The following is a 53,992-nucleotide window of genomic DNA, read 5'->3' on the forward strand; positions in this document are numbered from 1 at the left end:
CTCCTGCTCGTCGCCCTTGCTGCCGAGGGACGACCCGGAGGCAAGCACGTACCGCACCGGGACGGTGATGCCGTCCAGCACGGGGCCCAGTTCGCGTGCGCGGGAGAGCCTGCCGAGCTCGATGTTGGAGTCCGCCCTCTGTTCGGGGGTCAGCCGCGGGGTCAGCCCGCCCGCTTTCTCGACTTCGTCAGCGAGAGCATCGCCCGCGCCGCGGAGCAGGCCCGCGAAGTCCTCCACACCAAACCCGAGACAACCTCGCACGACACCGCCCGGCCGAATCCGGACCACGAGACCGCGACCTAGGCCGGTCGCCGTCTCTTTGGCATGATCGAGGCCCCCCATGGGACCGTACGGGCATACGCGAGGGAGGTCGCCCGGTGATCCTCACGGTCACGCTGAACACCGCTCTCGACATCACCTACCGGGTCGGCGCCCTGCGCCCGCACACCACGCACCGCGTCTCGGACGTCACCGAACGGCCGGGCGGCAAGGGGGTGAACGTGGCCCGGGTGCTCGCCGTCCTCGGGCACGAGACGACGGTGACCGGCTTCGTGGGCGGCGCCACCGGGCGGGCGGTACGGGAGCGCCTCGCGGAGGTGTCGGGAGTGGTGGACGCACTGCTGCCGGTCGCCGGGCCGACCCGTCGCACCATCGCCGTCGTGGACGAACTCACCGGCGACACCACCCAGTTGAACGAGCCGGGCCCGCAGATAGCCCCCTCCGAGTGGGGTGCCTTCCTCGACCACTACGAGGAACTGCTGGGCGCCGCCTCGGCGGTGGCACTGTGCGGGAGTCTGCCGCCGGGGGTGCCGGTCGGGGCGTACGCGGGCCTGATAAAGAGCGCCCGGTCGGCCGGCGTCCCCGTCCTCCTCGACACCAGCGGGGAACCGCTGCGGCGCGGGGTGGCCGCCCGCCCCGACCTGGTCAAGCCGAACGCCGACGAACTGGCCGAACTCACAGGCTCCCACGAACCGCTGCGCGCCACCCAGGACGCCCGACGGCGCGGCGCCCGGGCCGTGGTCGCCTCACTCGGCGCGGAGGGGCTGCTGGCGGTGACTCCGGAGGGCCGCTGGCGCGCAGTGCCCCCGGCGCCGGTGCGCGGCAACCCGACCGGCGCGGGCGACTCGGCGGTCGCCGGTCTGCTGTCCGGCCTGGTGGAACGACTCCCCTGGCCGGACCGCCTGTCCCGCGCGGTCGCCCTGTCGACGGCGACCGTACGGGCCCCGGCGGCGGGCGAGTTCGACCGCTCCGCGTATCACGACCTTTTGGAACGGACGGTCGTGACCAGCGCAGTCAGCATGGCCTAGCTTCCGGGGGCTCAGCCGCCGGACTTGACCCAGCCCTTGACCAGCCACACCTGGTCGAGGAGGGCATCACACTGGTTGCCCTGCTCACACGAGATCTTGATGGTGTTGGTGCCCTTGTTGAGCTGGACGTAGTTGTAGGTCCGCGTCCAGCCCTTCGTGTAGTCGCCTTCGGCGGCGTGCGCGTAGTTGTCCAGGCCGACCGGTGTGGTGGATGCCGTGCCGTTGACCGTGAGGGTGGCGGTGGCATCCTTGCCGGGGACGCTGTAGCCGACGTACACGGAGTACTTGCCGCTGTCGGGGATGCCGTTGACGGTCCAGGTGACGGAGGCTCCGACCTGGTTGAAGCCTGTCACATAGGTGCCGCCTTCGGCCGTCGCGCCCTTGACGTCCGAGGCCAGTGAGGCGCCGCCGTCGAGGCGGAGGGCCTTCGCGTCGATCTTCGGCAGGTCGCCCGACGCCGATACCGAGCTGGTGCTCGACGGGGTCGGGGAGGCGTTCTGGGACGAGGACGCGGACGCGCCGGCCTGGTTCCCGGAGTCCTTGTTGCCGTCCGAGTTGTCGTTCATCATCGCGACGCTGATGCCGATGACGACGGCCGCGACGACCGCGATGGCGCCGATCAGCAGGCCCTTGGTGTTCGGGCCCCGGCCCCGGCCGGTGGACGGCATCTGCTGGCGGGTGGTCGGCGCGCCGCCCGGGAAGGTCTCCGGGGCCTGGTAGGCCGCGTTCGGCTGCTGGCCGTAGCCGCCGGCGCCGGGCTGCTGCGGGATGGTCTGGTTGCCGCCGTACTGCGGTGCCTGCGGTGCCTGCTGCTGTCCGCCGTAGCTGCGTTCGCCGACCGAGCGCACCCGGCTGACCGCGTTCGGGTAGCCGTAACCACCGGAGCCGGACGGCGGCTGGGCCCCTCTGGCCTGGCCGTCGGCGTACAGGTAGCCGAACGGGTCGTCGTCCTCGGGCGTGCTCGCGCCGTTGTCGCCGGGCGTCATCCCTTGGTACTCCTCAACAGGTGCGTGCGGATGCGGTACAGGTATTGAGAGTCGAGCCTACCCGGTCTGACTGAGCCAAACGGGTGACCTGGACCGCATCAGTGCGATGACCTGGGAATCATCCGGCACGGCGGTGCTGTTTGGGACGAGATCGTTTCTCTACGTACATCCGCTCGTCGGCGGATTTCAGGACTTCGTCCGCCGTCATGCCGCAGTGCGCCCATCCGATGCCGAAGCTGGCACCCACCCGGACGGCCCGGTCCTCGGCGCGGATCGGCTGGATGATCTCGTTGCGCAGGCGTACGGCGAGGTCCTGGGCGTCGGCCTTGCCGAGCCCGTCGGCGAGGATCACGAACTCGTCGCCGCCGAGACGGGCCACGGTGTCGCCGTCACGGACACCCCGGGAGAGCCTGCGGGCGACCTCGATGAGGACCGCGTCGCCCGCGTTGTGCCCGAACCGGTCGTTGATCGACTTGAAGCCGTCGAGGTCGCAGAAGAGCACCGCGAGCCCCTTGGCGCCGTCGTCGCGGCCCTCCTCGGGGGCGACGGTGTGTACATGGTGGTCGTAGCCGTCGTACGACTGTGCCGTGCCGGCGAAGTCGAAGCCGTGACCGTTGGCGTCGTAGGCGGGGTGCCCGTAGGCCGCGTCCAGGGACTCCAGGCCGTCGGTGTCGGCGCGCCGGCAGAGCCGGGAGGCGAGGCGGGAGCGGAGCTCGGCGGAGTTCGGCAGCCCGGTGAGGGAGTCGTGGGAGGCGCGGTGGGCCAGCTGGAGCTCGCGGCGCTTGCGTTCCTCTATGTCCTCGACGTGGGTGAGGAGGAAGCGGGGTCCGTCGGCCGCGTCGGCGACGACGCTGTTGCGGAGCGAGACCCAGACGTACGTCCCGTCGCGGCGGCCTAGGCGGAGCTCGGCGCGGCCGCCCTCCGCCGAGGTGCGCAGCAGGGTGCCGATGTCCTCGGGGTGGACCAGGTCGGAGAAGGAGTAGCGGCGCATCGCGGAGGCGGGGCGGCCCAGCAGGCGGCACAGGGCGTCGTTGGTGCGCAGTATTCGGCCGTGCTGGTCGCCGCCCATCTCGGCAATCGCCATGCCGGAGGGGGCGTACTCGAAGGCCTGCCGGAAACTCTCCTCGCTGGCCCTGAGGGCCTGCTGGTCGCGCTCGAGCCTGACCAGTGCCCGCTGCATGTTCGCACGTAGACGCGCGTTGCTGATGGCGATCGCGGCCTGGAAGGCGTACATCTGCAGGGCCTCGCGGCCCCAGGCGCCGGGGTGGCGGCCGTTGCGCGGGCGGTCAACGGAGATCACGCCGAGCAGCTCGCCGCAGGAGCTGCCCGATATGCCGGGCGTGTACATGGGGGCGAAGAGCCGGTCCGAGGGGTGCCACTCGTCCTCGAAGCGGGGCGCGGGGCCGTCGGTGTACCACTGCGGGACATCGTCGTCGTCGAGGACCCAGCCGTCGGTGTGCGGTATGAAGACGAGGTCGCCCCACTTCTCGCCCATGCCGAGCCGCCGGTCCCATGAGTCACGGGAGCCGACCCGGCCGGTGATCAGGGCCTCTGCGGCGGAGTTGCCGGAGAGGGCCGCGACCACGAGATCGCCGTCGGGGCGCACGAGGTTGACGCACGCCATCTCGAACCCGAGGGCGGCGATCACACCGTCGGCGACGGTCTGCAGGGTGTCCGCCAGACTGCGGGCCGTGTTCATGTCGGCCATGACCTGGTGCAGTTGTCGCAGGGACGCAAGACGGACGTAGGGTTCCGACTCGGTCTCCATGTTCGCCCTCCCCCCGAGACCTCGCAGCGAATCAAAGGGTCTGCTTCGGCGCTACTTTTCCCCGCCACTGAATCACAGCGCGCTGCCCACTCGGTACACAGGGTCAACAATTAATGCCCCTTGTGACTCAAGTCACAGGAGAACGTGAGCAATTGCGTGGAGTTTCTGCGTTTTACCTGTGCGTTTACCGAACACAACCTTTGAGTGTGTGCGGACATGATGCACACATCACTGCCGGGCATGACTCCCGGTTTCTCCGGCGGCCGTGGTCCTCGGGTCCTAGGACCCGGCTCGGGCCGATGGCCGATGCGGACGCACAGGGGCCGAGATTAGCGTTTCCGGCGTGCTGAAGACTCCCTCCCCCACCGCCGCAGAAACCACCGGGCATGCTGTGGGGGTGAGCAACGAAGCGTTCAAGGCGGCCATGGCCCGGCTGGCCGCGGGCGTGGTCCTGGTGACCGCGCAGGAGCCGCCGCTCGACCCGGACGACCCGCTGGCGCCGGTCGGCGAGGACGTCGGCATGACCGCCACCGCGTTCCTGTCGGTGTCCCTGGATCCGCCGTTGGTGCTGGTCAGCCTGCGTACCGGCGCCCGTATGGACGACCTGCTGGACGAACAGCCGCTGTGGGCGGTTTCCGTGCTCACCGAGAGCCAGCGCCATGTCGCCGGCCGCTTCGCGATGAAGGGCCGCATCAGCGACCGGCTGCTCTTCGAGGACATCCCGTACGTGCGCGGCGAGGTTTCCGGCGCCCCGCTCGTCGGCGGCGCCCTCGCGACGCTGGAATGCCGCACCGAGCAGCGGGTGACGGCCGGGGACCACACCCTGGTGATCGGCCGCGTCCTCACCGCCGAACTGCCGAGCGCGGAAGGCGGTCCGCTGATGTATTTCCGGGGGCGGTACCGGCAGCTCAAATGAAACCGCACGGTCTGTTTCTCAATTTCCGCGGGCACTTGCCCGGGCACTTGCAGAAAGGCCGTTCACAAGCGCCCGGTTGCCCGGTCGGGGTCTTCAGGTGAAGAAGTCACCGTCACCAATTCCACCCGCCCGTCACCACACCGGACGGCGCATTCCCTGACCGGGATTCAGGGTTACGACCAGTCGCGGCCCGTCCGGCCCCGCTTGGTGTCCGACCGCTGCTTCTTCTCTCGCAGTCGGCGTTCGTTGATGCCGCGTGGGATGCGGGTCGGTGTGCGGGGCTTGGGCGGGGGTGCGGTGGCCTCGGCGAGGAGGGCGGCGAGGCGTACGGCGGCGGTCTCGCGGTTGCGCCACTGGGAGCGGTGCTCGGACGACCGTACGACGACCACGCCGTCGACGAGCCGCCCGGCCAGCCGCGTCAGTGCCCGCTCCTTCCACACCGGCGGCAGCGCCTGGGTGTTCGCGAGGTCGAAGCGCAGCTCCACCTGCGAGTCACTGGTGTTGACGTGCTGCCCACCGGGCCCGGACGACCGCGAGAAACGCCAGTTGAGCTCGGCCTCGGGGAGCGAGACGGAGCCTCTGATGACATACGGACCGGACATGCCTCCATGGTCGCGCGGCTGACCGGCACACGTCACGCGAATTTCGTCCATCACCCGTTCGGCAAAGAAAGTAAAGAGAGCTGGAACCTTCGGTACCCCTCGTGGCGTTCATACAGGTAGCTGTAGCTTCAAGCCCGTACGCCGCACGGCCGTACGCACACGAGGGAAAGGACTCCCCGACCATGGCTGTAAGCCTGTCCAAGGGTGGCAACGTCTCGCTCACCAAGGAGGCTCCGGGCCTGACCGCCGTCACCGTGGGCCTCGGCTGGGACGTCCGCACGACCACCGGCACGGACTTCGACCTCGACGCCTCCGCGATCGCGGTCAACGGAGAGGGCAAGGTCTACTCCGACGGTCACTTCGTCTTCTTCAACAACAAGCAGACCCCGGACAACACGATCGTCCACACGGGCGACAACCGCACGGGTGAGGGCGCCGGCGACGACGAGGCGATCAACGTCAACCTGGCGGCGCTGCCGGCCGACATCGACAAGATCGTCTTCCCGGTCTCGATCTACGACGCGGAGACCCGCTCGCAGAACTTCGGCCAGGTCCGCAACGCCTACATCCGCATCGTCAACCAGGCCGGCGGCGCCGAGATCGCCCGCTACGACCTCTCCGAGGACGCGGCCACCGAGACCGCGATGGTCTTCGGCGAGCTGTACCGCAACGGCGCGGAGTGGAAGTTCCGCGCGGTGGGCCAGGGCTACGCGTCCGGCCTGGTCGGCATCGCCCAGGACTTCGGCGTCAACGTCTGACGGACGTCTGTGCTGTGCGGGAGCCCCCGGTGTGACGCCGGGGGCTCCGGCGCGGGATCAGCTCGCGGCCGCGTACGGCAGGAAGGCCGCCCAGGTGGAGGGGGCGAGGGCGAGCCGAGGGCCGGGGTTGGTGCGGTACTTGGAGTCGCGGATGTGGATGGTGGTGGGGGTGGGGGCTATTTCGAGGCAGGATTCGCCCTCAGGGCCGTCGCTGTAACTGCTCTTGAACCAGGCCAGGGCGACTTCGACGCAGGACTCGCCGTCATTGCCGCTGCTGTAGCTGCTCTTGAACCACGCCAGTTCGGAGGCGTCCCCGGAGGGGGCCTTGCGGATCATGTTTCTCCCAGCAGTTGCTCGATGAGGGCCAGCGACTCCCCTGGTGAGAGAGCCTGCGCCCGGATGGTGCCATACCGCAGCTCAAGGATGCGGAGCTGTTTCGGGTCCGATGTCGGACGGCCGTTGAACGCGCCGCCGGAGCGCCCCACCGCCGTACCATCCGGGAACTTCAGCAGCTCGATCGTGCCGTCGAGACCAGAGTGGACCGCGGAGTTCAACGGCATCACCTGAACTTGTGATTTATCCTCCGGCTTCCCGTGTGTTTCACACGTGAGTGGGGTTTGCCCAGATCAAGCCACGTGGGAACGGCCTTCCGCTGATGCTGTGCTCCGTCACAGATACACCGCTCAGCAGGAAGGCCGTGAGGATGAGTCTGCCGTGTACCGGGGTCCCGCAGGACGCGATCGCGCAACTGTCCCGCTTCCGGGCGGACTTCTACGACGCATTGACCGGCCGTGCGGATGCCCTGTTCGAGCTGACCGATGCCCTGCTGTGCGCGGACGGGCCGGTGAAGACCCTGGTCGGTCTGGCTCTTGAACCCGAACACCGGCGCGGGCACGGCGCGTTGTACGGCGGCCTCAACCGGGGCCGGATCGAGGTCGCCCGGCTGCGGCGGGCGCTGGCCTCGGTGCCGCTGCCACGGACAGCCGACGGCCGCCTGGTCCTGGCCGTGGACGTCTCGCCGTGGCTGCGGCCCGACGCCGTCACCAGCGACGCTCGCTCCTTCTGCCACACCTACGGCCGCGGCGAGAACAAGCACCTGATGATCCCGGGCTGGCCCTGCTCGTGGATCGTTGCGCTGGAGACGGGCCGTTCCTCGTGGACCGCGCCCCTGGACACCGTGCGGCTGCGGCCCGGCGACGACCTCGCCGCCGTGACCGCCGCCCAGGTGCGGGACCTGGTTGAGCGCCTGATCACGGCGGGCCAGTGGAACGCGGGCGACCCGCTCATCCGGATCGTGCTCGACGCCGGCTACGACGTGATGCGCCTGGCCTGGCTCCTGGACGACCTGCCCGTGGAACTCCTCGGGCGCCTGCGCTCGGACCGGGTCATGCGCCGTCCGGCGCCCTCCCGCGAGGAGTACTACCGGGCCCACCCCCGCGGCGGTCACCCGCCCCGGCACGGCAGGGAGTTCATCTTCAAGGACGCCAGGACTTGGGGCGCCCCCGACTCGGAGACGAAGACCCTCACCACCCGCTACGGCACCGCCCACGCTCAGAGCTGGGACCGGCTCCACCCCGAACTCCAACAGCGTGCCGCCTGGCGCGACCACCCCGGCAAACTCCCCGTCATCGAGGGCACCGTCATCCGCCTCCAGGTCGACCACCTGCCCAGCGGCGGTGACCCCAAGCCCCTGTGGCTGTGGTGGTCACAGCCCACCGCCACCCCGGCCGAGACCGACCAGGCATGGCAGGCGTTCCTCAGAAGATTCGACATCGAACACTTCTTCAGAATGATCAAGCAGACCCTCGGCTGGACCGCCCCGAAACTACGCGACCCTGAAGCAGCCGACAACTGGACCTGGCTGATCCTTGCCGCCTACACCCAACTCCGCCTCGCCCGACCGCTGGCCATCGACCTGCGCCACCCCTGGGAACGACCCGTCCCCACGAACAGACTCACGCCTGCCCGGGTCCGACGCGGGTTCCGACACCTGCGTGCCAAGATCCCAACTCCGGCCAGAGTGCCGAAACCCTCCAGGCCCGGCCCCGGCCGCCCACCCGGCTCGAAGAACCGCCGCCCCGCTGAACGCTACGACGTGGGCCTGCTCCTGGTCACCGGCGAGCTCCACCGCCGACCCACCCACCACAAAATCGGCACCAAACCACGCCGCACTGGATAAATCACAAGCTGAAGCATGACGTTGTGCAGCCGACCCACCTCCAGCAGATGATCGAGCTGCCCTCGCCACACCATTGTGCCTCCGATGGGACGGCGCAGTGCCGCCTCTTCCAGCACGAAGTGGATGGACGGAGCCGGGTCGCGTTCGAAGACCGACTGCCGAGCCAGACGGGCAGTCACCATCCGCTCCACATCATCCGGTGAATAGGGCGGCTGGGCCGCCGAGATGACGGCTCGCGCATGCTCGGGCGTCTGCAACAGCCCGTTGATGCTGTTGCACTCATACACCCCGATCTCAACGGCCTCCCCCTCCAACTTCGCCAGCTCCCGGACCTTCTTCGGGTACCGGACCTTCTTAACGTCCTCCCACATCGCGGAGACCTGGCCGCCCGCGTCCAGGACCTCGTCCGCCCTGTTCAGGTACTCCTGACGGGGAATCCGCTTGCCGCCCTCGACCTTGTAGACCATGTCCTCGCCATAGCCGACCGCCTCGCCGAACGCGGCGGCCCGCATCCCCGCCGCCTCCCGCCGCAGCTTCAGCTGACGCCCGACCGTGGCGACGACCGCCACGCCCCAGTCGTCGTCCGGGTCGACCTCCCAGCCCGGCTCGGTCACCTCGCCGCTGTCCACGCTCATCCCACACCCCTTTGTGCCGTACGCCCGTACCCGCGACCGCCCCTACCCGTACGGCGGCGCCCGACAGCCAGGACAGCGCTGGACAAGGACCGGACAGTCACCGTACGCAAGGGCTTCGTCACTGTTCACGGTATGCATGCCCGGCCACGCTGGGTGATGTGAACGATCAAATCTCCACCCCCGTCCGCAACATGAGCCTGCGCCTGTCGCCCACTCCACGCGGCGCCCGCCTGGCCCGGCTGCTCGCCACCGAGCAACTGCGCGCCTGGGGGCTGCCCTTGGACCCGGCGGCGCTAATCGTGGCCGAACTGGCGGCGAACGCGGCGACGCACGGCCGGGTACCGGGACGCGACTTCGGCCTCACGCTGTATGTCGTCGGCGGCACCCTCCGCATCGAGGTCACGGACACCCGCGGCGACCGTCTGCCGCACACCCAACTCCTCGCTCCGGACGCCGAATCGGGCCGCGGTCTGGTCCTCGTGGAGGCGCTCGCCGACAAATGGGGCGTGGCACCGGGGCTGCCGCCGCGCAAGACGGTGTGGGCCGAGATCAGCGTGGACCGGAGCCCGGGGAACCGTGCTCCGGTCGGGCCATGCCGCTGCGGGACGGGACGGCTTTCCTCGTGACCGTCCCGCTCCCGCTGTCAGCGCCTTCCGAGCCCGTTCTGTCCGGTTGTCTGCCGCCCGGGCGGATACCCTGGCCGGGGTACCCACTGGAGGACACGATGAGCACTCAGGCCGATCACGGGCACGAGCTGATCCCCCGTCCCGAGCTGACGCCGGACGCCCTGCGTGCAGCCCTTGCCATCGTCGCGCCGGGACGTCTGGACGAGATGCAGGCCATGAAGGACGAGGCCTTCGCCAAAGCCGTCGAGTGGCAGTCGCTCAGCCCGGTGCAGAGCTGGGTCCAGATCTGGGCCAAGGAGATCGAGATCGCCCGCCGACCGGACCTGTCCGCCCGCTATGCCCAGGCGGAGAAGGACCTGGAACACGAGGATCCAGCCATCGCTCAAGAAGCCCTTCGCAAGCTGAGCGCGGTCCTCGGGGAGGCGCTGAAGGCAGTTCGCGAGTGAGCTGGAAGTGGGAGTACGCCTTCGGGGCCGAAGAGGCCGCCCGCAGCGCTCCGGCGGACTTCTTGGACGCTGTTTCGCGACGGGCCGACGAGCTGGTCAGGGCGGCAGAAGCTCTTCATGTCCATGGCCGGGCCTATGAGGGGATCGACCCGAAGGGCGGCGACATCATCGTCTCCGGCGGCTGGTTCAGGTACCAGGTCGTGGTACGCAGCGAGCGTGTCTTCGTCGTCCACATCACCTATCTCGGTTTCTGACCGGACCGTCACCATCTGTGGCCGAGATCGACGTGTCACCGTCGCCCGGAAACGCGGGCGACGGTCGCGAGGGACGTCACCGCCTAAGGGACGACGGGGATACGGGGATAAAGAACCCCACCAAGCCCCACCCCTCCCGCCCGTCGCGCAGAGTCACTCCCGCGAGTGAATATGCCCAACTCGGCTGGCTTTGGGACGGGTTGCGTGTCCTACGCTCAGCGCAACAACCGCAGAAAAAATTCGGCCCCCGCCGGGACGGGCAATCCCAGTGCGAGGGCCTGACCACCTAGGAAGACGGAACCTTCCCGATGGATACGAAAAACCCTAGCGCGCCCTCGTGCGCCGAGCCCCGTGTTGCCGCCAAGAAGCACCCGAACCGGGGGTCCGGCGGTCTCCTGCACGACAACGCCCGCCACACCTCCCACTTCGTGGTGATCGGCAACCACCTCGCCCAGCACCCCACCCTCTCCGCCCTTGCCATCGGGTTCGGCGTGCACATCCAGTCGCTCCCCAAGGGCGCCCGCGTCGACATCAAGAGCCTGGCGGCCCGCTTTCCGGAGGGCAGGGACCGTATCGCCGCCGCGTTGAACGAACTGGAGGCCGAGGGGTATCTACGGCGCGAGCGAGAACGGGTCGCCGACGGCCGGATCATCACCCGTACGACCTCCTGCAACCGGCCCGGACACCGCGACCGGCGCACCGACCACGCACCCGAAGCCGTACGGCCGGGGAAGGAACCCAAGAAGCCGCCGCGCAAGGCGCTCCCACCCGTCCCGCGCCCGGCCTGCCCCTCCCCCACGCTCCTCCGCAAGGCCCTGGACCTGCTCGCGGACCTCCGCCGCCACGACGCCCGGCTGCTGCTGTCGGCCGTCGAAGCCGACCATCTGGCGCCAGGCATCGCCGCCTGGCTGGAACGCGACGTCGCCCCCAGCGCCGTACGGCATGCCCTGACCGCCGACCTGCCGGCCGAGCCGCTCCACCGGCCCGCCGCCCTGCTGGCCCACCGGCTGACGGACCGCCTGCCGCCACCGCCGCCCTTCCGCGCACCGGCCCCACCGCCGGCCGTCCTCACCCAGATCCACAACTGCGACGGATGCGACCGCGGCTTCCGGTCCTCCGCGCCCGGCCTGTGCCGTGACTGCCGAACCGATCTCCCGGAGGACACCTAGCATGAAGGCGACGATCCTTGCCCCTGGGCACAGACGAGGAGCGAGCGCCATGACCATCGCACCGGACAACGCGCGGCAGGGCGCCTCCCACCTCTACCGCGCGATGCGGGACTTCGTGCACTCCACGGACGACACCCTTCCCGGCAAGTTCGAGATCACCAAGGAAGGGATCGTCCTCGACATGATGTCGCCCTCGAAGCCGCACGAGCTCACCGTGCTGCGTGTCCGGCAGCGGCTGGAGAAGGTGATGCCGGAGGCGCTGGTGGCTCATACGGGGGAACCCGACGTCGAGGACGAACCCGAGGGGGTCATGCGCCGCCCCGACGTCATGGTGATCAGCGAGGCGGAGATGGAGGGAGACGGTTCCTTCGACCCCCGCTCGCTCGTCGCCGCCGTGGAAATCGTCTCGCGCTCCAACCCGGACAACGACTGGGTCTCCAAGATGCGTGACTACCCCCTGATCGGCATCCCGATCTACGCGGTCTTCGACCCTCGCACCGGCACCGGCGCCGTCCTCACCGACATCCACCCCACCCCCGACGGCCCGCGCTACGCGACCCGCAAGGACTTCGTCTACGGCGAGGACGTCACCATCGCCGACTGGACCATCGCGACGGACGGCCTGCCCCGCTACCCCCCTCCGGGCCAGTAGGGCCGGATAGGTTGCCGACATGATCCTCGCCCCCCTCCCCCTCACCCCCGACCACGACATCCCGGCCCCGCTGCTCACCGAGCTGACCGCGCTGTACGCCTCCGACCGGGAGTTCCAGGCGCTCAGCGGGGACTTCCCGGATCCGGACGACATCCGGCCGGAGCAGGTGGCCGGTGCGCTGGCCGACGAGTTGGTGAATCCGGACGTGGAGGTGCTGCTGGCGCGGGCCGAGGGGCTGCTGGTCGGGGTGGTCATCACGCTGGGCCGGCACCCTGATCCGGCCGACCCGGATCCCTGGATCGGGTTGCTGCTGGTCGACGCGGGGGCGCGGGCGCGGGGGTACGGGCGGCGGATCGCGGAGGGCGTCGAGGAGCGGTTCCGGGCGGCGGGGCGGGACGCCCTACGGCTCGCCGTGCTGGAGAACAACCCGAAGGGGCTCGCCTTCTGGACGGCCCTCGGGTACGAGGTGATCGGGCATCGCCCGGATCGGCGGCTCGGGCGGCCGTGCGCGGTGCTGCGCAAGGAGCTGAGCAAGCCGGAGGGGTGACCGGGCCTACGGCCGGGCCGGCTTGCCGTCGCCGTACAGCCAGTCCTTCCAGATGGCGGAGAAGTCCTTCCCGGGCGCCTTCTTCTCCACGTACGCCGTGAACTCGGCGGTGTCCGCGTTGCCGTGCCGGTGAGCGGCGGCCCAGCCCTGGATGATGTCGTAGAACGTGTCGTCGCCGGTCTTCTGGCGGATCTTCTGCAGGACCATCGCCCCGCGGTCGTACACGGGCCGGTCCGAGATGTGCGCCGCGCTCGACGGCTCGGCGGGCGGGAACGCCCACAGGCCGGAGTCCCCGGGGCTCGCGTAGACCTTGTCGAAGGTCTGCTGGGCGCTCGGGCCGCCGTGGTCCTCGGCCCAGAGCCATTCGGCGTAGGTCGCGAAGCCCTCGTTGAGCCACATGTCCCGCCAGGTCCTCGGGGTGACGGAGTCGCCGTACCACTGGTGGGCCAGTTCGTGGACGAGGGTCTCGGTGTCCGGGGCGCCGGGGAAGACGGGACGGGTCTGGGTCTCCAGGGCGTATCCGAAGTCCGCCGGGCGGTCGACGACCGCGCCGGTGGAGGAGAAGGGACAGGGGCCGAAGTTGTACTGCTCCCACTCCATGATCTCGGGGATCTTCGCCAGCACCGCCCGGCTCGCCTTCACCTGCGTCGGGTCCACGGCGACGTACACCGGCAGGCCGTCGTGGGTGGCGGAACGGGTCACCGTGTAGTGGCCGACGGCGACCGTGGCGACGTAGCTCGCCATCGGCTCGGCGGTGTGCCAGACGAAGGTGGTACGGCCGTTCTTCGTCGTCTCGCTCTTCAACTCCCCGTTGGAGACGGCCTGGAGGCCCTTCGGGACGGTGACCGTGATGTCGTACGACGCCTTGTCGGAGGGGTGGTGGTTGCCCGGGAACCAGGCCATGGACCCCACGGGCTCGCCCAGGCCGAGCGCGCCGTCGGCGGTGCGCAGCCAGCCCTCCTTCGAGCCGTCGGGGTCGGTGATCGTCTCCGGGCGGCCCGAGTAGCGCACGGTCGTGCTGAAGGTCTCCCCCTTCGCCAGGTCGTCGTGGGGGCGGACGGTCAGCTCCTGGCCGGCCCGGTTCCAGCGGGCCTCCTCGCCCTCGACGGTGACCTTGTCGACGTGCAGTCCCCGGAGGTCGAGGTCGAAGGCGGACAGTCCCTGGGTGGCCCGGGCGGTGATCGCGGCGGTGCCGGTGAGGCGGTGGGTGCCGGGGTCGTAGCCGATGTCCAGGGCGTAGTGGCTCACGTCGTAGCCGCCGTTGCCCGCCTTCGGGAAGTACGGGTCGCGTACGCCCGCGCCGCCCGGGGTGCCGTGGACCCCGCCGTCGCACGCGGCCAGCGTGAGGCAGAGCAGGACCGACGGGATGACGAGCGCGGATCGGGGCACGCACATGATCGTAGGACGCCATGACACCATCGACGACGTGCTCGACATCGGCTACGCCCTCTCCAACCGCTTCCCGGACCCGCCCCAGACCGACTACCGGCGGGTGGACGTCCACGCGCTGCGCCACGACCTGTTCTGCGGCGACGTCTACCTCGCCGACACCAAGGCGGACCGGGAGCTGTCCACAGCCTGGGGATGGGTGCCGGTGCTCGACTTCGCGTGGGCGCTGTGCGACATCGTGGAGCGGATCGACCGCGACCCGGCAGGGTCCCGGGCCGCCCGGCCCCAGCACGCGGAACTCGACTTCACCGAGTCCACGGACCGCATGCTCTTCGAGCGCCGCTTCGGCTGGGTGGACGTCGAGGCCGACTGGATGCCCGCGGAGGAACCCCCGCTCACCTTCTCCCACGCCGAACTGCGCCGCGAATCAAGGGACTTCCTGCACGACCTGCTCGCCGACCTCACCGACATGCACGAGGGACTGGCCGACAATCCGGCGATCTGGACCCTGCAGGCCCGCTTTCCGAGAGTCTCCTGACCGCGCGGGCCGCCGAACGACGCCCGGATGTACGGACGTTGACCGCCTGACGAGGCAGGAGTGACAAGTGGGGCGGGAGTCGGCGGAAGGCGTTCCCGCTGTTCCGGCCGCCCGTACGTTGACTCCGTGCGGACGCAGCGACAGGCAGGCGACAGCGGAAAAGACGCCTCTCCCGAGGCCTCCCGGACACAGGTCATCGCCGGGCCCGTCGGCTCCGGAAGGCCGGTGGGACCGGCGGGGCCGGTCGGCTCCGGAAAGTCCGTCGAGTCCACCGGCTCCGGAAAGTCCGCCGGGCCCTTCGGCTCCAGGAGGTCCGCGGGGCCCACGGAACACGCCCTGCTCGCCCTCCAGGGGAGCGCGGGGAACGCTGCCACCACGCGGGCGCTGCGGGAGGGTAAGGGGAAGGGTGTCCTCCGGCCGCCGGCGGCACGGAACCGGCCCGCGCCGCCGCCCCGTATCGAGGAGGAACGCACCGATCCGGGGCTCGTGCTGCCGTCGTACCTGATGGAGTTCCAGGCGGCCGGGCTGTCCACGGCGTACGGGCTGACCGGGCACGAGTTCGTGGGCAACGCCGTGGCCGCCGTGGTCGGCCACGGCGACGGCCAGGTCGCCGCGCTCGCCGCCGACCTGGCCGGGCGCCCCGAGTCGTTCTACGGGCAGGGCCGCGCCTTCGCGGTCCAGGGCAGGAACGGCAAGGAGTGGTTCGACGTCACCGTGACTGTCTCCCGCGCCCCCGACGACCGGCCGCCGGTCTTCCATCCCAAGGACCTGCTCGCGAACACCGTGCCGGACCCGGACGGAGCGCCGCTCGCCGCGGTGGACGAGACCGAGGGCAAGGACACCAAGGTCGACGTCCAGCACAACACCGCCGCGACCGTCGCGACCACCGCGAGCGGCGGGTCCAGCAAGGGCCTGGGCGGGATGGCCTTCGGGCTCGCGCCCGTCGTACCGGGGCTGTGGCTGGGCGGTGCCGGGCTGGCGAACGCGCAGCCCTGGCAGTCGTCGCGGGAGTCCCGCAGCCAGCGCAACGTGGCCGAACCGCGGGTGCTGCGCAGCGAGAAGGGCTCCGTCGAGGCGCCGCGCAAGGTGCGGTACGGCGTACGGATCAAGAAGCATGGCGCCGCGAACGAGCAGACCTTCCGCGGCTCGGGCACCCTCACCCAGCGCGTGCCCACCGAACACCTCGTCCCGGCGGGCACGCAGGCACCCGGCGCTCCGCAGCCCCTCCGGGCGGACACCGCCCGGCGCGTCTCGCTCGCCGACTCGATGGCCCCGGTCGCCGTGACGGACAGCGCGGCCCCGCACCACGGCGGCGGCGGGCTCTTCGACGCGGTCGCCGGCGTCCTGCACCCCTCGCTCACCGCACCCGGCGCACCCGGCCGCGCCCGGCTCTACGAGGCGACCTCCACGGCGACCGTCCTGGAGGACATGCCCCGGCTGCTGCGCGACGGAGTCGTCGGCGAGGACCTGGCGTCCAAGGACGGCAGCAGTGTGGGCAGCTACCGCATGCACGCCGAGATCACCGGTATGTCGCCCGCCTGGGGTACCGGCGGGACCCAGCTGCGCACCCATCAGCAGACCCAGCACACGGTCACCGAGAGCGCGGGCAAGGGGCGCGCCGTCACGGGCGGCCTGGGTCCGGCCATCGGCGTCGGAGCGGCCGGGAACGCCGCCGTGGTCCGGGCCACGGCCATGCCGGTAGCGGCGGCCCGCAAGGCGCGGTTCACCGTGGCCGAGCAGACCGTGTCGAGCCGCCAGGGCGCGGAGGTGCGCGGCGACAAGGTGCTCTACCAGGGGACCGTTCAGTTCACCGTGGAGGGCACCGGCCCGCGTTCGGCCGGGATGGTCCTGCGTCCCGGGACCCGGGTCGCCCGGCACTCGATGCGGGTCTGGATGAGCCTGCGCGCCGACGAGGCACGGTCGCTCGGGCTGCCGCTGCCGCCCGGCACCGAGGCCAAGGAGTTCATCGAGAAGCCCAAGCGGACCGACGAGAACGGCAACGAGGTCGACGTCGAGCGGCACCTCCCCTTCGGCGCCATGGGCTCCAGTGTCACCCTCAGCCAGCTGGACACCGGCCCCATGGTCCGCGCCGTACAGGAGCTGTTCGCGACCGATCCCCGGCTGGCCGGCTATCTGCCCGCCTTCGGCACCGACGCGCGCGCCACGCCCCCGTCCAAGGAGGAGGCCGCCGACCAGCGGCGCAACCACCGCGAGCTGATGGCCGCCCTGTCCGAGACCAACCTGCGCGTCAACAAGGACCAACTGACCTCGACCGGCGTCCGGGTGCGGCTGCGCCGCAAGACCACGCTGCACGCGCACGACGTGCAGATCCGCGTCACAGGGCAGCTCCGCGAGACCGGCTACCTCGGCGACACCGACGACTGGCTGGTGCGCAGCCACTCCGGTGTCACCGGCAACACGCAGAGCGGACGCAGCAGTTCACGCTCGATCGGCGGTCTCGTGCTCGGGCAGGCCAGGATCGTGCCCGGCATCCTGACCGGCTCGGCCCGCTACGAGAAGCACCGCTCCGGCACCCGCCGCAACCAGGCCGGCCCCACCACCCGCACGGACGTCCTCACCAACGGCTCCGAGAAGGCCAGCACCTTCGGGGCGGCCCTGCGCCTCGACGTCGACGTCACCATGACCTCCCGGCAGCGCAAGCTCGGCCGCGCCCTCACCCTCGGCTCCCCGGGCCAGGACGCGCCCGAGCCGACGCGGCTGGCCGGACTGCATCTGGACGAGCAGGACGTACGGCTGGTCACCCCGACGGAGTTCACCCTCGACGAGGAGGGCAGGCGGCGGCAGGACGCGGTGGGCGACCGGCGGCGGGCGCAGGCCCCGCGGCCCGAGCACGCCGTCACCGCCGAGGGCATCGGTGACCTGGCCACGCTCGTGCCCCGGCCGTCCGTCGGACAGCCGCTGCGGGACTGGCAGCTGGTGGAGACGCTCGGCGACGGACAGGCCGTCCGGGACCTCGCCTTCCAGTTGCTGTCCCGGGCCGCCGCCCGCAACAAGGGCGTACGCGAGGATCCGGCGCTGCAGACGGAGGGGCTCGCGCCGCGGCTGGCGATCGAGGAACGGTTCGGCCCGCAGGCCATCACGGCGTCGCTGCGGCAGGCCGCGTCCTCCGGGTGGGTGGTGAAGAACCTGCGCTATCCGCGGCGGCTCGCCGCGCTGAACGGGGCCGTGGGCACCCGGCTCACACTGACCAACCCGAAGTTCGTGCACCAGGGCGCGGGTCCCGGCACGGAGACCTTCGTGCTGGGCGGGCACCAGGCCGCCGGTCAGGAGGGGAAGGGCACCACCAGCACGTGGCAGTTCGGCGCCACCGGCTCGGAGAACGGCGCCGAGTGGCGCCTGGGCCAGGGCCTGTCCGGGAACCGCACCAGCAGCGAGGGCGACGCCCGGTCCGCGGCCCTGTCCGGCACGGTCGAGCGCAACGCCCACACCCCGAAGAAGGCGCCGCTCTACCTGGTCCAGTGCGACCTGCTCGTCACCATGGTCGCCGAGGTCAAGGTCACCGGCGGCGGCCCCTACGTGGCGACGGACGCCCGCACCCTGCCGGCCGAGGCGGCGGTGTGGCTGACGGAGGCACAGCTGCCGGCGTCGATCCGCAGACAGCTGAAGCTCGACCCCGAACCGGCGCCGGCGGCGACGACGTCGTCCCGGCCGGGGCAGCGGCCGGCCGAGAGTTCCCGGGCGGGCGCCGAGCGCGAGGCCCGGGAGGGAACCCGCGCCACGGGTACGACGGACACGGCCGGGTCCACCACGTCCGCGCCGACGCGCACCGGCCCGTCCCCGTCCTTCGGCCGCTCGCTGCCCCTCGGCTTCGGCATGATCGAGAACCTGCCGAACTTCGTGCCGCTGCTGGCCCGGCTGCGTACCCGCCTCGCGGAAAGCGGGCAGCAGAGCCTGGCCGACGACCTGCTGCCCCGGCGGCAGCTGGCGGACCGCAACGACAACGTGCAACGGCTGCTGCGTGTCCTGGACCGCGACGGCAGCGCCGGGCTGCTCTCCGGCGCCATGGACGGCGGGGTCACCGTCGAGCTGTTCGACGGCCGCAAGACCCCCTACTGGGCGGTGTTCAAGGTCAACCGCCTGGGCGAGGGCACCTACGACGGTGCTGCGGACGACGGCCGGGACCTGGAGTACATCACCGCGGCCGTCGCCCAGCAGGCCACCTCACACGACGAGGGCGTGACGACCGGCGTGGAGGGGATCTTCGCCGGCTCCGGCAAACCGGACGGCGGGGCCGGTCAGCTGAAGAGCATGGGCGGTGCGGCGGGGCTCGGCGTCGGCTCGGGCGGCTCGCGGCGCTCCGGCGCGGTCGGCCGCGGGCAGCTCGGCATGAAGACGGTCGCGGAGGCGAAGACCGCGAAGTCGTCGAAGATGCGGGTGCCGATCGAGGCGACCCTCGAACTGCACCGGGGCGACCGCCGGCTGGCGCTGGTCTCCCTGGGCCGCCAGGCGCTGACCCACCGCGTCCTGGAGAAGGACCTCACCGCCCTCGGCCGGCTGACCGCGCCCCGCCACCAGCCGGTGGCACCCGCTCCCGGCCCGCGGGACGACCGCCCGGCCGCGCTCGGCAGCTGGCGCTCCGGGGGTGTGCGGCTGCCGATGGAGGCGCAGGTGAACGGCTTCCAAGGAGCCCCGCAGGTACGGGAGCTGGTCAGCTCCGCGGTGCGGGAGGCGAGCGGCGGCGACCGCTTCCGGACCAAGGGCCAGGCCGCCGCGTACACCCTGCACGAGGCCGTCTCCACCGAGTGGCTGATCGCGTCGCTGCCGCTGCTGACCTCCGCCGGGGCGGAGCTGCCGCCGGTGCACGCCACGGGAGCGGCGGGCCAGGACCTGCGGGCTTCCCTGCACGCGCGGCTGCGGGACGGGCGGGTGCTGGGCGTCGGCGACAAGATGACCTTCGAGACGGTGGGGCAGAGCCACCTGGACGCGCCCCGGCCCACCCAGGCGGACGGCCAGAGCTCCACCGAACACGGCAGGTCGGCACGTGGCCTGGCGGGCGCGGGGCTGCTCAACGCCGACGAATTCCGCCTCAACCAGCTGACCGGCAACGCCGGTGGCTCCGGCGGCGCGGCCGACGCGGCGGTGAACGCGTCGGGGTCGATGCCGCTGCACAAGCCCAAGTCCGCTTCGGTCCTGGTGCAGTTCACCCTGGATGTGCGGGTGGTGGCGACGGTGAGCGACCGTGTGCGCCCCGGCCGTGCCGGCACCGCCGTGCGGGAGCTGACCCTGCCCCGGCCGGTGGTGATCCGCATGCCGGAACCGGTGGTCCGCCGCATGCTCGCCGCCCAGCAGGATCGACTCCGGGATCCGGACGATCACCTGGGCCTGAGAAGGGCGGCCGCGGCCGCACCTCAGGACTGATCGCCGCGGCCGGCCGGGCTCATCCCTCCACGCGGATCCCCAGCTGCCCCGCCAGCACCGGTGCCAGATCCAGCAGCTGGGACATGCTGATCACCGCCCCGGCCAGTCGCTCCACCCCGCTGGTGATCTCCAGGGACGCCGCGCCCCGCAGATCGACGTCCTTCATCGTCACCCCCCTGAAGTCGGCCCCCTTCAGGGTGCAGTCGATGAATTCCACCCGCTCCAGGACGGCGTCGCCGAAGTCCGGCTCCACCAGGACGCAGCCCTCGAAGACCACGTCTCTGAGCTTGGCCGTGCGCAGATTCAGGTAGTCGATCTTGCCGCCGCGGATCACCACGCGCTCCAGGACGGAGCCGTGCAGCTGGGTGCCGCCCAGGCGGGCGTCGACCAGCTCGACATCGCGCAGGGTCGCGTCGGAGAGGTTGGTGCCGACACCTCTTGGCCCGTTGAGGACCGTGTCCAGCAGGCGGGCGTGGCGCAGCCCCGTCTCGTCGAAGGCGCAGCCCGTCAGCGCGCAGTCCATGAAACGGGCGCCCGCCGCATCCTGTCCGACGAAGTCCGCCTCCCGGAACTCCAGCCCGTCGTAGTCCCCGTCCGGCTCCAGCTCCCCGCCACCCCAGGGCTCGAGCGCGGGCAACCGCACCTCCGGCCGCCGCGCGCCCTTCACCTTGCCACCACCGGACCCGCCGGCCCCTGTCCTCACCATGCCCCCATCTTGCAGGCCACCACTGACAACCACCCCGACCTGCGAAAACGGCCGGACACGACCCGCGAGAGGCGGCGATGTCACATTCCGGCCGCCTGAATCCGTCGTATCAGCGAGCCGCCGTGAAGCAGCAAGGAAAGCGGCGGCCGCGCACCGTGCCCTGGAGAGCAGGGCGACTGTCGGAAAGGTGGTCCTGGAACCGTGAGCAGGAACAGCACACCCCGGGATGCGACCCATCCTGATTCATGGTCTTCTGACCGAATGAGCAGCGCCCGAACGGGTGAAACGCCCGGCATGAACACCGGAAAGGACGCAGCCGACCCCCACCGCTGGTGGGGCCTGGTGGTCATCGCGCTCGCCCAGCTGATGGTCGTCCTGGACGCGACGATCGTGAACATCGCCCTCCCCTCCGCACAGCACGACCTGGGCATGTCCGACGGCAACCGGCAATGGGTGATCACCGCCTACACGCTCGCCTTCGGCGGACTGCTCCTGCTGGGCGGGCGGATCGCCGACCTGGTCGGTCGCAAGCGCACCTTCGTCATCGGGCTCGTCGGCTTCGCCGTCGCCTCCGCGTTCGGCGGTGCCGCGCAGACCCCGGGGATGCTCTTCGGCGCCCGTGCCCTCCAGGGCGTCTTCGCCGCCGTCCTCGCGCCCTCCGCGCTGAGCCTGCTGACGACGGCCTTCACCGACCCCCGGGAGCGCGGCAAGGCCTTCGGCATCTACGGCGCCCTCGCGGGCAGCGGCTCGGCCATCGGGTTCGTCGTCGGCGGACTGCTCACCGAGTACCTGAACTGGCGCTGGTGCCTGTACGTCAACGTGCCCATCGCGATCCTCGCCGTCTTCGGCGCCTCCGCGCTGCTGCACGACCGGCCGGGTCACAGCGGGGCTCGACTCGACGTGCCCGGTGCGCTGCTGGGCTGCGGCGGACTGGTCGCGATCGTCTACGGCTTCAGCGAGGCCCAGCCACGCGGCTGGAGTGACCCGCTCGTGCTCGGTCTGTTCGCCGCCGGGCCCGTACTGCTCGCCGCGTTCGTCCGCTGGCAGAACCGCGCCTCCAGCCCGCTGCTGCCCCTGCACATCGTCAGTGACCGCAACCGCGCGGGCTGCTTCCTGACGATGGCTCTCGCGACCATCGCCATGTTCGGGCTGTTCCTCTTCCTGACCTACTACCTCCAGGTCATCCTCGGCTACTCCCCGGTCCGGGCGGGCCTCGGCTTCCTCCCCCTGACCCTGGCGATCATCACCGGCTCCACCCAGATATCCGCGCGCCTGCTGTACCGGGTGGCCCCGCGCATGCTCATGGTCCCCGGGACGCTGCTGGCCGCGTGCGGTCTGCTGCTGCTGACCCGGATGACGGTCAGCTCCTCCTACACCACCGAGATCCTGCCCGCCCTGCTGCTGATGGGCCTCGGTATGGGCCTGACCTTCATGCCGGTGTTCGCCGTCGCCACCGCGGGCGTGGCCCCGCAGGACTCCGGGGTCACCTCGGCCACCGTCAACACCTCACAGCAGGTCGGGGGGTCCATCGGTACGGCGCTGCTCAACACGATCGCCACCAGCAGCAGCGTCACCTATCTCGCCGCCCACCTCCACAGCCCCGCGCAGCGGGCCGCCGTCGTCCCGGAGTCCGTCGTGCACGGCTATACGACCGCCATCTGGTGGGCGGTCGGGGTGATGCTGCTGGCCGGCCTGGTCGCGGGCCTGCTGGTGACAGCGAAGCCACCGAAACAGGACACCCCGGCGGAGACCCCGGTGGCGGAACCGGTCGGCTGACGACGAGGTCCCCGGAGCAGGACGGGCGCCGCCGAGGCGTCGCCGCCACGTCCCCGTGGCGGGGCCGGTCAGCTGACGGTGAAGCCGGTGTGGCACGACTTCGCCGCCGAGAACCCAGGGGGCGGAGCCGGTCGCGGACGAAGCCGCCGAAACACGGCGTCGCCGCCGCGCCCCCGTGACGGGCGGGTCAGCTGACGGTGAAGCCGGTGTGGCACGACTTCGCCGCCGAGGACCCCATGGCGGAGCCGGTCAGCTGAGCAGTCTGCGGGCGATTTCCAGCTGGGCCGCGCCGGGGCGCCTGGCGTCCTCGATGGTCCAGACGGCGTTCTGCAGGACCCTGCCCAGTGTCCAGGCGCGGGACCTGGCCCGGTCCAGGCCGAGGATGTCCGTCAGGGCGTCGAAGCGCGGGCGCACCTCCTCGGCGTCGAAGCGGTTCCACAGCGCCGGGAAGAGCTCGAAGCCGGGGTCGCCCACGAGCGGTTTGGGGTCGATGGCCAGCCATGGTGCCCGGTCGGAGGCGAGGACGTTCTCGAAGTGGAGGTCCCAGTGGAGAAGGCGGTCACCGGGTTCGCTCGCGACCTCGCGCAGGGCCGCCGCGCAGTCCGTGAGCAGACGGCGTTCGGCGGGGTCGGGGTGGCGGGGCAGTGCCACCGCGGCCCGTTCCAGCAGCCCCTTCGCGATGTCCCCGAGGTGCCGCAGCCCGGCCGGTGCCTCGGCGGCCGTCAGCCGGGCCAGCAGACGGGCGACGACCAGGATCGCCTCCCGGGAGTCCGGCAGGTCGGCGAGGCTCCGCCCCGCGTCGAGCCGTTCGAGCAGCAGGGTGCCGGTCTCGTCGTCGGAGTCGAGGAGCCGGACCGCGCCGTCCCCGTCCCAGGCCCGCAGCGCGACCGGCTCGCCGACGGTCTCCTCGTCGACGTCCTGGAGTTTCAGCACGGCCCGGGCGCCGTCGCCCGTTCGCAGCACGGGCACGACCAGTGCGCAGCGGCCGTACATCGACGGGCCGTCCGGCCGTAGACCCCAGCCGTCCAGGAACCGTTCGGCCCGGCCGGGGAGCGCGGCGACGAAGGCGCGGCCCTCCTCTCCGCCGTACCGCTCGTGCTGGGCGATCAGGCCCGCCGGAATGTCAATCACCCGCACGACGTTACGACCGTGCGTGAATCGCCTCATGCGAATTTTCCGGGGCCTCGGCGACAAGGCGTGGGCGTATGTCCGCAGCGCCCCCGGCACATACGTCTGGCTGGCGGTTCTCTTCGTGACGACCGTCGCGCTGCACCACATGTCACCGGAGTTCGAACAGCAGTTCCTGCGGCAGCGGTCCACCAACATCCATGAGCTGTCCGACAATCCGCTGCGCGTGCTGGTCGCCAGTGCGATGTGGATCGAGCGCGGGCACTGGGTGCCGTACGCCTTCCTCTACACCGTCTTCCACGCCCCGGCGGAACGGTGGCTCGGTACGGTCCGCTGGCTGGTGGTGTGCGTGGCCGCGCATGTGCTGGCCACCCTGATCAGCGAGGGTGCGCTGCTGAAGGGCATCCATGACGGCATCGCCCCGCAGTCCGCGGTCAACACCATGGACATCGGGGTGAGTTACGCGCTGGCCGGAGTGATGGCGGTGCTCGCGTACCGGATCGCGACGCCCTGGCGGTATTCGTACATCGCGGTCATCCTGCTCGTCTACGGGCTGCCGCTGACCGAGTCGCCCACCTTCACCGACCTCGGACATTTCGTCGCCTCGCTGATCGGTCTCGCCTGCTATCCGCTGGTCAGAGGCCGCCGAAAAGCATGGAATCCGAAGGAGACACTGGCCGCCCTCAAGGGTTAACGTCCCGGCATGAGCAGCTCGGCAAGCAGTGTCGTCAACGGCGGCATCTCCTTCTGGTACGCGAACGACGGCCTCCCGGCGGTACGGGAGCCGCTCGACGGGGACGCCACCGCGGATGTGGTGATCGTGGGCGGCGGGTACACGGGACTGTGGACCGCGTACTACCTGAAGAAGGCCGCACCCTTCCTCCGTATCACCGTCCTGGAGCAGAAGTTCTGTGGCTACGGCGCCTCGGGGCGCAATGGCGGCTGGCTCTACAACGGCATCGCCGGCCGCGACCGGTACGCCGCGCTGCACGGCCACGAGGCCGCCGTACGGCTGCAGAAGGCCATGAACGAGACCGTCGACGAGGTCGTGAGGGTCGCCGCGGCCGAGGGGATCGACGCCGACCTGCACAAGGGTGGGGTGCTCGAAGTAGCCACCACACCAGCCCAGTTGGCCCGCCTGAAGGCCTTCCACGAGCACGAGCTGTCGTACGGCGAGAAGGACCGCGTGCTGTACGGCGCCGGGGAGACCCGGGAGCGGATCCGTGTCGCCGACGCGGTGGGCTCGACCTGGACCCCGCACGGGGCCCGGCTGCACCCGGTGAAGCTGGTGAAGGGGCTGGTGGCGGCCGTGGAGGCGCTGGGGGTGCGGATCCACGAATCGACGCCCGTGACCGAGATCCGGCCCAAGCACGCCGTCACGCCGTACGGCACGGTCCGCGCCCCGTACGTCCTGCGCTGCACCGAGGGCTTCACCGCGAACCTCAAGGGGCAACGGCGCACCTGGCTGCCGATGAACTCCTCGATGATCGCCACCGAGCCGCTGACCGACGAGCAGTGGGAGTCGGTGGGGTGGCGGGGGCTGGAGACCCTCGGTGACATGGCGCACGCCTATATGTACGCCCAGCGCACGGCCGACGGGCGGATCGCGCTCGGCGGACGCGGGGTGCCGTACCGGTTCGGGTCGCGGACGGACAACGACGGTCGGACGCAGGCGGCGACGGTCGAGGCGTTGCGGGAGATCCTCGTGCGGTTCTTCCCGGCGCTCGCGGGGGTGGGGATCGAACACGCCTGGTCCGGGGTGCTCGGGGTGCCGCGGGACTGGTGCGCGACGGTCACCCTGGACCGTTCGACGGGGCTCGGCTGGGCGGGCGGGTACGTCGGCTCCGGCGTCGCCACCACCAACCTCGCGGGACGGACTCTGCGGGACCTCGTCCAGCTGGACTCCGGGCAGGCCGACCGCACCGATCTGACCGCGCTGCCGTGGGTGGACCACAAGGTCCGCAAGTGGGAGCCGGAGCCCTTCCGCTGGCTCGGCGTCCAGGGCATGTACGCCACCTACCGCGCCGCCGACCAGCGCGAACGGCTCCACCCGAGCAGCGAGTCGTCCCGGCTGGCCCGGATCGCGGACCGGGTGGCGGGACGGCACTGACGCGCCTGACAGGACGGCACCGAGCAGGCGCCCCCGACCAGAGCGGTCAGCCGGACGGCAGACCATGCCGGGGGGCTACGGCCGCGTCGGCCCTGGTGCGGACATGGGTCAGGTCGGCCAGCAGACCGGCAGAGGTCACGGTGCGGTGGCGGCGCGGCTTCACCAGGTGGCCGATCGGGAGGGCTCCGGTGTCCTCCCAGCGCAGCCAGCCGTCGGCGTCGATGTAGCTCCGGGTGCTGCCGGCGTTGTCCGGGTGCAGGCAGTAGGGAATGTCGAGGTAGCCGTTCCGGAAGGCGAGCAGCAGCGCCCGGGAGAGGTCCGGGTGCAGGTCGAGCACCGCTTCGACGAGTGCGGCGGCCTCCTGGTAGGTGCCGGTCGCGATCACCGAGTCCGCCGACGGGAGGACGGGCGGGGGCGCGGCCTCGGCCACGGCGCCCGCGTGCTCCAGGGCCTCGACGTTCTCCTGGACGGTGGGGATGCGCAGGGACTCCGCGGTCGTCTTGACGATGAGGCGTTCCGCTCCCGTGCCGACCGCCAGTTCAGCGGCCTGGGCGAGCAACTCCCGGGCCCCTTGCGGGGTTTGCGGGTAGACACCCATGTAGGCGTAGACGACGACGTGCCAGTCCTCGGTGGGCAGCAGGTCGGCGCAGAGCCGACGCAGGGCGGCGACGGCCTCGCGGTCCTGCGCGGCGGACGTCTGCTGCGCATAGCTGACGGACACGCTGCGCACTCCGTGCCGGACGAAGAACAGCGCCTCCAGCACGCTGATCGCCACGAGTTGGCTCGGCGGGCACAACTGGCCGAGCATGCAGCCGCCGAACGTCTCCAGGTGCGGCTCCAGTCCGGACTCCCGCAGCCCCGCGTACAGTTCGCAGGCGGCCGCCCACTCGGCCATCGATTCGGCGAGCGGTGTTCTGCCGTACGGCAGACAGTAGGAGATGGGGCCTCCCTCGCTGGCGTCCAGGCCCAGCTCCGCCAGGGTGCGGAAGATCCTGAGCGGGCGTGCGGAGCCGTGCCTGACCTGTACCGGGAAGTCCTCGTCCCGGATACCGGCGAGGACCTGCCCGGTGACCGCGGCGGGGTGGCTGACGATCGGGTAGCCGTTGAGCGGGACGCCGTCGCGCAGGGCACTCGCAGCCGCCTCCCACCGGCCGACGCGGGTGTGGGAGTCGAGCGTCACGGTACCCACGGTCCGCGCCCGCGCAGCCCGCGTCGCCGCGAGCCCGTCCCGCATGGCCCGCGGATCACCGAACCCCATCCGCGGCTGCACCACCAGCCGACCATGCCCCCCGTAGGCCCGCACAAACCCACCGAACCCGGCCCCACCGAGACGCCCGGCACTCACCGCGGACGGGGCCGCGGGGAGCACCACGGGTGAGCCGGCGGACACCGTGGCCGGGACGGCGGACATCCTGGCCGGAACGGCAGGCACCGCAGCCGGAACGGCAGGCACCGCCGCCGGTGAGTCAGCGGACACCGCCGCCGGGACGGCGGACGCCACGGCCGGGGCGGCGGGCCGCACGGCCGGGTCGGGTGAGTCGGCGGACACCGTGGCCGGGACGGCAGTCACCGCCGCCGGGACAGCGGGCACCGCCTCCGGTGAGTCTGCGGACACCATCGCCGGAACGGCGGACGCCGTCGCCGGGACGGCGGACGCCGTCGCCGGGACGGCAGGCACCGCCTCCGGTGAGTCAGCGGACACCGTCGCCGGGGCGGCGGGCGGCACGGCCGGGGTGGGTCCCGCCGTCGCCGTGCCGGTCCGGGCCTCGGTCGGGACTGGACGCGAACGGGACGCGCCGGTCCGTTCGCCGGTCGGGACTGGGTCGTGCGGCGGGTTCGCGGGGTGGGCCGTCATGCGGGGACGCCGATCGTGGACTTGGTGGGGCGGCGGGGTTCGGGCGTGCGGTCGGCGGGGGTGTCCAGGACGCCGACGAAGCGCCGGAAGGCCGCCAGGGTCTCGGCGCCGTCCTCGAAGACCGCGTCGAAGCCGGCGGCCACGAGTTCCGCGGCGTGCGAGGTCGTGCCCCCGTCGACGCCGAGCTTTCCGCCGATCGCGATGGGCGTGGCGGCCAGCAGGTCGTCCGCTCTCAGCCGCCGGATGACACGCAGCCCGTCCTGGTAGCCGTGACCGTTGACGCTGCTGACGACCACCGCCGCCGGGCGGATGTCCCGGCACCGCTCCAGCAGCAGGTCGTCGGGCACGCACGGGCCGAGGTTCACGACGTGGTAGCCCAGTTCCTCCAGGAGCAGTTGCAGGAAGACGAGGTTCCAGGTGTGGGAGTCGGAGGCCACGGTGGTGACGATGATCGTGGGGCGCCGCCGGTCGGGCCGGCCGGCCGGCACCGGGTCCCGGCCCGTCGCGCCCTCGTCGGGGTGTGCCGGCGCGTCAGTCATGCGGCGACCCCCCGCTCCGGTAGCTGCGGCTGCGTTCGATACGGGAGACGGACACGATCTCGTCACCGTCGACCACCACCTCCACGGGCGAGGGCCGGCCGAGGAACATCAGCAGGCTCGAGGTGGGTCCGTAGGCACCGGTGTTGGGAATGCGCACGAGATCGCCGGGGGCGAGGTCCGGCACCGTCACCTCGCGGCCCAGGACGTCGCCCGGCGTGCACAACGGGCCCACCAGGCTGGCCTGTTCGGTCGGCAGGCCGTTCTCCACCTCCACCGACACCGGCAGCAGCCGGCCGAGGCCCGACATACCCCCGAAGACGTTGATGCCGCCGTCGAGGATCACGAACTTCCGGCCGCGGCTGACCTTCACGTTGCTCACCGAGGCGATCAGGGTGCCGCTGTCGCCCACGAGGTAGCGCCCCGACTCGACGGCGATCCGCGGCCGGCCCTCCCGCCAGCCGGGGAAGCGCAGGTCCAGGTCGGCCGCGAGTTCCCCGGCCAGTTTCGGATACCTGGCCCGGTCGCCGGCCCGGCCGTAGGGAACGGAGAAGCCGCCGCCGATGTCCAGTACACGCAGCGGCAGTTGCAACTCGTCCTGGATCCGGGCGGCGGTTTCGACGGTGTGCCGCAGCTCCCCGATGAGGGCCTCCTCGTCGCGGGCGTTGCTCTGCGAGAAGAGGTGCAGCCCGGCGATCGAGGTCCCCGGGACGGCCTTCAGCGCGGCGGCGAGTCCGGGAAGGTCCTCGCTGTCGATGCCGAACTGGCTGGCCTTACCGGTCATCCGGACGCCGCTGGCGGCGCTGGCGGTGGCGCTGTTGATCCGCAGCAGGCAGTCGGCGACCACCCCGCTCCCGGCCGCCGCCTCGCCGATGTGCTCCAGGTCGGTGAGGGACTCGGCGGAGAACAGGCCGACGCCGTTGCCTACGGCCTCCCGCAGCTCTCCCGGGGTCTTGCCGGGACCGGTGTAGAGGATGTCACCGCCGGCGTAGCCGGCCTCCAGGGCGGTGGCCAGTTCACCGGTCGAGCTGATCTCCGCCCGGCAGCCGGGGCCGGGGCCCTCGCGCAGGGCCCGTACCAGTTCGGGGTGGGGGTTGGCCTTGAAGGCGTAGTAGACCTCGACGCCCTCGGGCAGCCAGCCGAACAGGTCACGGCGCGCGGCGCGCACGCGCGAGAGGTCGTAGACGTAGAGCGGGGTTCCGTACTGTTCGGCCAGCTCCTGGTGGCCCGTCCGGCCGGTCATCGCCGGCCCACTTCGAGCAGTTGGGCCAGTTCCCGGCGGGCGTTCTTGCCGTGCGGCGTGAGCGGGAACTCGGACAGGACCCGGCATTCGGCGGGCATCTTGGCGACCTCCAGGCGTTGCATCAGTTCTCGGGTGACCGTGCGGGGACTCAGGTCGCTCTCCACGAACAGCGTCAGGTCGTGCCGGTCGTCCGGCGGCAGCGCCGCGGCGGCCCGCACCCCGGGGATGTCGAGCGCCGCGCTCTCGATCTCGACGGTGCTCATCCGGAAGCCCTTGCGTTTGAACATGTCGTCGCGGCGGCCCTGGAAGTACAGGTAGCCGTCCGCGTCGAGGCTGCCGTAGTCACCGGTGTGCAGGCGCAGTCCGCGGCCGGCCGGATCGGGCCGGAAACTGCGTGCGGTGGCCTCCGGGTTGCGCCAGTAACCGCTCATCACATGCGGTCCGGTCACCACGATCTCGCCCGTCTCGCCGGGTGGCAGCGGCCGGCCCGCCTCGTCGAGGATCAGCACCTCGGTGCCGGGCAGCGGACGGCCGACGCTGTCCGGGCGTTCCAGCTCCTCCTCCGCGGGCATCACGGTGATCCGCTTGGCCTCGGTCTGCCCGTACTGGCGCACCACGCGCGCGCCGGGAAACAGGTCCCGCAGGGCGGTGATGGTGGCGGCGGGCAGGGCGGCGCCGGTGTTGGTGAACAGGCGCACCGGCGGCCGGTCGCCGGTGTCCCGGCGGGCCAGGCCGACGATCATGGAGGCCAGGGAGGGGACGATGGGCACCACGGTCACGCCCGTCTCGCGCATGCGGCGCAGCAGCGTGAAGTCGGACTCCCCGTCGGCGAGGACGATCTCGCAGCGGGCGATGCAGGTCATCAGGACCTTGTAGAGGCCGTAGTCCCAGGACATGGGGAACCGGCAGAACACGACGTCGTCCGCCCGGTAGCCGAGCGCGTGGACGAGGGCCTCGGCGGCGAACACCACCGCGGAGTGCGGGCAGACCACGGCCTTGGGGGCCGCGGTGCTGCCCGAGGTGTAGATGAGCGTCGCCACGTCGGAGGGCGCGACGGGGTCCGCCGCCAGCTCCGCCCCGGCGATCGAAGCAGGCACATCGGAGGCCGCCACCACGCCCGGCGACACCTCCGACCCGGCGATCGAAGCAGGCTCCGCCTCCGCCACATCGGAGGCCGCCAGCAGCTGCCGCCCGGCCGTCGAACCGGCCCCCGCCTCCACCACACCAGAAGCCGCCACCACGCCCGCCGACACCTCCGACCCGGCCGTCGGAGCGGGCTCCGCTTCCGGTGTCGCCCACACCTCCGTCACGTCGTGGACGGGTGCGGTGGTGACGGCTCGCAGGCGGGCCACGCCCGCCGTGTCCGTCAGGACGAGGGCCGGCTCGGCGTCGGCGGCGACGGAGCGCAGATGGAAGGGCTTCATCGCGGGGTTCACGGGCACGAAGACCGCACCGCGGCTCACGGTGCCGTAGAACATGGCGGCCAGGTGGCGGCTGCTGGGCAGCTGGACCAGCAGCCGGTCGCCGGGGCGCACCCCGCGGGCGGCCAGCCAGCTGGCGAACGCCCTGCTGTGGTGGGCGAGTTGGGCGTAGGTCCAGCTTCCGGTGGAGTCCCGCACGGCGGGCCGGTCGGGGGCGTCGGCCGCGGCCGCGTCGAGCAGACCGTGCACCAGACCGCGGGGTCCGGCGGCGTCGGCCGCCGCCTGCGGGATCACATGCGGATGGGTTGCCAATTCAGCTCTCCGATCTGCCTGTTCCGGCGGCGGTGCGCCGGGTTCGGGCGAGGACGCGCACCGCCGGGCCGCCAGGAGGCGGAAAGGGGGGTGGCGGGATGCGCAGTCAGCTCACCACCGGCTTCTGACAATCGGCTCACCTTCGGCTACCGACGCGCTAGCGAGGCTGGTCGGGGCCGTGCCGTGCCTCGTGACCAGCGCTTCGGTAGCCGTCGAGGACCGGATCGTTAGGACCGGCTGCTGTGCTGATGTCCGACGCCGGAGCCTGCAGAAAGGGCGTATCCCATGACAGCCACCGAAAGCGTTGTGGCGTGCATCGCCAGGCGGGTCGGTGACCAGCCGATGGACGAGACCAGTGAACTGGTGGCGCTCGGCGTGGACTCCCTCCTCCTGCTGCGCGTCATCGCCGACCTCGCGGCCGACGAGACCCAGGAGATCGACCCGCACGCCCTCGCCGAGATCGTCACCGTCGGGGACCTCGCGGACTTCATCAGCCGGTGGAACAGCGGTGTCCTCCGGTAAACGCGACCAGAACCGGCAGGAGCCGAAGATGGTGGAGTACGACGATTCGATACCGGTGACGGCATCGCAGCGCGATCTGCTGTTCGTCCAGGAGGCCGCCTCCCGCAAGGACCTCTACAACAACAGCTTCCGTATCGTCTTCGACGGCGCGGTGGAGGCCGGCCCCATGCGCTCGGCGCTGGAGCGGCTGGTACGGCTCCAGCCCGCGCTGCGCACCGATTTCCGCATGGTCGACGGGGTGCCGCGGGCACGCCTGGCCGCGCCCGGCGAGGTCCCGCTGGAGCTCGTCCGGCACGAGGGTCCCGCCGCGGAGTGGGAGGCGTTCCTGCGCGCCCGCACCGAGGAGTTCGTCCGGCTGCCGCTCGACCTGGGCAGCGCGCCGCTGTGCCGGTTCCAGCTGGTGGCCGGCGTGGACGCGGGCGGTGACCGGACGGCCCTGCTGGCGACCGTGCACCACACGGTGAGCGACGGCGTGTCGGTACGGGTCCTGGTCGACGAGATCTGCGACGGGTACCGGCTGGCCGCCGGCCGGACGGCCGCGGACACGGCGCAGGACGCCCGGCCCGAGGAGCGCGAGCGGTGGCTGGTGGCGGAACTGCGCGCCCAGCGCGAGGCCGCCGAGGCGGCGGAGGCCGCCGGTGAGGCCGACGCGCTGGCGAAGACCCTGACGGGCGTGGCGCCCACCACCCTCTACCCCGTCCCGGGCCGCCCGCAGGACACACGGTTCCGTGCCGCCCGGCTGAGCGTGCTGCTGTCGCGCGACCGGCGGAGCCGGGTGGAGCGGGCGGCACGGGAGTCGGCCACGACGCCGTACGCCGTGCTGCTGGCCTGCTACGCCCTGCTCCTCGGGGACTACTCGGGCAACCCGGACGTCATCGTCGGCAGCCCCTTCGCGACCCGGCGCACCGTCGCCTCGCACCGGCTGTGCGGTTTCTTCGTCAACACACTGCCGATGGCGCTGCCCGCCCGTGACATGCCCTTCGCCGAGCACCTGCGCACCGTGTCGGCGACGGTGCGGGAGACCCGGGCCCGCCAGTCGGTGCCCTTCGACGCCCTGGTGAAGCGCACCGCGGTGGACCGCGGCAGCAACCGCAACCCCGTCTTCCAGTGCATGTTCGCCATGCAGGACGAACTGCGCACCCGGGTGTCGCCGGTGCCCTGGATCGAGGGGCGCGTCGAGATCGTCGACAACGGCTCGGCCAAGTTCGACCTCTGGCTCGGCGCCACCCCGGTCGAGGACGGCCTGCGGATCGAACTGGACTACGACGAGGATCTGTTGCCGGAGTCGTACGCGCGGCGGTTCCTGGCGGAGTTCCAGGAGCTGCTGCTGCGCGCGGTCGAGGCGCCGGCCACGCGGACCGGGACCCTGCTCGCCGAGCTCGCCCCCCGCACCGGCCAGGTGGCACGGGCCCTGCGCCTCGGGGCCGCCGCCGACGCGGAGACCGAGCACGGTCTGCTGGGCCTGGTCCTGGACGCGGCCCGCCGCCACCCCGGCCAGGTGGCGGTGACCGAGCCCGGCGCCCCGGGGACGACGTACGCGGAACTGCGCGAGCGCACCGCGCGCGCGGCCGCCGCGCTGGCGGCGCGCGGAGTGCGACGCGGCGACACCGTGGGTGTCGTGCCGGCCTCGCTCCCGGACACGGTGGTGGCGATGCTCGCCGTGCTGTGGTGCGGTGCCGCCTATCTGCCCGTCGACACCTCGCTGCCCGCCGAGCGGCTCGCCTACATGCTGGAGCAGTCCGGGTGCCGCTTCGTCATCGGGGACCGGCCGGTGGCAGCCGGGGAGCGGCCGTACGCCACCGCCCGGCGGTTGCAGGAAGAGGGGACGGGCCGGCCCGAGCCGGACCTCCCGGACGGCTCCGACCCGGTCTACGTCATGTTCACCTCGGGCTCCACGGGCCGTCCCAAGGGCGTCCACATGGGTCAGGACCCGCTGGTGAACCTGCTGCGCTGGCAGCTGCGCGAGCTGCGCATGGGACCCGGCACACGTTTCCTGCAGTTCGCGCCGCTCGGCTTCGACGTCTCCTACCAGGAGATCTTCCCGACCCTCGCCTGTGGCGGGACGGTCTTCGGGCTCGGCGCGGTGGACCGCAGGGATCTGGGCGCGGTGGCGGAGATCGCCGAGCGGGAGCGGCTGACGCACCTGTACCTGCCCGTCGCCGTGGTGGGCGCCTTCTCCGGAGCGGTGGCCGAGGCCGGACTGCGGTTGCCGACGGTGCGGTTCGTCTGTGTCTCGGGTGAGCAGCTGCACCTGGACGGCAGGGTGCGACGGCTGCTGGCCGAGGACCCGGAGCGCGAACTGGTCAACCTCTACGGGCCGACCGAGACCACCGCGGTCACCTGGCACGTGGTGCGCGGTGACCGGCTGCCCGCGCACGACCACGTGCCGATCGGCCGTCCGGTGCCGGGCGTGGACGCCCATCTCCTCGGAGCGGACGGCCGGGACGTGCCGCCGGGCGCGGTGGGCGAGCTGTTCCTGGGCGGTGTGTGCCCGGCCGTCGGGTACATCAACGATCCCGAGCGCACCGAGGCCGGCTTCCTGCCCGCGCCGGGCGCCGCCCCCGGCAGCGGTGCCCGGGTCTACCGCACGGGTGACCTGGCGCTGCTGGCCGAGGACGGCACCCTGGTCTTCCTCGGCCGGCGTGACGCCCAGGTCAAGGTGCGCGGGCACCGGGTGGAACTCGGTGAGCTGGAGAGCACGGCGCAGCGGCTGCCGGAGGTCGCCGCGGCGGCGGCCGCCGTGCACGGCACCGGCGAACAGGCGGCCCTGTGTCTGTTCGTCCGGCCGGAACCGGGGACGGCGCCGGACGAACGGCAGATCCGTGCGCACCTGGAGAGCGCCCTGCCGTCGTACATGATCCCCCGTCATGTGCGGGCGATCGACGCGGTGCCGCTCACCCCCAACGGCAAGGTCGACCGCAAGGCCCTGCTGGCCGCCTTCGAGGCGGGCACGCTGCGCGCCGTGGCGGGCGGGGGGCCGGTGCCCGGCTGGGAGCCGACCGGCACCGAGGCCATGGTCCGCGCCCTGTGGGCCGACCTGCTGAGCGCCGAACCCGGCGGCCCGGACGAGTCGTTCTTCGCCCTCGGCGGCAACTCCTTCGACGTGCTGCGGCTCGTGGGCTCCCTGCGGGAGACGACCGGCAGGTCCCTGACCATCGCCGACTTCTTCCGCCGGCCGACCATCCGTGCGCTGGCCGCGCACCTCGACGGGGACGCGTGCGGGCCGGCGGGACCCGATACGGAGGCAACGTCATGACGACAACGGTGGAGTTGATCGAGGAACAGGTCCGGCGGCGCCCGGAGCGGACCGCGGTGATCTGCGGTGACGCCCGGCTGAGTTTCCGCGGGCTGTGGGCCGGGGCCGAAGCCGTGGCCCGGGAGCTGGCCGCGCGCGGTGGTGCGCCCGGCGACACCGTGGCCGTGCTCGGGCCGGGCAACGAACGGTTCATGACCGCGGTGCTGGGCGTGTGGCTGGCGGGCATGTCCTGGACACCGCTCGACCCGGCCTGGCCCGCGCAGCGCCTGCGGCACGTGCTGGCGGACACCGGCGCACCGGCCGTACTGGACACGGGAAGCCCGGCCGGCGGCCCGGAGCCGGGCGGCGTGCCCGTCCTGGACGTCGCCACACTGATGGAGACCGGCGGGGCGGCCGGCGGGCACCGGCCCGGCGGTGACGACCTCGCGTACGTCATCTACACCTCCGGCTCCACCGGCGCCCCCAAGGGCGTGTGCGTGGCCCACGGTCCGCTGGCCGCGCATCTCACGGGAGCCGTGGAGGCCTACGGCCTGGCCGACGACGACGTGCTGCTGTCCTTCTCCGCGCCCGCCTTCGACGCCACGGTGATGGAGATGTGGGCGGGACTGGTCGCCGGCGGCACCGTGGTGCTGCGCGGCCGGGCGCTGTGGACCGGTCCGCAGCTGTTCGAGCGGGTGCGGGCACACGGTGTCACCTACGTGGGCTGCACCACCGCCTACTTCGAGACGTTCTTCGGCGAGGAGCTGAGCGCCTCCCAGCAGGCGGCGATCGGCGGACTGCGCGGCATCTTCTTCGGCGGGGAGGCGCCGAGTGCCGCCGTGGTGCGCCGGTGGGCGTCCGGCCCGCTGGGCCACATCCCGCTGTGCAACGGCTACGGCCCGACCGAGGCGGTCATCGCCGCCACCCGCTACTGGATCCGGCAGGGCTGGAACGGCGGCGACCAGGTGCCCATCGGCACCTGTGTCCCCGGCCACGAGGCGGTGGTGCTCGACGAGGACGGCCGGGAGGCCGCCGCGGGCGCCACAGGCGAGCTCCATCTCGGCGGGGTCTGCGTCGCCCGCGGCTATCTCAACCGGCCCGACCTGACCGCCCAGCGTTTCGTACGGCTCCCGGGACGTACGGGTGTCTTCTACCGCACCGGTGACCTGGTCACCCGCAGGGACGGCCAGCTGTACTTCGTGGGCCGGGTCGACCGGCAGGTCAAGATCCGCGGGTTCCGTATCGAGCCCGAGGAGATCGAGGTCGTCCTGCGCGGCCTGGAGCAGGTCCGGGGCGCCGTCGTCGGTGTCGGCCGCGGCCCCTCCGGCCGGGAACGACTGGTCGCGCACGTCGTGCCGGACGGGCCGGTGGACTCCGCGGGGTTCGCCGCGTCGGTCCGTGCCGCGCTGCGGACCAGACTGCCCGCCTACATGGTGCCGGAGGCCATCGAGGTGCGCGCGGAGCTGCCGCTGGGCGCCACCGGCAAGGTGGACCGGGCGAAGGTCCTGGCCGGGGCGGAGGAGACATGAGCACCGCGCCGGCCCCGGCGGGCACCGCTCAGGCGGCCCCCGACGAGTCCGCTCCGACGGGCCAGGACCGGGACACTCCCACGGCCGTCGTCAGCGGCGGCACCCGCGGCATCGGCCGGGCCCTGTCCGAGCGGCTGGTGCGGACGGGCCACCGTGTGGTGGCGCTGTACGCCTCGAACGAGGAAGCGGCCCGCAAGACGGCGGCCGACCTGGGGCCGGCCGTGCACACCCTGCGCGTGGACGTCGCCGATCCGGACGCCGTGGCCCGTGCCGTGGCCGCGGTCGTCGAGGAACACGGTGCGCCCCGGGTGCTGGTCAACAACGCCGGTATCAACATCGACAAGCCGTTCCTGGAGAGCACCCCCGCCGAGTGGCGACGGGTCCTCGACACCAACCTGTCCGGAGCCTTCCACCTCACCCACGCCGTCGTCCCGCACATGCTGGCCGCCGGGCAGGGCGGCACCGTCGTCAACATCGGTGCGACGACGGGCATCCGGCCGCGCACCGACGGGGCCGGCTACTGCGCCAGCAAGGCGGGGCTGCTCCACCTGACCAAGTGTCTGGCGCTGGAGCTGGCGCCCGCCATCCGCGTCAACTGCCTGATCCCGGGCTTCACCTGGACCTCCGAGGTCGTCGACCGCTTCGCGCTGGACGACCCGGCGGCCCGGGAGTCCGTACTGCGCCAGATCCCCCAAGGACGTATCGCCTCCACCGACGAGATCGCCGATGCCCTGGAGTTCCTGGTGAGCGCTCGCAGCGCCTACATCACGGGCCAGAAGCTGATCGTCGACGGTGGCCAATTCATGTGGTAGGGAATCATGATCGAAGAAGCCGCCCTCGCGGCACGCGAGGCCCGCGCCCAGGCACCCGCCGTGGGCGACCCGGCCTACCGGAACTACTGCCGCCGCCTCGCCGACCAGCTGACGGTCCGGTGGCCGCAGATCCGAAAGGCCAACGAACAGGACGTCGCCGCGGCCGAGCGGCGCGGCATGCCGCCCACGCTCGTCGACCGGCTGCGGCTGACCGACGCCCACCTGGACCTGCTCACCCGGCTGGCCGACGACGTGTACGACGCCCTCCCGGCGGCCACGGCGCCCGGCCCCGAGCTGCCGATCGGCGAGTGGGGCAGCCGCCGGCAGATCGCCAAGCCGCTCGGCGTGGTGCTCATGGTCTACGAGGCCCGGCCGACCGCCACCATCGAGGGCGCCCTGCTCTGCGTGGCCACCGGCAACGCCGTACTGCTGCGCGGCGGGAAGGAGATCGCGGCGACCAACGCGGAACTGGGCATCGCCGTCCGCAGGGCGGCCGAACTCGCCGGTCTGCCGGGCGCGCTGGCGACCGTGGTGGACGACCCGGACCGTTCGCAGCTGCGCTGGCTGCTGTCCCGGCCGGACGTCGTCGACGTGCTGATCCCCCGGGGCAGCCCCTCACTCATCGACTACTGCCGTACGGCCACGTCCATCCCGGTGATCGCCAGCGGCGGCGGGGTGAACCACCTGTTCGTGCACTCCAGCGCCGATCTGCGACTGGCCGTCGACATCGCGCTCAACAGCAAGCTGAGCGAACCGACGGCGTGCAACGCGCTGGAGCTGGTCCTCGTGGAGCGGGGCGTCGCCGAGGACTTCGCGACACTGCTGCGCGCGGCGGCCCGCGGCCAGGGCGGCCCGGTGACCCTGCGCCTGGATCCGGCGCTGTCCGCCGCACCGGACGCCGCACCGGACGCCGCGCCGGACGCCGACGGGACGTCCCCGGACGCGGCCCGGGTCCGCGAGGAGCCGCTGGCCGCCCATGACTTCGGGCGCGAGGTCCTGGAGCCGTCGCTCGGTGTCCTCGTCGTCGACGACCTCGACACGGCCGTCGCCCATGTCCGCCGGTACGGCTCGGCGCACACCGAGGGCATCGTCGCCGGCGACCCGGCCGCGGTGGCGGCGTACACCGGGGCGGTGGACGCGGCCGCCGTGATCGTCAACGGGTCACTGCGCCTGCACGACGGCCCGACCATGGGCCTGGGACCCGAACTGTCCATCTCCACCGGCCGGTTGCATGTGCGCGGGCCGGTCGCGCTGGACTCCCTGCTGACCCGCCAGTGGGTCGTCTCCGCCAACGGCACCCTGCGCCGATGAGTGATCGCGCAGCTCCGGTGCCCCACTCCCCGAGAAGGGCTCAGCACATGTCCACCGACGCTTCCGTATCCTCCGCAGCCGTCCCGCCCGGGGCGCCCGACCGCGCACGGATCGGCGAGGCGGTGCGCCGCCTGGTCGTCACCGAGTCGCGGCTGTCCGTCGACCCACGGACGATATCCGACGACGAACCGCTCAACGGACCGCTGCTGAAGGTCAACTCCCTGGGGTTCCTCGGCATGCTGATCCGTCTGGAGGAGGACCTCGGGATCGCCCTGCCCGACGACCTGTTCGTCGGGCGCACTTTCAGCACCGTCGCCGACCTGACCGCGCTGGTGGCCACGGCCGCGGAGACCGCGCGATGAGCGGGGCGAGCGCACGCGAGCCCGGGACGGGAGCGACCGCCGTGCCCACGCGGTGGCGCAGTGTGCTGCCGCACCTGGACGAGCCGCTGCCCGAGGACCTGCCGCCGGAGGGCACCGCCGCCGGTTCCGGCGTCCACATCAACCTGCCCATGGAGCTGGTGCGGCAGAGCCTGCAGACACGCGAGTTCTGGGACATCCCGCAGGAAGTGGCCGACGCCTACCGCTCGTTCCGCCCCACCCCGCTGTGGCGGGCCCGGGGCTTCGAGGCGGCGATCGGGGCCAGGGTGCCGGTCTGGGTCAAGTACGAGGGCGGGAACGTCTCCGGCAGCCACAAGCTCAACACCGCGCTGGCCCAGGCGTACTACTACAAGCGCGCCGGTGTGCGCGAACTGGTCACCGGGACCGGTGCCGGGCAGTGGGGCACCGCGCTCGCCGCGGCCTGTGCGATGTTCGGGCTGCGCTGCACCGTGTTCATGGTCGGCTCCAGCCTGGCGAAGAAGCCCTACCGGGGCGTGCTGATGCGGCTGCTGGGCGCCGAGGTGCACGCGAGTCCCAGCGGCCTGACCGAGGTCGCGGCGGCGGACGACGGCAGCCGGGGCAACAGTCTGACCCTCGCCATCGGGGAGGCCGTCGAGTACGCCAGGGGCCGAGAGGGCGCCGCCTTCTGCATCGGCAGCGGTGAGACGTACAGCATCCTGCACCAGTCGGTGATCGGGCTGGAGTGCGAGGAGCAGCTCGCCGCCCAGGACGCCGAGGTGGACGCGGTGGTGGGCGCGGTCGGCGCCGGATCCAACTTCGGCGGCATCGCCCTGCCGTTCTTCGCCTCCGCGCGCAGCGCGGGCCGGCGTCCCCCACGGCTGGTGGCCGCCGAGTCCGCCGCGTCGCCGAAACTGAGCCGGGGCGTGTACGCGTACGACAAGACGGACGCGACGGGGACCGGCCCGCGCGAGGCGATGTACACGATCGGCAGCGAGTACCGCATCCCCGACTCGCACTCGGGCGGCCTGCGGTACCACGGAGCCGCCAAGGTCGTCTCCGCCCTCCGGCACTCCGGCCGGGTGGACGCGGTCGCCGTCGGCCAGGTGGACGCGCTGGAGGCGGGCCGGCTGTTCACGGTGCACGAGATGGTGCTGCCTGCCCCCGAGTCGGGCCATGCGCTCGCGGTGGCGGCGCGACTGGCCTGCCAGGGCGGCCAGGACGGAGCGGAGCGCGGTGTGCTGGTGTGCCTGAGCGGCCACGGGTACCTCGACCTCGGCGCCTATCAGCAGCTGCTCGCCGGGGAGTTGTCGGACCGCGACCCGGACCCGGCGGGGCTGCGCGCCGCGATGAGCGCGCTGCCGCTGGTCGGCGAACGGACGCGAGGACCCCTCGGTGCCGTGGCCGGTGCCGGTGCGCCGATCGGGGGTGCGCTGTGACCGCCGTCGGTACGGAGACGGAGGTCCGCCCGGCCGCGCCCGGGGAGGCGGAGGCGTCCGTGCGGGCCGAGGCACTGGACTGCCTCCAGGCCAATCTCGCCGTGCTGGCCGACCGGCACCACGGCCCCGGCACCCACCTGCGCCTGGGCGCCCGGCTGCACTTCCGGCCGACGGCGGCGGACGCGACGGCCCTGCCCACGGTCGAGCCGACGCCCGACGCCCAGCTCGCCGCCGCCGAGGAGGCACTTGGCCTGACCGTGACCGAGCGCCGGCACGCCGTGCCGGGCCGGGAGGCGGCGGGCACGACGACCTCGCTGTACGTCGTCGCCGACGCCTACCACCTGCCCTGGGTGCCCTACTACGGGCACAAGCACGTCGAGCACAGCTTCCTGGTCGAGGCGGCGGGCGATGACGTGACGGTCGTCGACGCCTACCACAACGACACCCAGTGGGGACGGGCCCGGCCGCTGCGCCACCGGCTCACCCGCGACCGGCTGGCCCAGGTACTGGCGGACATCCCGGGCGGCGTGGACACCGTACGGCTCGTGCCCCGCGCCCTCGGCCCCGCTCCGGAAGCGGTGTACGTCCGGCCCGACGAAGCGGTGATCACCGAGTATCTGCGCGCCTACGCGGAGCACGGCGACCGGGTCGCGGCCCTGGAGCGGTTCACGCTGGAGACCTGGCTGCTGGCCCGCTCCCGGCACCTGCACGCCGCCTACGCCGCCGCCCAGGGACCGGCCGGCACCCTGTCGCCGCGGGTGCGCGAGCACCTGGAGCGCTGGGACGGCGTCGTCGAGCACGCCTACCTGGCCTACCGCCGGGTGGCCCGCGGCCGGGCGGAGCCCCTCGGGGTGCTGGCCCGTGCCGGCGAGGCGCTGCGCGCGGACGGCGAGGTGTTCGGGGCGGGGCCCGCCGGTGCCGGCCCGGATCCGTCGCCCCGGGCGGTGGTGCGCGCCACCGTCGCCTCGGTGCTCAACGTCGCCGAACACCTGCTGGACGAAGGGGAGTTGAACCGGTTCCCCGAGTTCGGCTCGCTGCGCATGGTGGAGATCGTGGAGCGCCTGGAGCAGCTCTTCGGCGTCGAGTTCGCCCCCGAGGACCTGGTGCCCGAACGCCTCTGCCGCATCGACGACCTCTGCTCCCTGGTCAGCAGTTCGCCTCCGGCGGCCACCGGCCGCTGAGCACACACCCGCACCCCCTTGCGGGCCGTGTCACCCGCCGCGTTCCGTACACCTCCTGCGTTCCGTACACCCCCTGCTTCCGTACACCCCCTTCGAAAGGACCTGTCCACCATGGACACCCGATTCACCGAGACCCTCAGGCCGTTCCTTCCGTTCCTGCACGGCGACCCGATCACGGCCGAGACCCCGCTGCGCGAGCTGGGCCTGGACTCCATGCAGGCCATCGAGTTGATGTTCGCGCTGGAGGACACCTTCGGCGCACCGCTGCCGGACGAGGCCCTGGTCGAGGAGACGTTCCGGACCGCCGGCAACCTGTGGGCGGCGCTGCGGCCCGCCCTGACCGCTGTCGCGGCGGACGCTACGGAGGCGGCGTGACCGCCCGCGCGGCGACCGCCTCCGCCCTCGTGCGCGAACTCGAGGGCGACATCGCCGAGGCGTGCGCGGTCGCCGAGAAGCACGCGGCCCAGAGCGACGAGACGGCGGAGTTCCCCGTCGCCGTACTGAACGCGCTGCGGCCCCGGCTGCTGGGCCTGATGGTGCCCACCCGCCACGGCGGACCGGGCGGCGACGTGAACGACCTCATCGACGTGACCATCGCACTGGGCCGTGCGGACATGTCCGTGGCGATGGTGTTCGCCATGCACTGCCAGCAGGTGGCCGGCATCGTCGACCACGCCGGCGAACGGCTCGCCGACGAGCTCCTGCCGCGGATCGCGGCCGGAGAGATGTACCTCGCCTCCGTGACGACCGAGGAGGGCAAGGGCGGCCATCTGCTCACCGCGCAGGCTCAACTCGCGTCGGAACCAGGATGGCTGACGGTCGACCGGTTCGCCCCCGTGGTCACCGGCGGGCTGCACGCGGACGGTTACCTCATCACGATGCGCTCCCCCGGCGCCCGCTCGGACGGCGAGGTGTCGCTGGTCTTCGCGGCCCGCGACCAGCTGGAGGTGACGCCCTGCGGCGGCTGGAACCCGATGGGCATGCGGGCCAGCCAGAGCGTGCCGCTGCGGCTGACCGGCCGCGTCCCGGAGCACCAGGTCGTCGGCGCGCACGGCCGGTTCCGCGAGATCGCGGTGAACACCTTCGGTCCGCTGGCCCACGTGGGCTGGTCGGCCGCCTGGCTGGGCACGGCGAGCGGTGCGCTGGCGCGGGCGCTGTCCGTGCTCCGCGGCGGCCCGGGGCGGCGACGGGCCGACCTCACGTCCGAACTCCTGCTGACCCGGCTGTCCACGGCCCGCCAGCGGCTGGACACCGTACACGCGATGCTGCGCCACACCGCGGCCCTGGTCGCCCGCGGCGCGGACAGCGGCACGGACCTCTCGCATCCCCGGCAGCAGCTCCTGCTCAACGCCCTCAAGATCACCGCGTCCGAGCAGTGCCACCTGGCGGTCGACGACCTGGTCACCGCGGTCGGCCTGCGCCACGGCTACCTCAAGGACTCGCCCACCGGCCTGGAGCGCGCGCTGCGCGACCTGCGGTCGGCCGCGCTGAACTACGGCAACGACCGGCTGCATCTGGCGGACGGCAGGCTGGCCCTGCTCGACCCGGAGGTCCGCTATGCCTGAGACACAGGCCGTCCTGCCGCCGGGCACGGACGCCCGTGGCGTCGTCTCGGCGCTCGCCCACGAGGGCGTCGTACGGCGCCTGTATCCGCGGGGTGCGGCGGGCGGCCTGGACCCGGTGCTGCTCAGACGCCTGCTCGGCGAGGCCGACGCCCGGGGCCCGCAGGGCCTGGTGCTCGCGCTGCTGGTGCAGTGGGCCACGGCCGTGCCGCTCCTGGCCGACGCGGCGTCGAGCCCGCTCGCCGAGAAGGTGCTGCGGTCGGCGCTCGACGGCGAGACACTGCTGGCGCTCGCGGCCACCGACGAGGGCGCCGGGTCGGACCTGGCCGCGCTCGGCACCCGCGTGCGGATCCCGGACGGGACCGGGGACGGGGACCTCACGGTGGACGGCACCAAGCGCTGGGTCACCTCGGCCACCACGGCCGACCACGCGCTGGTACTCGCCCGGCACCGCCCCGGCCGGCACTTCACCAGCTTCACCTGGGTGCTCGTGCCCCTGGACGCGCCAGGGGTGACGGTACGCCCGGCGGACACCCCGCTGTTCACGGGCTCCGGGGTCGGCCATGTCGCGTTCGAGGACGTACGGCTCGGGCGGGAGCACCTGCTGGGCCGTCCGGGCCGCGGACTCGCCCTGTTCGCCCGGCACATCGCCGTCGAACGGCTCGCCTCGGCGGCCTGGGGCGTCGAGCTGTGCCGCCGGGTGGTCGCCGAGACGGCCCGCCATCTGGCCCGCCGGGAGGTGGACGGCACACCCCTGGACCGGCATCCCGCGGTACGGCAGCGGCTCGCCGGGTGCGCGGTGCGCACCGCGGCCCTGCACGCACTGTGGACGACCTCGCGCGACGCGGTCGCGGACGGCCACGACGGTGCCGCGGCCGCGGTCCTCAAGGCCGCCTCGGGAACGACCGTCGATCACGTCCTTACCGTGTGCGCCCAGTTGCAGGGAGCGGACGGCTTCGCCGCCGGCGGCATCCAGCAACTGCGCTCCGAGGCCGCCCTGTTCGGCATCGGCGGCGGTGCCACCGAGGTCGTCCTGGACACCGTCGCGGACCGGCTGCCGAGCGTGCTGGACGGACTGGCGCCATGACGACTCCGCTGCTGACCCGGGCCGCCCCCGGGGTGTGGGTGATGCTCGCGCACGGCTGCCCGCCCGAGGGCCGGCTCACCGACGACGACCTGACCGCCGCCGCACACCTGCCCGGCGCACGAGCCCGCGAGCACCTCACGGCCCGCCGGGCGCTGCGCGGGCTGCTCGCCGCGCGGTTCCCCGAGGCTCGCGACGCCGAGGTGGTGCACACCCGGCTCGGCCGCCCCCGGCTCGCCGGCTGGCCCCGCATCGGGGTCAGTGTCAGTCACGACGGGGACGCGGTCGCGGCGTGCGCGGCCCTGGACCAGGAGGTCGGCCTGGATGTGCAGCACGCGCCGGAGGACCTGTCGGACTCCCTGGTGCGCCGCTGCGCCCGGGAGCACGCCGAGGAGCTGAACCGGCTGCCGGAGCAGCGGCGTTCCTGGGAGTTCGCCTGGATGTGGACCGTGCAGGAGGCCTGTGTGAAGGCCGCGGGCACCGGCCTGTCCGGCCGCCCGTGGGCCATCGACGTGCCTCTGCCCGCCACGCGCGGCGCCTGGAGCGGCTACCGCTGGGTGAGCCTGCGCCGGCACGCCTCCGTCCCGCTGAGCTGTGCCTACGCCCCCCTGCCCGCGCCCCGCACCGAACCGGAGGCCCCATGACCACCGCCCCCGAACTGAGCTGCTACACCGCGGCCCTGGTCTCCTACCTGGAGCCGGACCGCCCGCACGCCGGAGCCGAACTGGCCGACGCCGTAGGGCTGTCGGTGCGGACCGACCCGACCGAGGGAACGCTGGCGTTCACCCACCACGACCGGGTCGACGTGGACGGCGAGGGGCTCGGGCTCGCCTATCGCGGCGCCGGCTCCTGGGACGCGGCGCGCGAGGCGCTGCTGGCGGAGTCGCGGCGCCGGGGGCGGGTGCTCGCCGTCGGCAACACCCGCCATCTGCCCTGGTCGCCCTCGTACGGCGGGGGCGAGACACCGCACTGGCTGCTGGTCACCCGGGCGGACGACGGACAGTGGGCGGTCCGGGACGCCTTCGAGGCGCTGACCCCGCACGGGGCCCACGCCCCCTGGGAGGGGCTGGTGAGCGACGCCGGGCTGCGCGCGCTGCTGACGCCGCCCACCGCCCTGACCCCGGAGGCGGCCAACCGGGACCGCTACGCGCTCGGCCGGGAGGTGCCGCTGCCGGCGGCGGACGGCTACCGGTGGCTGGAGCGGGCCGCCGTCGAGGACGGGCCGGGTGGCGCCGGGGCGGGCCACTGGGTGCACGGGACGGTCGCGGTGCTGCGGCACATCACGGACCGGCTGTGCCGGGACGCGGTCGCGCTGGCCGCGCACGCCGACGACCTGTGGACAGCCGCCCGCCACCAGCGGCACCGGCTGGCGGCCGGCCGCGACGCGCGGCGGGCCGATGCCGAGGCGGTGCGCCGGGCGGCCGCCGCGTGGGCCGAACTGCCGCGCGCGGTGCGCTTCTCGGTCGCCTCGGCCGAGCGCGGCCGGCCGCGGCCGGCCGTCGTGCAGAAGGCGTTCGCCGAACTGGTCGACGCCGTCGAGGAACTGGAGACGAAGGACGGCCCCCATGAGGACTGACGAGAGCCTTTACGCCCGCTTCGCCGCGACGGTGGGCCGCTGCCCGGACGCCGTGGCCCTTGAGGTGGGCGGCGAGCGGTACCGCTACGCCGAACTGGACCAACTGGCGGCGCAGTTGGCGGGGACGCTGGTGGCCGCCGGCGGCGGGCGGGTGCCGCGCCGGGTGGGGCTGCTCGCCTCCCGGACGGTCACCGCGTACGCGGGCTACCTCGCCGTGCAGCGGCTCGGGGCCGTGGTGGTACCGCTCAATCCCACCTTCCCGGCGGCCCGCAACGCCACGATCGCCGAACGCGCAGAGCTGGACCTGGTGCTGGCCCAGGGCGACCAGGCCGGGGCCGCGCTGCCGGTACCGGTCGTGGCCGTCGACGCCCGCCGCCCGGACCCGGGGCTCACGGAGGCCGCGGTGCCCGCGGTGCGGCCGGTGCGCCCGGACGACATCTGCTACATCCTGTTCACGTCCGGCTCGACCGGGGTGCCCAAGGGCGTGCCCGTCCGGCACCGCAGTGTGGGGGCCTACCTGGACCATGTGATCCCGCGTTACGGTCTGGGCGTGGGGGCCCGGCTGAGTCAGACCTTCGACCTGACCTTCGACCTGTCCGTCTTCGACCTGTTCGGTGCCTGGGCCTCCGGCGGCACGGTCGTCGTCCCCGGCCCGCACGACCTGCTCGCACCGGCCCGGTTCGTGGTGCGGGAGCGGATCACGCACTGGTTCTCGGTGCCCTCGGTGGTCTCGCTGGCGGGGCGGCTGCGCGGTCTGGCCCCGGGGAGCATGCCGGACCTGCGGTGGAGCCTGTTCTGTGGCGAACCGCTGACCTTCCGGCAGGCCGCCGCCTGGCAGGCCGCCGCGCCCGCGAGCGTGGTGGAGAACCTCTACGGGCCCACCGAACTCACCCTGAGCTGCACCCAGTACCGGCTGCCACCGGACGGCGTGGACCCGGCCGCGGACTCGGGGGCGACGGTGCCGATCGGCACTGTCTATCCGGGCCTGGAGCACCTGGTCGTCGACGAGACGGGCCGCCCGGCACCGGAGGGCGAGCTGTGCGTGCGCGGTGTCCAGCGTTTCCCCGGCTATCTCGCCCCGGAGGACAACAGGGGCCGTTTTGTGCGCTTCGCGGACGGGGTGGCCACCGTCGTCGAGGAGGCGCCCGAGCCGGCCGAGGACCTCTGGTACCGCACCGGTGACCGGGTGCGCGTCTCCGGCGGGAACCTGCTGCATGTCGGCCGCCTCGACCAGCAGGTCAAGGTGCGCGGTTTCCGGGTCGAACTCGGCGAGATCGAGACCGCGCTGCGGCAGGGACCGGGGGTCGCGGACGCTGTCGTGGTGGCGGTGCCGGGGCCCGGCGGGGAGACCCTGCTGGCGGCCGCGTGCACCGGGGACGGCGTGGACCCGGCCCGGTTGCTGGCCGCACTGCGGGACCGGCTGCCCGCCTACATGGTCCCCGACTCGGTGACCCCGCTGACCTCGTTCCCCCTCAACGCCAACGGCAAGACGGACCGCGGAGCCCTGCGGAGGTCGCTGGCGCCGCACACCGACGGGACACCCGGAGCCACCGCCCACCGAGAGAGGACATCATGACAGCGATCACCGAGGAGGCCCGCGCCCTCCCGTCGTCCGGGAGCGCCGACACGGTCGCTCCCGAGGCGTTCCGCGAGGCGATGACCCGCTTCGCCAGCAGTGTCACCGTCGTGACGGCCTACGACGGCGCGGTGCCGGTCGGTTGCACGGCCACCGCCGTCTTCTCGCTGACCGACCGGCCGCCCGCCCTGCTGGTGTCGCTGGCCACCGGCAGCACCACCCTCGGGAACATCAGGGCGGCGGGCCGCTTCGCCGTGAACGTGCTGCCGTGGCGACTGCGCGGGCTGGCCGAACGGTTCGCGGTGCTGCCGTCCGCGCAGCGCTTCGAAGGGGTTCCGCACACCGCACGGTTCGGCGCGCCGCTGCTCGACGGCGCGGTGGCGGCCATGGCCTGCCGTGTCACCCAGTACGTTCCGCTGGCGGACCACACGCTGGTGATCGGCGAGGTCGTCCACGCCGAGACGGACCAGGACGGGCAGCCCCTGGTGCACTTCGCCCGTCGGCAGACCCGTCCGGAGGCCTGAGTGACGACGACGTCCCCCCGCGCGGCATCCTCCCGCGCCACGGACCGGGCCGGCCTCGCCGGGGTCCGCAACACCTGGATCCTGACGGCCTTCACGGCCGTCACCAACCTGGCCGACGGGGTGACCAAGATGGTCATCCCGCTCCTCGCCGCCCGGACCACCGGCGCCCCGCTGGCCGTGTCCGCCGTGGCCCTCTCGCTCACCCTGCCCTGGCTGCTGACGTCGCTGCACATCGGTGTGCTGGTCGACCGGTTCGACCGGCGGCGGCTGCTGTGGATCGCGGACGGGGTCCGGGCGGCCGCGGTGCTGGCCCTGGTCGTGGCGGTGGCACGGGGCGGCGCCGGCGTGGGGCTGCTGTTCGGCTGCGGGCTACTGCTCGGGATCGCCGAGGTCGTCGCGCTCACCGCGGCCGCGTCGCTGGTGCCGGCGGCCGTACCGGAGGCGGGGCGGGAGCGTGCCAACGCCTGGATGGCGGGCGCGGAGACCGTGTGCAACCAGTTCGCCGGTCCCCTGGTGGGTGCCGCCCTGCTCACGGCGGGGACGGCCACGGCGCTGGGCGCGACGGCCGCCACCTATGTGGTGGGCACGCTCGTCCTGGTCCCGCTGGCCGGCGTCTTCTCCGCAGCGGGCCGCACATCCGGGCCGGCCACCTCCGTGCACGCCGACATCCGCGCGGGCCTGGCGTTCCTGTGGGGCAACCGGGTGCTGCGGACCATGGCGCTGACGCTCACCGTGATGTGTGCCTGCTGGGGTGCGTGGATGGCACTGATCCCGCTGGCCGCGACCCGGGCGATGGGCGCCGACGACGGCCAGTACGGGGTGCTGATGAGCGCGCTCGGCCTGGGCGGTGTGATCGGCGCGCTGACGGTGACGCCGGTCAACCGGCTGCTGGGCCGCAAGTGGGCGATGTTCGCCGACCTCGTCGGAACCCTGGTCCTGGTCGCCACGCCGTGGCTGACCACGTCGCTCGTGCTCAACACGGGTGCGGCGTTCCTCGGCGGCATGGGCGGGGTCCTGTGGTCGGTCAACTCGCGCACCATCGGCCAGTCCCTGGTCCCCGACGCCCTGCTGGGGCGCTACACGGCCGCCCTGCGGATGTTCAGCTGGGGTGCGCTGCCGCTGGGTTCGGCTCTGGCGGGCGCCCTCGCGCAGGGGGCCGGACTGTCCGTCGCGTTCGCCGTCTTCGCCCTGGCCGCGGCGGCGATCATCGTCCCGTTCCTGCGTCTCCTGCCCACCGGCGAGCTGACCGGCGCGGCCCCGTACACCGGAGGGAACCCCACGTGAGCCCGCACACCGACGACCCGTCGAGCCGCGACGCCTGGCTGCGTCGCTACTCTGCCGTGTCCCCGACGGCCGAGGCCACCCTCGTCTGCCTGCCGCACGCCGGCGGCGCGCCCACCTTCTTCCGTGACTGGCCGGGGCTGCTGTCCCCGGCGCTCGACCTGGTCTCGGTGTGCTATCCGGGACGTCAGGACCGCTTCCACGAGCGCTGCGTCACCGACATGGCCGAGATGGCCGAGGAGGTGGCCGCGGCCGTCGCGCCGCTGGCGGACCGGCCCCTGGCCGTGTTCGGGCACAGCATGGGCGCGGCGGTGGGGTACGAGGTGGCGCGGCTGCTGCGGGCCCGTCACGGGATCCGCCTCGCGCACCTGTTCGTCTCGGGCATGGTGCCGCCGCACCGGATCCCCGTGGGCACCCGCCACCTGGAGGGGGACGCCGCGTTGGCGGCCGACATCCTCGAACAGGGCGGAACTGATGCGCGGATGCTGGCCGACGACGAGCTCCGGGCGTTCGTCATGCCCGCGATCCGCGCGGACTACCAGCTGATGGAGACGTACCCGCGCCATGCGGGCGACGAGGTGCTGGACACCCCGATCACCGCCTACTACGGGAGGCAGGACGCGGACGTCACCGCGCCGGTCATGCGGGAGTGGGGGCGCTACACGGACACGCCGGCCGACACCAGGTCCTTCGACGGCGGGCACTTCTATCTGCAGGAGGCGGCGCGGACGCTGGCGGCCGATGTGGAGGGCCGGCTGCTGGCGTCGGTGCGCGGCACGGCGGCGGGCGGTCCGGCCCTGCTCAGCCCGCGGTGAGCAGGGGCGGCAGGCCGTCGATGCCCCCGGGGTCGCGCAGGGCCAGCTCGGGGCTCTGCGCGAGGATCGCGCCGTGCAGGGTGCGCAGGCGCTCCGAGGGCTCGATCCCGACCTGCTCGACCAGTTCGTCGCGCAGGGCGCGGTAGACGGCCAGGGCCTGGGCGGCGCGGCCGGAGCGGTAGAGGGCCAGCATGTACTGGGCGTGCAGGTTCTCGTGCATAGGGTGACGCACCGTCAGACTCCGTAGCTCGGGGAGGAGTTCGTGATGCAGTCCCAGCCGCAGCTCGGCCGCCGTGCACTTCTCCAGCAGCGTGACGCGCCGCTCCTCCAGGCTGGTGACGTGCGGCTGGAGCCGGGGGCCGGCCGGGGTGTCGCCCAGCACCGGGCCCCGCCACAGGTCGAGGGCGGCCCGCAGGGCGAACGACACCTTGCGGTCGTCGCCCGCGAGTTCCGCCTGGCGTGCGCCGCGCAGCCGGTGCTCCAGGTCGTGCAGGTCCAGTGCGCCCTCGCCGAGCCGGAGCATGTAGCCGCGGTTGTGCGTGACCAGGACCTGCTTGGCCGCCCGCAACGAGCCGACCGAGGGCGCGGCGGCGAGGGCCTGGCGCAGGTGCAGGACCCGGGTGTGCAGGCTCTGGACCGCGCTCGGAGGCACTTCGTCGGGCCACAGCTCGTCCATGCACATGTCCTGCGAGACGGGGGTGTCGGCGTTGAGCACCAGCAGTGCGAGCAGGCTTCGCGTCTTGGGCGCCGAAGGTATGACCCGGGGGCCGTCGTCGTGCAGTGTGAGCGGCCCCAGCACAGTGAACTTCATGTGACCCACCTTTCCTTCCCCACGGATCGTCGTCCGCGGGGCGGCCGGAAGGTAGTCACGGGATCACGGTCCCCCTGCTGCGCCGCAGGACCGTGCCCGGGTGTCAGAGAGCCGGCGGGTGCACCGCGAACACCTGCAGCGTGCACGGCGTGTGCACGTCGTTCAGCGTGTACACGAACCCGCGGGGCACGTACAGCGCCTCGCCCACCCGCAGCCGCAGCTCCAGCGCGTGCTGCAGTACGGCGCCGCCCTGTCCGGGCGGCGAGGCCTCGACCCGGCCGCCGCAGCTGCCGCGCACCGGCACGAGCACCAGATCGGTCTCCGCGACGCTCGCGGCGCTCCGCCCGCCCAACGGCAGCTCGACGAACGAGCTGCCGACCTCACCGCCGAGCACCCTGCCCAGGGCGGAGGTGAGCTCGTCCGCCTCGTCGCGGCCCGCCCGCGCCACCACGGCATCGACACCGTCCGGCCACACCAGGGCCGGGCTCCTGTCGCGGTGGACCGACAGGCACAGCGCCACGTCCCTCACGAAACGTTCCAGTTCGGTGCCGCCTACGACCGAGGCCGACTCGAAATCCATCTCCCACTCCTGCTCCGCCATTGCGCCCGTCGTCCGCGCGTGCCGTGGTGCGCGCGAATCCGTCGTGCACGGAGCATCCGAGAAGGACGGGCCTGCTGATCTTCCGCCACAGCGCCGCAGGGACGAGAGGGCCATGGGATCTGCCCCGTTGACTGCGGGTGGTGGAACTATCGTGCATGGAGTAGGCGTCGCGACAGTCACGGGTTCACGGTACCGAAGGGCAGCCGACCCGCCGCTCCGGGCGGAACGGCGGCCGGAGCAGCTCAGTCCGCCGGGCTGTCGTGGTCGAGGAGGCCCTGCTGCGCGGCGAGGACGCCGGCCTGGAAACGGCTCTCGGCCCCGAGGGTCTCCATGATGTCGGCGATGTGCTTTCGGGCAGTGCGTAGGGACATACCGGTGCGACGGGCGATGGTCTCGTCCTTCAGGCCCTCCGCCAGCAGCCGCACGATGGTCCGGTCGATGTCCTTGGCGACCCGTTCCAGGCCGTCGGCCTCGGCGTCGGAGAACGGCGCGGCCTGGGTCCAGGCCCGCTCGAACACCTCGCACAGGTAGTGCACGGCGGAGGGTTCCCGGATGATCACCGCGCCCCAGGTGTCGCCGCGTTCGGGTATGAAGGCCACCTTGCGGTCGAAGACGATCAGCCGGCCGAACAGTTCGTGGGCGGTGCGGTACTCGGCACCGAGGGAGGACGCCATGGCGACGTAGGCCTGGCTGGGGCCGTTGAAGCGTGCCGTGTGGTGGTAGAGCGTGCGCATGCGCACCCCGCGGGAGAGCATCGCGGTGTCGCGGGCCAGGGCCTCCTGGAGGACTTCGGGCGCCCGGTTCCCGCCGGGCTGGCTGGTGAGCATCTCCTCGGTGCAGTCCTCGGAGGCGCGGTTGAGGGCCGCCCGCACCTCCTCCAGCCTGGGTATCACCTCCAGACCGACGGAGACCCGGCGGAGGCTGTCCAGGTAGTGGCCGCGCAGGTCGGCGAACTGGTCGCGGATGCGGTGCAGTTCGGCCTGCTGAGTGCGGATCGCGGCCTCCATGGAGTTGGTCACCACGGTGGCCACGAGGTCCGGGTCGACCGGACGCAGCCGGGCCGCATCGTCCAAGTCGGCCTTGAGCAGACCCAGTTCCGTCAGGGAGAGGAGGGCCGCGTCGATCTCGTCGCGGCTCAGGCCCAGCTCCCTCGCCGCGCGGACCGGGTCCATCCGCTCGTTCCCTGCCACCCATCGGTAGAGGGCGATCTCCCGGTCGTTGGGCCGCACGGGTGGGTCAATCGCCCGACTTTGGTCCTCTATGCGCATTACGTCCACCGTTCGTCTTACTGCAAGGCAGCTTGGTGAGCACCGTGATCCATAGCCAGGACCATTTCCGGCACGAGAGTCTCGAGTCACCGGAGATCGAGCACATCGGAATTCGGGATTCCATTCCAGACCTCAGAAACAGGAGCAGAGCACATGACCTCCTTCCGTTCAGCCGCCGCTACTGTCGCCGCCGCCTCCCTGGCGTTCGGAGCGTTTATGGGAGTGGCCCAGGCCGCCTCGGCGACGCCGGCGCATCCGGCCGTGACGGCGGCGCTGCACGCGGACTCGGCCGGAGACAGCGGCTGGGGCGGCAGGAGCCACCGGCTGGAAGCCTCGGCGGCCGCTCCGACCGTCCTGGCTTCGAGCGACGACAGCGGCTGGGGTGGCTCGGCCGGCTGATCCGGCCCGCACGCACGGCCCGCCGCCCCCGACGGGCCTCAGGAAGACGGGAATCCCAGCGGTGCGAGCGCGTCCGGAACCGGCCGGAAGGCCTGTTCCACGCGCCGCCCGCGGTCCGGGGAGACCCTCTTCACGCACCGCGCGCCCCTCCCGCATCACCTCCCGAACACCTGTTGCACCTTACCCCGCACCACCGGCATTGGCCCGGATTCCCGGCGCCGGCGCGGGCGACGCCACCTCACCTGCGAGTCACCAAGAGGGCCCGGCCGCACGGCCGACACCGGGTCGGCTCCGTCCTCACCAGAGCGGCGGGCACCCCACCGTGCAGGCCTCATCCCCCACGAAAGGCACCATCGTGAGTCCGTTCGCTGCCGAAACCCTGGAACTCCTCAGCGATCGAGAGCTCGAAGTCCTGGGCTATCTCGCCGAGGGTCACACCTATTCCTCCATCGCGCGGAGAATGAATCTCAGCCCGCACACCGTGGACACCTATCTGCGCCGAATCCGGGGAAAGGCGGGAGTCAGCAACCGCGCGCATTTGATGATTCTGGCCATTCATGTCTCCCGACGACGCGACCTCGACTTGGCGTAGGCGCGAACTCCGCGCCAACGAAGACGGAGAACGCCGGTGGGCCGTTCCCACCCGCGTCCTCCGCCTTCGTCCCGCGCACCCGCCGGGCCCGCCACCTGTTCACACCACGGCCGGCCGCGGCCCACAGCGTGAACGCGTTGCCTGCCTGCCGCCCCACCCGGTGGGCCGCGGCCGAGCCCGTCCTCCTCGCTCCACGCCGCTTCAGCCTCGATCCACCGCGTGAATTCTGATCTTCGGTATCGGGTGGGCTCGGGATGGTCTTTCGGGGTGCGGGCAGCGCGATGGGCCGGGTGGCCGT

Annotated in this window: 49 protein-coding genes and 2 pseudogenes; 35 read left to right on the forward strand and 16 right to left on the reverse strand. The window is 72.5% G+C overall.

Going from position 1 to position 53,992, the window contains the following annotated elements:
• Window positions 1-168: 168 nt before the first annotated feature.
• Both ABTY98_RS26805 and ABTY98_RS26810 read left to right on the forward strand, forming a co-directional pair.
• Window positions 169-303, forward strand: a pseudogene (locus tag ABTY98_RS26805) (MarR family transcriptional regulator); the annotation flags it as partial.
• A 74-nt stretch (window positions 304-377) separates the two neighbouring features.
• A complete protein-coding gene (locus ABTY98_RS26810) occupies window positions 378-1,307 on the forward strand; it encodes a 1-phosphofructokinase family hexose kinase (RefSeq protein ID WP_352223534.1) in 930 nt (309 codons plus the stop codon).
• An 11-nt stretch (window positions 1,308-1,318) separates the two neighbouring features.
• Here the strand turns inward: ABTY98_RS26810 and ABTY98_RS26815 are convergent, their stop codons facing one another.
• Both ABTY98_RS26815 and cdgB read right to left on the reverse strand, forming a co-directional pair.
• Window positions 1,319-2,293: a CBM35 domain-containing protein gene (locus ABTY98_RS26815; protein WP_352223535.1), complete on the reverse strand. Its 975-nt coding sequence runs from the start codon at window positions 2,291-2,293 to the stop codon at window positions 1,319-1,321.
• 118 nt (window positions 2,294-2,411) lie between these two features.
• Complete coding sequence (cdgB, locus tag ABTY98_RS26820; RefSeq protein WP_352223536.1) at window positions 2,412-4,061, reverse strand: diguanylate cyclase CdgB; 1,650 nt, start codon at window positions 4,059-4,061, stop codon at window positions 2,412-2,414.
• Window positions 4,062-4,458: 397 nt separating this feature from the next.
• Here cdgB and ABTY98_RS26825 point away from each other — a divergent pair, with 397 nt between their 5' ends.
• The gene (locus ABTY98_RS26825; protein ID WP_352223537.1) at window positions 4,459-4,977 is read left to right on the forward strand and encodes a flavin reductase family protein; all 519 of its coding nucleotides are present in this window, start codon (window positions 4,459-4,461) and stop codon (window positions 4,975-4,977) included.
• A 173-nt stretch (window positions 4,978-5,150) separates the two neighbouring features.
• On the opposite strand, the gene arfB is transcribed toward ABTY98_RS26825, so the two are convergent.
• Entirely contained in the window at window positions 5,151-5,579 is a 429-nt protein-coding gene (gene arfB / locus ABTY98_RS26830; RefSeq protein WP_352223538.1) for an alternative ribosome rescue aminoacyl-tRNA hydrolase ArfB, read from the reverse strand.
• 182 nt (window positions 5,580-5,761) lie between these two features.
• Between arfB and ABTY98_RS26835 the strand changes: the two genes are divergently transcribed.
• Window positions 5,762-6,337: a TerD family protein gene (locus ABTY98_RS26835; protein ID WP_352223539.1), complete on the forward strand. Its 576-nt coding sequence runs from the start codon at window positions 5,762-5,764 to the stop codon at window positions 6,335-6,337.
• Between the two features lie 57 nt (window positions 6,338-6,394).
• Here ABTY98_RS26835 and ABTY98_RS26840 read toward each other — a convergent pair whose 3' ends face one another.
• On the reverse strand, window positions 6,395-6,673 hold the full coding sequence (locus ABTY98_RS26840; RefSeq protein WP_352223540.1) for a DUF397 domain-containing protein: 279 nt from the start codon (window positions 6,671-6,673) through the stop codon (window positions 6,395-6,397).
• Window positions 6,670-6,906, reverse strand: a pseudogene (locus tag ABTY98_RS26845) (Scr1 family TA system antitoxin-like transcriptional regulator); the annotation flags it as partial. The gene ABTY98_RS26840 and the pseudogene ABTY98_RS26845, both read right to left, overlap by 4 nt.
• Before the next feature lie 134 nt (window positions 6,907-7,040).
• On the opposite strand from ABTY98_RS26845, the gene ABTY98_RS26850 reads away from it, so the two are divergent.
• On the forward strand, window positions 7,041-8,516 hold the full coding sequence (locus ABTY98_RS26850; RefSeq protein ID WP_352223541.1) for an NF041680 family putative transposase: 1,476 nt from the start codon (window positions 7,041-7,043) through the stop codon (window positions 8,514-8,516).
• On the opposite strand, the gene ABTY98_RS26855 is transcribed toward ABTY98_RS26850, so the two are convergent.
• Complete coding sequence (locus ABTY98_RS26855) at window positions 8,426-9,151, reverse strand: helix-turn-helix domain-containing protein (protein WP_352223542.1); 726 nt, start codon at window positions 9,149-9,151, stop codon at window positions 8,426-8,428. The two genes, ABTY98_RS26850 and ABTY98_RS26855, sit on opposite strands and share 91 nt — an antisense overlap.
• Before the next feature lie 191 nt (window positions 9,152-9,342).
• Here ABTY98_RS26855 and ABTY98_RS26860 point away from each other — a divergent pair, with 191 nt between their 5' ends.
• The 6 genes from ABTY98_RS26860 to ABTY98_RS26885 all read left to right on the forward strand — a co-directional run bounded on the left by ABTY98_RS26860 (window position 9,343) and on the right by ABTY98_RS26885 (window position 12,845).
• Window positions 9,343-9,777 carry an ATP-binding protein gene (locus ABTY98_RS26860; protein ID WP_352223593.1) on the forward strand — a complete coding sequence of 145 codons (435 nt, stop codon included), beginning with the start codon at window positions 9,343-9,345 and terminating at the stop codon, window positions 9,775-9,777.
• A 98-nt stretch (window positions 9,778-9,875) separates the two neighbouring features.
• Complete coding sequence (locus tag ABTY98_RS26865; RefSeq protein ID WP_352223544.1) at window positions 9,876-10,223, forward strand: hypothetical protein; 348 nt, start codon at window positions 9,876-9,878, stop codon at window positions 10,221-10,223.
• A complete protein-coding gene (locus ABTY98_RS26870; RefSeq protein WP_352223545.1) occupies window positions 10,220-10,477 on the forward strand; it encodes a hypothetical protein in 258 nt (85 codons plus the stop codon). Before ABTY98_RS26865 ends, ABTY98_RS26870 begins: the two co-directional genes overlap by 4 nt.
• Window positions 10,478-10,785: 308 nt before the next feature.
• Complete coding sequence (locus tag ABTY98_RS26875; RefSeq protein ID WP_352223546.1) at window positions 10,786-11,646, forward strand: helix-turn-helix domain-containing protein; 861 nt, start codon at window positions 10,786-10,788, stop codon at window positions 11,644-11,646.
• Between the two features lie 49 nt (window positions 11,647-11,695).
• Window positions 11,696-12,298 carry a Uma2 family endonuclease gene (locus ABTY98_RS26880; protein WP_352223547.1) on the forward strand — a complete coding sequence of 201 codons (603 nt, stop codon included), beginning with the start codon at window positions 11,696-11,698 and terminating at the stop codon, window positions 12,296-12,298.
• A gap of 19 nt (window positions 12,299-12,317) precedes the next feature.
• Window positions 12,318-12,845 carry a GNAT family N-acetyltransferase gene (locus ABTY98_RS26885; RefSeq protein ID WP_352223548.1) on the forward strand — a complete coding sequence of 176 codons (528 nt, stop codon included), beginning with the start codon at window positions 12,318-12,320 and terminating at the stop codon, window positions 12,843-12,845.
• 6 nt (window positions 12,846-12,851) lie between these two features.
• On the opposite strand, the gene ABTY98_RS26890 is transcribed toward ABTY98_RS26885, so the two are convergent.
• Window positions 12,852-14,240, reverse strand: coding sequence for a M1 family metallopeptidase (locus ABTY98_RS26890; RefSeq protein WP_352223549.1), 1,389 nt, complete (start codon window positions 14,238-14,240; stop codon window positions 12,852-12,854).
• A gap of 31 nt (window positions 14,241-14,271) precedes the next feature.
• Between ABTY98_RS26890 and ABTY98_RS26895 the strand changes: the two genes are divergently transcribed.
• The gene (locus ABTY98_RS26895; protein WP_352223594.1) at window positions 14,272-14,772 is read left to right on the forward strand and encodes a hypothetical protein; all 501 of its coding nucleotides are present in this window, start codon (window positions 14,272-14,274) and stop codon (window positions 14,770-14,772) included.
• Between the two features lie 126 nt (window positions 14,773-14,898).
• Window positions 14,899-20,151, forward strand: a complete 5,253-nt coding sequence (locus tag ABTY98_RS26900) for a hypothetical protein (protein ID WP_352223550.1) — start codon at window positions 14,899-14,901, stop codon at window positions 20,149-20,151.
• Between the two features lie 19 nt (window positions 20,152-20,170).
• Here ABTY98_RS26900 and ABTY98_RS26905 read toward each other — a convergent pair whose 3' ends face one another.
• Window positions 20,171-20,857: a pentapeptide repeat-containing protein gene (locus ABTY98_RS26905; RefSeq protein ID WP_352223551.1), complete on the reverse strand. Its 687-nt coding sequence runs from the start codon at window positions 20,855-20,857 to the stop codon at window positions 20,171-20,173.
• Between the two features lie 261 nt (window positions 20,858-21,118).
• Here ABTY98_RS26905 and ABTY98_RS26910 point away from each other — a divergent pair, with 261 nt between their 5' ends.
• On the forward strand, window positions 21,119-22,633 hold the full coding sequence (locus ABTY98_RS26910; protein ID WP_352223552.1) for an MFS transporter: 1,515 nt from the start codon (window positions 21,119-21,121) through the stop codon (window positions 22,631-22,633).
• A 249-nt stretch (window positions 22,634-22,882) separates the two neighbouring features.
• Here ABTY98_RS26910 and ABTY98_RS26915 read toward each other — a convergent pair whose 3' ends face one another.
• Complete coding sequence (locus ABTY98_RS26915) at window positions 22,883-23,800, reverse strand: aminoglycoside phosphotransferase family protein (RefSeq protein ID WP_502994367.1); 918 nt, start codon at window positions 23,798-23,800, stop codon at window positions 22,883-22,885.
• Here ABTY98_RS26915 and ABTY98_RS26920 point away from each other — a divergent pair.
• Both ABTY98_RS26920 and ABTY98_RS26925 read left to right on the forward strand, forming a co-directional pair.
• Window positions 23,799-24,455 carry a rhomboid-like protein gene (locus ABTY98_RS26920; RefSeq protein WP_352223555.1) on the forward strand — a complete coding sequence of 219 codons (657 nt, stop codon included), beginning with the start codon at window positions 23,799-23,801 and terminating at the stop codon, window positions 24,453-24,455. The two genes, ABTY98_RS26915 and ABTY98_RS26920, sit on opposite strands and share 2 nt — an antisense overlap.
• Before the next feature lie 9 nt (window positions 24,456-24,464).
• A complete protein-coding gene (locus ABTY98_RS26925) occupies window positions 24,465-25,871 on the forward strand; it encodes an NAD(P)/FAD-dependent oxidoreductase (RefSeq protein WP_352223556.1) in 1,407 nt (468 codons plus the stop codon).
• Between the two features lie 46 nt (window positions 25,872-25,917).
• On the opposite strand, the gene ABTY98_RS26930 is transcribed toward ABTY98_RS26925, so the two are convergent.
• The 4 genes from ABTY98_RS26930 to ABTY98_RS26945 form a co-directional block, all read right to left on the reverse strand.
• A complete protein-coding gene (locus ABTY98_RS26930; RefSeq protein WP_502994369.1) occupies window positions 25,918-27,282 on the reverse strand; it encodes a methylaspartate mutase in 1,365 nt (454 codons plus the stop codon).
• 440 nt (window positions 27,283-27,722) lie between these two features.
• Window positions 27,723-28,265 carry a cobalamin B12-binding domain-containing protein gene (locus ABTY98_RS26935; RefSeq protein WP_352223557.1) on the reverse strand — a complete coding sequence of 181 codons (543 nt, stop codon included), beginning with the start codon at window positions 28,263-28,265 and terminating at the stop codon, window positions 27,723-27,725.
• Window positions 28,258-29,505 (reverse strand): type III PLP-dependent enzyme domain-containing protein, encoded by a 1,248-nt coding sequence (locus ABTY98_RS26940; RefSeq protein WP_352223558.1) that lies wholly within the window; start codon window positions 29,503-29,505, stop codon window positions 28,258-28,260. Before ABTY98_RS26940 ends, ABTY98_RS26935 begins: the two co-directional genes overlap by 8 nt.
• Window positions 29,502-31,238: an AMP-binding protein gene (locus tag ABTY98_RS26945; protein ID WP_352223559.1), complete on the reverse strand. Its 1,737-nt coding sequence runs from the start codon at window positions 31,236-31,238 to the stop codon at window positions 29,502-29,504. The genes ABTY98_RS26940 and ABTY98_RS26945 overlap by 4 nt, the downstream gene beginning before the upstream one ends.
• 285 nt (window positions 31,239-31,523) lie before the next feature.
• On the opposite strand from ABTY98_RS26945, the gene ABTY98_RS26950 reads away from it, so the two are divergent.
• From ABTY98_RS26950 to ABTY98_RS27030, 17 genes are all read left to right on the forward strand, one after another.
• Window positions 31,524-31,760: an acyl carrier protein gene (locus ABTY98_RS26950; RefSeq protein WP_352223560.1), complete on the forward strand. Its 237-nt coding sequence runs from the start codon at window positions 31,524-31,526 to the stop codon at window positions 31,758-31,760.
• Window positions 31,747-35,016, forward strand: a complete 3,270-nt coding sequence (locus tag ABTY98_RS26955; protein ID WP_352223561.1) for a non-ribosomal peptide synthetase — start codon at window positions 31,747-31,749, stop codon at window positions 35,014-35,016. Before ABTY98_RS26950 ends, ABTY98_RS26955 begins: the two co-directional genes overlap by 14 nt.
• The gene (locus ABTY98_RS26960) at window positions 35,013-36,524 is read left to right on the forward strand and encodes an amino acid adenylation domain-containing protein (RefSeq protein WP_352223562.1); all 1,512 of its coding nucleotides are present in this window, start codon (window positions 35,013-35,015) and stop codon (window positions 36,522-36,524) included. Before ABTY98_RS26955 ends, ABTY98_RS26960 begins: the two co-directional genes overlap by 4 nt.
• On the forward strand, window positions 36,521-37,336 hold the full coding sequence (locus tag ABTY98_RS26965; RefSeq protein ID WP_352223563.1) for an SDR family NAD(P)-dependent oxidoreductase: 816 nt from the start codon (window positions 36,521-36,523) through the stop codon (window positions 37,334-37,336). Before ABTY98_RS26960 ends, ABTY98_RS26965 begins: the two co-directional genes overlap by 4 nt.
• A gap of 6 nt (window positions 37,337-37,342) precedes the next feature.
• Window positions 37,343-38,647 (forward strand): glutamate-5-semialdehyde dehydrogenase, encoded by a 1,305-nt coding sequence (locus ABTY98_RS26970; RefSeq protein WP_352223564.1) that lies wholly within the window; start codon window positions 37,343-37,345, stop codon window positions 38,645-38,647.
• 47 nt (window positions 38,648-38,694) lie between these two features.
• Window positions 38,695-39,009: an acyl carrier protein gene (locus ABTY98_RS26975; RefSeq protein WP_352223565.1), complete on the forward strand. Its 315-nt coding sequence runs from the start codon at window positions 38,695-38,697 to the stop codon at window positions 39,007-39,009.
• Between the two features lie 41 nt (window positions 39,010-39,050).
• A complete protein-coding gene (locus ABTY98_RS26980; protein ID WP_352223566.1) occupies window positions 39,051-40,424 on the forward strand; it encodes a TrpB-like pyridoxal phosphate-dependent enzyme in 1,374 nt (457 codons plus the stop codon).
• Window positions 40,421-41,605 (forward strand): acyl carrier protein, encoded by a 1,185-nt coding sequence (locus ABTY98_RS26985; protein WP_352223567.1) that lies wholly within the window; start codon window positions 40,421-40,423, stop codon window positions 41,603-41,605. Before ABTY98_RS26980 ends, ABTY98_RS26985 begins: the two co-directional genes overlap by 4 nt.
• A 111-nt stretch (window positions 41,606-41,716) precedes the next feature.
• A complete protein-coding gene (locus ABTY98_RS26990) occupies window positions 41,717-41,980 on the forward strand; it encodes an acyl carrier protein (RefSeq protein ID WP_352223569.1) in 264 nt (87 codons plus the stop codon).
• Entirely contained in the window at window positions 41,977-43,170 is a 1,194-nt protein-coding gene (locus ABTY98_RS26995; protein WP_352223570.1) for an acyl-CoA dehydrogenase family protein, read from the forward strand. Before ABTY98_RS26990 ends, ABTY98_RS26995 begins: the two co-directional genes overlap by 4 nt.
• Entirely contained in the window at window positions 43,163-44,254 is a 1,092-nt protein-coding gene (locus ABTY98_RS27000) for an acyl-CoA dehydrogenase family protein (RefSeq protein ID WP_352223571.1), read from the forward strand. The genes ABTY98_RS26995 and ABTY98_RS27000 overlap by 8 nt, the downstream gene beginning before the upstream one ends.
• On the forward strand, window positions 44,251-44,895 hold the full coding sequence (locus ABTY98_RS27005; protein ID WP_352223572.1) for a 4'-phosphopantetheinyl transferase family protein: 645 nt from the start codon (window positions 44,251-44,253) through the stop codon (window positions 44,893-44,895). Before ABTY98_RS27000 ends, ABTY98_RS27005 begins: the two co-directional genes overlap by 4 nt.
• Window positions 44,892-45,827: a hypothetical protein gene (locus ABTY98_RS27010; RefSeq protein ID WP_352223573.1), complete on the forward strand. Its 936-nt coding sequence runs from the start codon at window positions 44,892-44,894 to the stop codon at window positions 45,825-45,827. Before ABTY98_RS27005 ends, ABTY98_RS27010 begins: the two co-directional genes overlap by 4 nt.
• Window positions 45,817-47,403 carry an amino acid adenylation domain-containing protein gene (locus tag ABTY98_RS27015; protein ID WP_352223574.1) on the forward strand — a complete coding sequence of 529 codons (1,587 nt, stop codon included), beginning with the start codon at window positions 45,817-45,819 and terminating at the stop codon, window positions 47,401-47,403. The genes ABTY98_RS27010 and ABTY98_RS27015 overlap by 11 nt, the downstream gene beginning before the upstream one ends.
• A complete protein-coding gene (locus tag ABTY98_RS27020; RefSeq protein WP_352223575.1) occupies window positions 47,400-47,927 on the forward strand; it encodes a flavin reductase family protein in 528 nt (175 codons plus the stop codon). Before ABTY98_RS27015 ends, ABTY98_RS27020 begins: the two co-directional genes overlap by 4 nt.
• Complete coding sequence (locus tag ABTY98_RS27025) at window positions 47,928-49,211, forward strand: MFS transporter (RefSeq protein WP_352223576.1); 1,284 nt, start codon at window positions 47,928-47,930, stop codon at window positions 49,209-49,211. It abuts the gene before it with no gap.
• On the forward strand, window positions 49,208-50,023 hold the full coding sequence (locus ABTY98_RS27030; protein ID WP_352223577.1) for a thioesterase II family protein: 816 nt from the start codon (window positions 49,208-49,210) through the stop codon (window positions 50,021-50,023). The genes ABTY98_RS27025 and ABTY98_RS27030 overlap by 4 nt, the downstream gene beginning before the upstream one ends.
• On the opposite strand, the gene ABTY98_RS27035 is transcribed toward ABTY98_RS27030, so the two are convergent.
• From ABTY98_RS27035 to ABTY98_RS27045, 3 genes are all read right to left on the reverse strand, one after another.
• The gene (locus ABTY98_RS27035) at window positions 50,010-50,834 is read right to left on the reverse strand and encodes an AfsR/SARP family transcriptional regulator (RefSeq protein ID WP_352223578.1); all 825 of its coding nucleotides are present in this window, start codon (window positions 50,832-50,834) and stop codon (window positions 50,010-50,012) included. The genes ABTY98_RS27030 and ABTY98_RS27035 overlap by 14 nt on opposite strands.
• 103 nt (window positions 50,835-50,937) lie before the next feature.
• On the reverse strand, window positions 50,938-51,414 hold the full coding sequence (locus ABTY98_RS27040) for a hypothetical protein (protein ID WP_352223579.1): 477 nt from the start codon (window positions 51,412-51,414) through the stop codon (window positions 50,938-50,940).
• 263 nt (window positions 51,415-51,677) lie between these two features.
• The gene (locus ABTY98_RS27045; RefSeq protein ID WP_352223580.1) at window positions 51,678-52,664 is read right to left on the reverse strand and encodes a helix-turn-helix transcriptional regulator; all 987 of its coding nucleotides are present in this window, start codon (window positions 52,662-52,664) and stop codon (window positions 51,678-51,680) included.
• Between the two features lie 192 nt (window positions 52,665-52,856).
• Between ABTY98_RS27045 and ABTY98_RS27050 the strand changes: the two genes are divergently transcribed.
• Window positions 52,857-53,102 (forward strand): hypothetical protein, encoded by a 246-nt coding sequence (locus tag ABTY98_RS27050; protein WP_352223581.1) that lies wholly within the window; start codon window positions 52,857-52,859, stop codon window positions 53,100-53,102.
• Between the two features lie 355 nt (window positions 53,103-53,457).
• The gene (locus ABTY98_RS27055) at window positions 53,458-53,694 is read left to right on the forward strand and encodes a response regulator transcription factor (protein WP_352223582.1); all 237 of its coding nucleotides are present in this window, start codon (window positions 53,458-53,460) and stop codon (window positions 53,692-53,694) included.
• Window positions 53,695-53,992 lie beyond the last annotated feature (298 nt).

Origin of the sequence: Streptomyces sp. NPDC096040 (assembly GCF_040303265.1) — a bacterium.
In the GTDB taxonomy this organism is placed as follows: Bacteria; Actinomycetota; Actinomycetes; order Streptomycetales; family Streptomycetaceae; genus Streptomyces.

Excerpts from the sequence above, each read along its gene's own strand:
- ABTY98_RS26815 (WP_352223535.1), bottom strand. The coding sequence starts at position 2,293 with ATGACGCCCGGCGACAACGGCGCGAGCACGCCCGAGGACGACGACCCG.
- cdgB (WP_352223536.1), bottom strand. The coding sequence starts at position 4,061 with ATGGAGACCGAGTCGGAACCCTACGTCCGTCTTGCGTCCCTGCGACAA.
- arfB (WP_352223538.1), bottom strand. The coding sequence starts at position 5,579 with ATGTCCGGTCCGTATGTCATCAGAGGCTCCGTCTCGCTCCCCGAGGCC.
- ABTY98_RS26835 (WP_352223539.1), top strand. The coding sequence starts at position 5,762 with ATGGCTGTAAGCCTGTCCAAGGGTGGCAACGTCTCGCTCACCAAGGAG.
- ABTY98_RS26840 (WP_352223540.1), bottom strand. The coding sequence starts at position 6,673 with ATGATCCGCAAGGCCCCCTCCGGGGACGCCTCCGAACTGGCGTGGTTC.
- ABTY98_RS26850 (WP_352223541.1), top strand. The coding sequence starts at position 7,041 with ATGAGTCTGCCGTGTACCGGGGTCCCGCAGGACGCGATCGCGCAACTG.
- ABTY98_RS26855 (WP_352223542.1), bottom strand. The coding sequence starts at position 9,151 with ATGAGCGTGGACAGCGGCGAGGTGACCGAGCCGGGCTGGGAGGTCGAC.
- ABTY98_RS26860 (WP_352223593.1), top strand. The coding sequence starts at position 9,343 with ATGAGCCTGCGCCTGTCGCCCACTCCACGCGGCGCCCGCCTGGCCCGG.
- ABTY98_RS26865 (WP_352223544.1), top strand. The coding sequence starts at position 9,876 with ATGAGCACTCAGGCCGATCACGGGCACGAGCTGATCCCCCGTCCCGAG.
- ABTY98_RS26875 (WP_352223546.1), top strand. The coding sequence starts at position 10,786 with ATGGATACGAAAAACCCTAGCGCGCCCTCGTGCGCCGAGCCCCGTGTT.
- ABTY98_RS26880 (WP_352223547.1), top strand. The coding sequence starts at position 11,696 with ATGACCATCGCACCGGACAACGCGCGGCAGGGCGCCTCCCACCTCTAC.
- ABTY98_RS26885 (WP_352223548.1), top strand. The coding sequence starts at position 12,318 with ATGATCCTCGCCCCCCTCCCCCTCACCCCCGACCACGACATCCCGGCC.
- ABTY98_RS26890 (WP_352223549.1), bottom strand. The coding sequence starts at position 14,240 with ATGTGCGTGCCCCGATCCGCGCTCGTCATCCCGTCGGTCCTGCTCTGC.
- ABTY98_RS26905 (WP_352223551.1), bottom strand. The coding sequence starts at position 20,857 with ATGGTGAGGACAGGGGCCGGCGGGTCCGGTGGTGGCAAGGTGAAGGGC.
- ABTY98_RS26910 (WP_352223552.1), top strand. The coding sequence starts at position 21,119 with ATGAGCAGCGCCCGAACGGGTGAAACGCCCGGCATGAACACCGGAAAG.
- ABTY98_RS26920 (WP_352223555.1), top strand. The coding sequence starts at position 23,799 with ATGCGAATTTTCCGGGGCCTCGGCGACAAGGCGTGGGCGTATGTCCGC.
- ABTY98_RS26915 (WP_502994367.1), bottom strand. The coding sequence starts at position 23,800 with ATGAGGCGATTCACGCACGGTCGTAACGTCGTGCGGGTGATTGACATT.
- ABTY98_RS26925 (WP_352223556.1), top strand. The coding sequence starts at position 24,465 with ATGAGCAGCTCGGCAAGCAGTGTCGTCAACGGCGGCATCTCCTTCTGG.
- ABTY98_RS26930 (WP_502994369.1), bottom strand. The coding sequence starts at position 27,282 with ATGTCCGCCGTCCCGGCCACGGTGTCCGCCGGCTCACCCGTGGTGCTC.
- ABTY98_RS26935 (WP_352223557.1), bottom strand. The coding sequence starts at position 28,265 with ATGACTGACGCGCCGGCACACCCCGACGAGGGCGCGACGGGCCGGGAC.
- ABTY98_RS26940 (WP_352223558.1), bottom strand. The coding sequence starts at position 29,505 with ATGACCGGCCGGACGGGCCACCAGGAGCTGGCCGAACAGTACGGAACC.
- ABTY98_RS26950 (WP_352223560.1), top strand. The coding sequence starts at position 31,524 with ATGACAGCCACCGAAAGCGTTGTGGCGTGCATCGCCAGGCGGGTCGGT.
- ABTY98_RS26960 (WP_352223562.1), top strand. The coding sequence starts at position 35,013 with ATGACGACAACGGTGGAGTTGATCGAGGAACAGGTCCGGCGGCGCCCG.
- ABTY98_RS26965 (WP_352223563.1), top strand. The coding sequence starts at position 36,521 with ATGAGCACCGCGCCGGCCCCGGCGGGCACCGCTCAGGCGGCCCCCGAC.
- ABTY98_RS26970 (WP_352223564.1), top strand. The coding sequence starts at position 37,343 with ATGATCGAAGAAGCCGCCCTCGCGGCACGCGAGGCCCGCGCCCAGGCA.
- ABTY98_RS26975 (WP_352223565.1), top strand. The coding sequence starts at position 38,695 with ATGTCCACCGACGCTTCCGTATCCTCCGCAGCCGTCCCGCCCGGGGCG.
- ABTY98_RS26990 (WP_352223569.1), top strand. The coding sequence starts at position 41,717 with ATGGACACCCGATTCACCGAGACCCTCAGGCCGTTCCTTCCGTTCCTG.
- ABTY98_RS27000 (WP_352223571.1), top strand. The coding sequence starts at position 43,163 with ATGCCTGAGACACAGGCCGTCCTGCCGCCGGGCACGGACGCCCGTGGC.
- ABTY98_RS27005 (WP_352223572.1), top strand. The coding sequence starts at position 44,251 with ATGACGACTCCGCTGCTGACCCGGGCCGCCCCCGGGGTGTGGGTGATG.
- ABTY98_RS27010 (WP_352223573.1), top strand. The coding sequence starts at position 44,892 with ATGACCACCGCCCCCGAACTGAGCTGCTACACCGCGGCCCTGGTCTCC.
- ABTY98_RS27015 (WP_352223574.1), top strand. The coding sequence starts at position 45,817 with ATGAGGACTGACGAGAGCCTTTACGCCCGCTTCGCCGCGACGGTGGGC.
- ABTY98_RS27020 (WP_352223575.1), top strand. The coding sequence starts at position 47,400 with ATGACAGCGATCACCGAGGAGGCCCGCGCCCTCCCGTCGTCCGGGAGC.
- ABTY98_RS27035 (WP_352223578.1), bottom strand. The coding sequence starts at position 50,834 with ATGAAGTTCACTGTGCTGGGGCCGCTCACACTGCACGACGACGGCCCC.
- ABTY98_RS27040 (WP_352223579.1), bottom strand. The coding sequence starts at position 51,414 with ATGGATTTCGAGTCGGCCTCGGTCGTAGGCGGCACCGAACTGGAACGT.
- ABTY98_RS27050 (WP_352223581.1), top strand. The coding sequence starts at position 52,857 with ATGACCTCCTTCCGTTCAGCCGCCGCTACTGTCGCCGCCGCCTCCCTG.